At 64.4% G+C, this 56,690-nt stretch carries 55 protein-coding genes and 1 tRNA gene (2 of these 56 cut by a window edge); 19 read left to right on the plus strand and 37 right to left on the minus strand.

Annotated elements, in window-relative coordinates:
- The 3 genes in view from rplD to rpsJ are tightly spaced (at most 17 nt apart) and all read right to left on the minus strand, a layout consistent with a single transcriptional unit that may run on beyond the window.
- Positions 1-30 carry the beginning of a 50S ribosomal protein L4 gene (gene rplD, locus NXY83_RS14540; RefSeq protein WP_258802903.1) on the minus strand. The gene continues 591 nt to the left of window position 1, outside the view, so the window shows 30 of its 621 coding nt (coding positions 1-30); the start codon lies at positions 28-30; its stop codon lies beyond the left edge, outside the window.
- Positions 31-34: 4 nt separating this feature from the next.
- Positions 35-685, minus strand: coding sequence for a 50S ribosomal protein L3 (gene rplC, locus NXY83_RS14545; RefSeq protein ID WP_258802904.1), 651 nt, complete (start codon positions 683-685; stop codon positions 35-37).
- A gap of 17 nt (positions 686-702) precedes the next feature.
- A complete protein-coding gene (gene rpsJ, locus NXY83_RS14550; protein ID WP_003803825.1) occupies positions 703-1,011 on the minus strand; it encodes a 30S ribosomal protein S10 in 309 nt (102 codons plus the stop codon).
- A gap of 400 nt (positions 1,012-1,411) precedes the next feature.
- Here rpsJ and NXY83_RS14555 point away from each other — a divergent pair, with 400 nt between their 5' ends.
- The gene (locus NXY83_RS14555) at positions 1,412-2,863 is read left to right on the plus strand and encodes a GH1 family beta-glucosidase (RefSeq protein ID WP_258802906.1); all 1,452 of its coding nucleotides are present in this window, start codon (positions 1,412-1,414) and stop codon (positions 2,861-2,863) included.
- A gap of 28 nt (positions 2,864-2,891) precedes the next feature.
- Here NXY83_RS14555 and NXY83_RS14560 read toward each other — a convergent pair whose 3' ends face one another.
- From NXY83_RS14560 to NXY83_RS14595, 8 genes are all read right to left on the minus strand, one after another.
- Positions 2,892-3,017, minus strand: coding sequence for a hypothetical protein (locus tag NXY83_RS14560; protein WP_258802907.1), 126 nt, complete (start codon positions 3,015-3,017; stop codon positions 2,892-2,894).
- 234 nt (positions 3,018-3,251) lie between these two features.
- Positions 3,252-4,442, minus strand: a complete 1,191-nt coding sequence (tuf, locus tag NXY83_RS14565) for an elongation factor Tu (protein ID WP_258802908.1) — start codon at positions 4,440-4,442, stop codon at positions 3,252-3,254.
- 249 nt (positions 4,443-4,691) lie between these two features.
- Positions 4,692-6,806, minus strand: coding sequence for an elongation factor G (fusA, locus tag NXY83_RS14570; protein WP_258802909.1), 2,115 nt, complete (start codon positions 6,804-6,806; stop codon positions 4,692-4,694).
- A 69-nt stretch (positions 6,807-6,875) separates the two neighbouring features.
- Positions 6,876-7,346: a 30S ribosomal protein S7 gene (gene rpsG, locus NXY83_RS14575; RefSeq protein ID WP_026531948.1), complete on the minus strand. Its 471-nt coding sequence runs from the start codon at positions 7,344-7,346 to the stop codon at positions 6,876-6,878.
- A 1-nt stretch (position 7,347) separates the two neighbouring features.
- A complete protein-coding gene (gene rpsL / locus NXY83_RS14580; RefSeq protein WP_009358312.1) occupies positions 7,348-7,722 on the minus strand; it encodes a 30S ribosomal protein S12 in 375 nt (124 codons plus the stop codon).
- 379 nt (positions 7,723-8,101) lie between these two features.
- On the minus strand, positions 8,102-12,001 hold the full coding sequence (locus NXY83_RS14585; RefSeq protein WP_258802911.1) for a DNA-directed RNA polymerase subunit beta': 3,900 nt from the start codon (positions 11,999-12,001) through the stop codon (positions 8,102-8,104).
- A gap of 106 nt (positions 12,002-12,107) precedes the next feature.
- Positions 12,108-15,617, minus strand: coding sequence for a DNA-directed RNA polymerase subunit beta (gene rpoB / locus NXY83_RS14590; RefSeq protein ID WP_258802912.1), 3,510 nt, complete (start codon positions 15,615-15,617; stop codon positions 12,108-12,110).
- A gap of 362 nt (positions 15,618-15,979) precedes the next feature.
- On the minus strand, positions 15,980-16,438 hold the full coding sequence (locus tag NXY83_RS14595; RefSeq protein ID WP_258802913.1) for a hypothetical protein: 459 nt from the start codon (positions 16,436-16,438) through the stop codon (positions 15,980-15,982).
- Positions 16,439-16,667: 229 nt separating this feature from the next.
- Here NXY83_RS14595 and NXY83_RS14600 point away from each other — a divergent pair, with 229 nt between their 5' ends.
- Both NXY83_RS14600 and NXY83_RS14605 read left to right on the plus strand, forming a co-directional pair.
- A complete protein-coding gene (locus NXY83_RS14600; protein WP_258802914.1) occupies positions 16,668-17,867 on the plus strand; it encodes an acetyl-CoA C-acetyltransferase in 1,200 nt (399 codons plus the stop codon).
- Complete coding sequence (locus NXY83_RS14605) at positions 17,867-18,364, plus strand: aminoacyl-tRNA deacylase (RefSeq protein WP_258802915.1); 498 nt, start codon at positions 17,867-17,869, stop codon at positions 18,362-18,364. Before NXY83_RS14600 ends, NXY83_RS14605 begins: the two co-directional genes overlap by 1 nt.
- Positions 18,365-18,429: 65 nt before the next feature.
- Here the strand turns inward: NXY83_RS14605 and rplL are convergent, their stop codons facing one another.
- The 9 genes from rplL to NXY83_RS14650 form a co-directional block, all read right to left on the minus strand.
- Positions 18,430-18,804, minus strand: coding sequence for a 50S ribosomal protein L7/L12 (rplL, locus tag NXY83_RS14610; RefSeq protein ID WP_139029946.1), 375 nt, complete (start codon positions 18,802-18,804; stop codon positions 18,430-18,432).
- Between the two features lie 77 nt (positions 18,805-18,881).
- The gene (rplJ, locus tag NXY83_RS14615; protein WP_258802916.1) at positions 18,882-19,463 is read right to left on the minus strand and encodes a 50S ribosomal protein L10; all 582 of its coding nucleotides are present in this window, start codon (positions 19,461-19,463) and stop codon (positions 18,882-18,884) included.
- A gap of 295 nt (positions 19,464-19,758) precedes the next feature.
- The gene (locus NXY83_RS14620; RefSeq protein ID WP_258802917.1) at positions 19,759-20,877 is read right to left on the minus strand and encodes a GNAT family N-acetyltransferase; all 1,119 of its coding nucleotides are present in this window, start codon (positions 20,875-20,877) and stop codon (positions 19,759-19,761) included.
- 8 nt (positions 20,878-20,885) lie between these two features.
- Positions 20,886-22,022, minus strand: coding sequence for a GNAT family N-acetyltransferase (locus tag NXY83_RS14625; RefSeq protein ID WP_258802918.1), 1,137 nt, complete (start codon positions 22,020-22,022; stop codon positions 20,886-20,888).
- Positions 22,023-22,115: 93 nt separating this feature from the next.
- A complete protein-coding gene (gene rplA / locus NXY83_RS14630; protein WP_258802919.1) occupies positions 22,116-22,823 on the minus strand; it encodes a 50S ribosomal protein L1 in 708 nt (235 codons plus the stop codon).
- Positions 22,824-23,002: 179 nt separating this feature from the next.
- Complete coding sequence (rplK, locus tag NXY83_RS14635) at positions 23,003-23,434, minus strand: 50S ribosomal protein L11 (RefSeq protein WP_003803853.1); 432 nt, start codon at positions 23,432-23,434, stop codon at positions 23,003-23,005.
- Between the two features lie 129 nt (positions 23,435-23,563).
- Positions 23,564-24,382: a transcription termination/antitermination protein NusG gene (gene nusG / locus NXY83_RS14640; protein ID WP_258802921.1), complete on the minus strand. Its 819-nt coding sequence runs from the start codon at positions 24,380-24,382 to the stop codon at positions 23,564-23,566.
- Between the two features lie 115 nt (positions 24,383-24,497).
- Positions 24,498-24,782, minus strand: a complete 285-nt coding sequence (secE, locus tag NXY83_RS14645; protein WP_258802922.1) for a preprotein translocase subunit SecE — start codon at positions 24,780-24,782, stop codon at positions 24,498-24,500.
- A gap of 83 nt (positions 24,783-24,865) precedes the next feature.
- Positions 24,866-24,938, minus strand: a tRNA-Trp gene (locus tag NXY83_RS14650).
- A 273-nt stretch (positions 24,939-25,211) separates the two neighbouring features.
- Here NXY83_RS14650 and NXY83_RS14655 point away from each other — a divergent pair.
- Positions 25,212-26,429, plus strand: a complete 1,218-nt coding sequence (locus tag NXY83_RS14655; RefSeq protein ID WP_258802923.1) for a pyridoxal phosphate-dependent aminotransferase — start codon at positions 25,212-25,214, stop codon at positions 26,427-26,429.
- Positions 26,430-26,577: 148 nt separating this feature from the next.
- Here the strand turns inward: NXY83_RS14655 and NXY83_RS14660 are convergent, their stop codons facing one another.
- Together NXY83_RS14660 and NXY83_RS14665 are read right to left on the minus strand one after the other, a co-directional pair.
- On the minus strand, positions 26,578-27,261 hold the full coding sequence (locus tag NXY83_RS14660) for a LuxR C-terminal-related transcriptional regulator (protein ID WP_258802924.1): 684 nt from the start codon (positions 27,259-27,261) through the stop codon (positions 26,578-26,580).
- A complete protein-coding gene (locus NXY83_RS14665; protein ID WP_258802925.1) occupies positions 27,258-28,694 on the minus strand; it encodes an ATP-binding protein in 1,437 nt (478 codons plus the stop codon). Before NXY83_RS14665 ends, NXY83_RS14660 begins: the two co-directional genes overlap by 4 nt.
- Before the next feature lie 125 nt (positions 28,695-28,819).
- On the opposite strand from NXY83_RS14665, the gene NXY83_RS14670 reads away from it, so the two are divergent.
- The 5 genes from NXY83_RS14670 to NXY83_RS14690 all read left to right on the plus strand — a co-directional run bounded on the left by NXY83_RS14670 (position 28,820) and on the right by NXY83_RS14690 (position 33,004).
- On the plus strand, positions 28,820-30,430 hold the full coding sequence (locus NXY83_RS14670) for a PspC domain-containing protein (RefSeq protein ID WP_258802926.1): 1,611 nt from the start codon (positions 28,820-28,822) through the stop codon (positions 30,428-30,430).
- Between the two features lies 1 nt (position 30,431).
- Entirely contained in the window at positions 30,432-30,731 is a 300-nt protein-coding gene (locus NXY83_RS14675) for a hypothetical protein (protein WP_258802927.1), read from the plus strand.
- A 3-nt stretch (positions 30,732-30,734) separates the two neighbouring features.
- A complete protein-coding gene (locus NXY83_RS14680; RefSeq protein WP_258802928.1) occupies positions 30,735-30,992 on the plus strand; it encodes a PspC domain-containing protein in 258 nt (85 codons plus the stop codon).
- A 242-nt stretch (positions 30,993-31,234) separates the two neighbouring features.
- A complete protein-coding gene (locus NXY83_RS14685; protein WP_258802929.1) occupies positions 31,235-32,260 on the plus strand; it encodes an ATP-dependent 6-phosphofructokinase in 1,026 nt (341 codons plus the stop codon).
- A gap of 27 nt (positions 32,261-32,287) precedes the next feature.
- Complete coding sequence (locus tag NXY83_RS14690) at positions 32,288-33,004, plus strand: GNAT family N-acetyltransferase (protein ID WP_258802930.1); 717 nt, start codon at positions 32,288-32,290, stop codon at positions 33,002-33,004.
- Here the strand turns inward: NXY83_RS14690 and NXY83_RS14695 are convergent.
- From NXY83_RS14695 to NXY83_RS14715, 5 genes are all read right to left on the minus strand, one after another.
- Complete coding sequence (locus NXY83_RS14695; RefSeq protein ID WP_258802931.1) at positions 32,966-34,489, minus strand: DHA2 family efflux MFS transporter permease subunit; 1,524 nt, start codon at positions 34,487-34,489, stop codon at positions 32,966-32,968. The genes NXY83_RS14690 and NXY83_RS14695 overlap by 39 nt on opposite strands.
- Positions 34,490-34,536: 47 nt before the next feature.
- The gene (locus NXY83_RS14700) at positions 34,537-34,941 is read right to left on the minus strand and encodes an ankyrin repeat domain-containing protein (RefSeq protein ID WP_258802932.1); all 405 of its coding nucleotides are present in this window, start codon (positions 34,939-34,941) and stop codon (positions 34,537-34,539) included.
- Positions 34,941-36,023, minus strand: a complete 1,083-nt coding sequence (locus NXY83_RS14705; RefSeq protein ID WP_258802933.1) for a YgfZ/GcvT domain-containing protein — start codon at positions 36,021-36,023, stop codon at positions 34,941-34,943. The genes NXY83_RS14700 and NXY83_RS14705 overlap by 1 nt, the downstream gene beginning before the upstream one ends.
- A gap of 93 nt (positions 36,024-36,116) precedes the next feature.
- Positions 36,117-36,725 carry an FABP family protein gene (locus NXY83_RS14710; RefSeq protein WP_258802934.1) on the minus strand — a complete coding sequence of 203 codons (609 nt, stop codon included), beginning with the start codon at positions 36,723-36,725 and terminating at the stop codon, positions 36,117-36,119.
- Positions 36,726-36,894: 169 nt separating this feature from the next.
- On the minus strand, positions 36,895-37,662 hold the full coding sequence (locus NXY83_RS14715) for a permease (RefSeq protein ID WP_258802935.1): 768 nt from the start codon (positions 37,660-37,662) through the stop codon (positions 36,895-36,897).
- A 338-nt stretch (positions 37,663-38,000) separates the two neighbouring features.
- On the opposite strand from NXY83_RS14715, the gene NXY83_RS14720 reads away from it, so the two are divergent.
- The 8 genes from NXY83_RS14720 to asd all read left to right on the plus strand — a co-directional run bounded on the left by NXY83_RS14720 (position 38,001) and on the right by asd (position 45,938).
- Positions 38,001-38,699 carry a winged helix-turn-helix transcriptional regulator gene (locus NXY83_RS14720; RefSeq protein ID WP_258802936.1) on the plus strand — a complete coding sequence of 233 codons (699 nt, stop codon included), beginning with the start codon at positions 38,001-38,003 and terminating at the stop codon, positions 38,697-38,699.
- A 32-nt stretch (positions 38,700-38,731) separates the two neighbouring features.
- Positions 38,732-39,703, plus strand: a complete 972-nt coding sequence (gene mshD / locus NXY83_RS14725; protein ID WP_258802937.1) for a mycothiol synthase — start codon at positions 38,732-38,734, stop codon at positions 39,701-39,703.
- 128 nt (positions 39,704-39,831) lie between these two features.
- Positions 39,832-42,081, plus strand: coding sequence for an RNA degradosome polyphosphate kinase (locus NXY83_RS14730; protein WP_258802938.1), 2,250 nt, complete (start codon positions 39,832-39,834; stop codon positions 42,079-42,081).
- A gap of 11 nt (positions 42,082-42,092) precedes the next feature.
- Positions 42,093-43,061, plus strand: coding sequence for an NUDIX hydrolase (locus tag NXY83_RS14735; protein WP_258802939.1), 969 nt, complete (start codon positions 42,093-42,095; stop codon positions 43,059-43,061).
- Positions 43,062-43,119: 58 nt separating this feature from the next.
- Positions 43,120-43,923, plus strand: coding sequence for a thymidylate synthase (locus NXY83_RS14740; protein WP_258802940.1), 804 nt, complete (start codon positions 43,120-43,122; stop codon positions 43,921-43,923).
- Positions 43,920-44,504, plus strand: a complete 585-nt coding sequence (locus NXY83_RS14745; RefSeq protein ID WP_258802941.1) for a dihydrofolate reductase — start codon at positions 43,920-43,922, stop codon at positions 44,502-44,504. Before NXY83_RS14740 ends, NXY83_RS14745 begins: the two co-directional genes overlap by 4 nt.
- Positions 44,505-44,507: 3 nt before the next feature.
- Positions 44,508-44,726 carry an NF038396 family protein gene (locus NXY83_RS14750; RefSeq protein WP_258802942.1) on the plus strand — a complete coding sequence of 73 codons (219 nt, stop codon included), beginning with the start codon at positions 44,508-44,510 and terminating at the stop codon, positions 44,724-44,726.
- Positions 44,727-44,807: 81 nt separating this feature from the next.
- A complete protein-coding gene (asd, locus tag NXY83_RS14755; RefSeq protein ID WP_258802943.1) occupies positions 44,808-45,938 on the plus strand; it encodes an aspartate-semialdehyde dehydrogenase in 1,131 nt (376 codons plus the stop codon).
- 63 nt (positions 45,939-46,001) lie between these two features.
- Here asd and NXY83_RS14760 read toward each other — a convergent pair whose 3' ends face one another.
- Positions 46,002-47,114, minus strand: a complete 1,113-nt coding sequence (locus NXY83_RS14760) for a winged helix DNA-binding domain-containing protein (RefSeq protein ID WP_258802944.1) — start codon at positions 47,112-47,114, stop codon at positions 46,002-46,004.
- 54 nt (positions 47,115-47,168) lie between these two features.
- Between NXY83_RS14760 and NXY83_RS14765 the strand changes: the two genes are divergently transcribed.
- Positions 47,169-47,657, plus strand: a complete 489-nt coding sequence (locus NXY83_RS14765; RefSeq protein WP_258802945.1) for a hypothetical protein — start codon at positions 47,169-47,171, stop codon at positions 47,655-47,657.
- Here the strand turns inward: NXY83_RS14765 and NXY83_RS14770 are convergent.
- The 9 genes from NXY83_RS14770 to NXY83_RS14810 form a co-directional block, all read right to left on the minus strand.
- On the minus strand, positions 47,638-48,705 hold the full coding sequence (locus NXY83_RS14770) for a UDP-N-acetylmuramate dehydrogenase (RefSeq protein ID WP_258802946.1): 1,068 nt from the start codon (positions 48,703-48,705) through the stop codon (positions 47,638-47,640). The genes NXY83_RS14765 and NXY83_RS14770 overlap by 20 nt on opposite strands.
- Positions 48,706-48,727: 22 nt before the next feature.
- Complete coding sequence (locus tag NXY83_RS14775) at positions 48,728-49,942, minus strand: MFS transporter (RefSeq protein ID WP_258802947.1); 1,215 nt, start codon at positions 49,940-49,942, stop codon at positions 48,728-48,730.
- Positions 49,943-50,012: 70 nt separating this feature from the next.
- A complete protein-coding gene (locus tag NXY83_RS14780) occupies positions 50,013-50,450 on the minus strand; it encodes a MaoC family dehydratase (protein ID WP_258802948.1) in 438 nt (145 codons plus the stop codon).
- Positions 50,451-50,452: 2 nt separating this feature from the next.
- On the minus strand, positions 50,453-50,914 hold the full coding sequence (locus NXY83_RS14785) for an FAS1-like dehydratase domain-containing protein (protein ID WP_258802949.1): 462 nt from the start codon (positions 50,912-50,914) through the stop codon (positions 50,453-50,455).
- A gap of 62 nt (positions 50,915-50,976) precedes the next feature.
- Complete coding sequence (locus tag NXY83_RS14790) at positions 50,977-51,201, minus strand: DUF3188 domain-containing protein (RefSeq protein ID WP_258802950.1); 225 nt, start codon at positions 51,199-51,201, stop codon at positions 50,977-50,979.
- A 21-nt stretch (positions 51,202-51,222) separates the two neighbouring features.
- The gene (locus NXY83_RS14795) at positions 51,223-52,164 is read right to left on the minus strand and encodes a DUF2797 domain-containing protein (RefSeq protein ID WP_258802951.1); all 942 of its coding nucleotides are present in this window, start codon (positions 52,162-52,164) and stop codon (positions 51,223-51,225) included.
- A gap of 33 nt (positions 52,165-52,197) precedes the next feature.
- Complete coding sequence (locus NXY83_RS14800; RefSeq protein WP_258802952.1) at positions 52,198-53,061, minus strand: HpcH/HpaI aldolase/citrate lyase family protein; 864 nt, start codon at positions 53,059-53,061, stop codon at positions 52,198-52,200.
- Positions 53,062-53,228: 167 nt separating this feature from the next.
- The gene (locus tag NXY83_RS14805; RefSeq protein WP_258806242.1) at positions 53,229-54,170 is read right to left on the minus strand and encodes an aldo/keto reductase; all 942 of its coding nucleotides are present in this window, start codon (positions 54,168-54,170) and stop codon (positions 53,229-53,231) included.
- A 42-nt stretch (positions 54,171-54,212) separates the two neighbouring features.
- Positions 54,213-55,925, minus strand: coding sequence for a glycoside hydrolase family 13 protein (locus NXY83_RS14810; protein WP_258802953.1), 1,713 nt, complete (start codon positions 55,923-55,925; stop codon positions 54,213-54,215).
- Positions 55,926-56,021: 96 nt separating this feature from the next.
- On the opposite strand from NXY83_RS14810, the gene NXY83_RS14815 reads away from it, so the two are divergent.
- Positions 56,022-56,690: the 5' portion of an ROK family protein gene (locus NXY83_RS14815; RefSeq protein ID WP_258802954.1), read on the plus strand. The gene runs 534 nt beyond the window's last position; the window shows 669 of its 1,203 coding nt (coding positions 1-669); its start codon is at positions 56,022-56,024; the stop codon falls past the right edge of the window.

The following is a 56,690-nucleotide window of genomic DNA, read 5'->3' on the forward strand; positions in this document are numbered from 1 at the left end:
AGGCAGGTCAACCTGGACAGTGTTAGCCATTGAACTAGGCTCCCTTCACGGCGGTGCGTACGAGTACGACCTGGCCGCGGGCGCCGGGAACGGCACCCTTGATAAGGAGCAGCGACTTCTCGACGTCAACCGCGTGAACCGTCAGGTTCAGCGTGGTGTGACGAACGGCGCCCATGCGGCCGGCCATTTTCATGCCCTTGAAGACGCGGCTCGGGGTGGATGCGCCACCGATTGAACCGGGCTTACGGTGGTTCTTGTGGGCACCGTGGGAAGCTCCAACGCCGTGGAAGCCGTGACGCTTCATAACACCGGCGAAGCCCTTACCCTTGGTGGTGCCGATGACGTCGATCTTCTGGCCGGCTTCGAAGAGCTCAACGGAGAGCTCCTGGCCCAGCTCGTACTCAGCAGCATCTGCGGTACGGAGTTCGACGACGTGGCGGCGAGGCGTAACGCCTGCCTTTTCAAAGTGACCAGCCAGCGGCTTGGTGACCTTGCGGGGATCGATCTGGCCGTAGCCGATCTGAACGGCGACGTAGCCATCAGCTTCTGCGTTGCGCAGCTGGGTGATGACGTTCGAGTCTGCCTGGACCACAGTGACGGGGATGAGCTTGTTGTTCTCGTCCCAGACCTGGGTCATGCCGAGCTTCGTGCCCAGCAGGCCCTTTACGTTACGGGTTGCGGTCATAGTTTCTCAGCACCTCCCTACAGCTTGATTTCGATGTTCACGTCAGCCGGCAGGTCGAGACGCATGAGCGAGTCAACAGCCTTCGGCGTGGGATCGATGATGTCGATAAGACGTTTGTGCGTGCGCATTTCAAAGTGCTCGCGGCTGTCCTTGTACTTGTGCGGAGAGCGGATGACGCAGTACACGTTCTTCTCCGTAGGCAGCGGCACGGGGCCCACTACCGTTGCGCCTGCGCGCGTGACCGTCTCAACGATCTTCCGTGCTGAAACGTCAATGACCTCGTGGTCGTATGACTTCAGCCGGATGCGGATTTTTTGTCCCGCCATGTCGCCTGACTCTCTTTCAGTCTGTGCTTCCCCTGGTTGGGGCTGCCCTGTTCACTTACTCGTTGTGTGGCTGCCGAAGCATTTGAAGTCGTAACTACCACCCGCCGCACAAACTGAATCCGGATGAATCCGGGTTCCTCACCTTGCCGGCGCAACCGACCCCCGCGGTCGGGCGTGTCGCGCTCTACACGCATACAAATCCGCAGTTCCATTGGGGTGGGTTATGTTTGGTCTTCCACTTGGACCCTGACACCCGGCATTATCCGAATCGGGACACGAAGAAGCGCTTGAACAACTCATCTAGTATGCCGGAAAACCTCGGCAGATGCGAATTGCCCCTTTTCCGGCCCGCCCCCGGGAGGTCATTGCCGTCTGTTCCATCCGAATGGATGATAAGGACATGACGCTGGAAAGCACTGAATCCGTGACGGAACTCGCCAACCGCATGCCGCCGTCGTTCACTCTTGGCGTCGCGGCAGCGGCATTCCAGATTGAGGGCGCCCTGAGTAAAGGAGGCCGCGGACCGTCCGGATGGGACGCCTTCGCCCAGAAGCCCGGGGCCATTATGGACGGCCACTCCCCAGCGATGGCGTGCGACCACTACAACAGGCTGTCCGAGGATGTGGCGCTGCTGCAGGAGCTTGGAGTGGATTCCTACCGCTTTTCGCTGTCCTGGCCGCGGATCCAGCCGGACGGCCGGGGAAGCTTCAACCCGGAGGGCCTGGACTTCTACGACCGTCTTATCGACGAGCTGCTGGCCGCCGGCGTCTCACCCATGGCCACCCTGTATCACTGGGACACCCCCCTGCCACTGGAGCACCGGGGCGGCTGGATGAACCGGGAAACCGCGGAACGTTTTGGTGAGTACGCGGCAGAGGCCGCCCAACGCTTCGGTGACCGGGTGGCGCAGTGGGTCACGCTGAACGAACCGGTGTCGGTGACCCTGAACGGCTACGCCCTGGGGGTCCATGCCCCCGGCCATGCACTGATGTTTGATGCACTTCCCTCCATCCACCACCAACTCCTTGCCCATGGGCTCGGCGTCCAGGCGTTGCGGGCGGCCGGTGTAACCGGCACGGTGGGCGTGACCAACCTGCATGCACCCGTCCGCCCCGCGTCCCGGAAGATCGGCGACCGGCTGGTGGCCAACCTCTACGACCTGCTGATGAACAGGATCTACGCCGACCCCGTCCTGTTGGGCCGCTATCCCACCCTGCCGGCGTACGGCAGGCCGTGGCTCCGTTCCATTGGCCGGATCTCCGACAAGGACCTGCGCACCATCCACCAGCCCTTGGATTTCTACGGCCTCAACTACTACTTCCCCGTCAAGGTGGCGCTGGGCCGCGGGGTGGCGCCCATCCCGGCTGACATGCACAAAGCCGTGGCCCGGCTGCCCTTCCACGACGTGGGATACCCCGAGTTTGACCACACCGGCTTCGGCTGGCCGGTGGCTCCCGAGCACCTGGGCATCCTGCTCAAGGAACTTCAGGACCGCTACGGGGACGCCCTCCCCCCGGTGTACATCACCGAAGGCGGCGCGAGTTTCCCCGAGCCTGACCAGGTGTCCGGCACCCTCCAGGATGAGGAACGGGTCCAGTACCTGGCTACCCATCTGGGCGCTGCCCTGGACGCCACGTCACCAGGCGGGATCGCATCCGCTGTGGACCTGCGCGGGTACTATGTCTGGACCCTTATGGATAACTTCGAGTGGGCAGCCGGCTATTCGCAGCGGTTCGGCCTCGTCCACGTGGACTTTCAGACCCAGGAACGCACCCCCAAGCAGTCCTTTTACTGGTACCAGGCGCTCAGCCGGGCACGTCACAACAAGGCGGACCAGTCATCGGCTCTCTGACCTCCTCCTGGCTCAGGGACTCGCCCAGCTACTGGTTCTTGTTGGCCCGGTTGATGCGCTTGGCCCGGTCAATCTCGTGGCGGAAGTGATTCTTCGCCCAGAACACTCCGGCCACCACGGCAACCACGATAATCAGGAAAATAAGCCATCCCATGATGAACTCCTCTCAATGCTGCAACAGTATCAGGGGGTTCCGGCCGGACCCGTCGTTGATGCCGCCACCTCCGATGCGTCCCTCATTTGCCGGGGCCCTTCCGGGAAGCAGCAGAACCAGCGCTGCCATCCAATGGGTGGATTAACGAGGCAAAGAAAACCCCGCTGCACACAGCAGCGGGGTTTTCTGTGGTTTATGCGGGGCCTAGCCCCGGAAACCGTTGATCAGCAAGAACTACTTGTTGATCTTGGTAACGCGTCCTGAACCAACGGTGCGGCCGCCTTCGCGGATTGCGAAGCCGAGGCCCTCTTCCATAGCGATGGGCTGGATGAGTGCAACGGTCATCTCAGTGTTGTCGCCAGGCATAACCATTTCCGTGCCCTCGGGCAGGGTGATAACGCCGGTTACGTCCGTGGTACGGAAGTAGAACTGCGGGCGGTAGTTTGAGTAGAACGGGTTGTGACGTCCGCCTTCGTCCTTGGACAGGATGTAGACGTTGGCCTCGAAGTCGGTGTGCGGGGTGATGGAACCCGGCTTGACGACAACCTGGCCACGCTCGACATCGTCGCGCTTCAGGCCACGGAGCAGGAGGCCACAGTTCTCGCCGGCCCATGCTTCGTCGAGCTGCTTGTGGAACATCTCGATACCGGTAACCGTGGTCTTCTGGACCGGGCGGATGCCGACGATCTCGACCTCGGAGTTGATGGCGAGGGTTCCACGCTCGGCGCGGCCCGTAACAACGGTGCCACGGCCGGTGATGGTGAAGACGTCTTCGATCGGCATCAGGAACGGCTTGTCGCGGTCACGTACGGGGTCCGGAACGGACTCGTCGACAGCTGCCATCAGTTCTTCAACGGACTTGACCCACTCGGGGTCGCCTTCCAGTGCCTTCAGGCCGGAAACGCGGACAACCGGAGCTTCGTCGCCGTCGAAGCCCTGCGAGCTCAGGAGCTCACGAACTTCCATTTCGACGAGGTCGAGGAGCTCTTCGTCGTCAACCATGTCGGCCTTGTTCAGCGCGACCAGCAGGTAGGGAACACCAACCTGGCGGGCAAGCAGAACGTGCTCGCGGGTCTGTGCCATGGGGCCGTCAGTAGCGGCGACCACGAGGATAGCGCCGTCCATCTGGGCAGCACCGGTGATCATGTTCTTGATGTAGTCAGCGTGACCCGGGGCGTCTACGTGTGCGTAGTGGCGCTTTTCGGTCTGGTACTCCACGTGGGAGATGTTGATGGTAATGCCACGCTGACGCTCTTCGGGAGCAGAGTCGATCGACGCGAAGTCGCGCTTCTCGTTGAGATCCGGGTACTTGTCGTACAGCACCTTGGAAATGGCGGCCGTCAACGTCGTCTTACCGTGGTCAACGTGACCAATGGTGCCGATGTTAACGTGCGGCTTAGTCCGCTCGAACTTTGCCTTTGCCACAGGTTCCTCCTAGAACGTTTTCAAATGACATACCCTTCAGCCGCGCTTGTCGCGGCGGAAACTCAGGTAAGTCTACTTGGGGGGCTTTGGATTGGTGAAATTGCAGATTCAGGAACTAATACTAGTCCCTAGAGCCTGTTCGTGCAGATGGCCGGGAATCGGTCTGGACCGTACCCGGCCACCTGTACCGGCTGTGCTTTCCGTTACCGGCAAGCGCACCCGAGTTTGTTCGCTGCGAGCGTCCGGAGACTATTCGCCGCGGGTCTTCTGGATGATCTCGTCGGCAACTGCCTTCGGGACCTCGGCGTAGCTGTTGAACGTCATGGAGTACACAGCGCGGCCCTGGGTCTTCGAGCGCAGGTCACCGATGTAGCCGAACATGCCGGACAGCGGGACGTGGGCACGGATAACCTTGACGCCCTGTGCATCTTCCATGGACTGCATCTGGCCACGGCGGGAGTTGAGGTCACCGATAACTTCACCCATGTATTCCTCAGGGGTGCGGACCTCGACATCCATCAGCGGTTCGAGCAGAACCGGGTTCGCCTTACGGGCAGCTTCCTTGAAAGCCATCCGGCCGGCGATCTTGAACGCCATTTCCGAGGAGTCAACATCGTGGTACGCGCCGTCAACCAGCGTGGCCTTGATGCCCACAACCGGGTAGCCGGCCAGGACGCCGTCGTTCAGTGCATCCTGGATACCAGCGTCAACAGACGGGATGTACTCGCGGGGAACGCGGCCACCGGTGACCTTGTTCTCGAACTCGTACATCTCGCCCTCGGCAGTGTCCAGCGGTGCGATCGCAATCTGGATCTTTGCGAACTGACCCGAACCACCGGTCTGCTTCTTGTGCGTGTAGTCGTGGCGTTCCACGGCACGCTTGATGGTTTCGCGGTAGGCTACCTGCGGCTTACCAACGTTGGCCTCGACCTTGAATTCGCGGCGCATGCGGTCCACCAGGATGTCCAGGTGGAGCTCACCCATGCCGGCGATGATGGTCTGGCCGGTGTCTTCGTTGAGGGACACCTGGAAGGTGGGGTCCTCAGCGGAGAGCTTCTGGATAGCCGTGGAGAGCTTCTCCTGGTCACCCTTGGTGTTCGGCTCGATGGCAACCGAGATCACGGGCTCCGGGAAGCTCATGGACTCGAGGACGATCTGGTTGGCGGAGTCGCACAGGGTGTCACCCGTGGTGGTGTCCTTCAGACCGATCGCTGCGTAGATGTGGCCGGCGGTAGCGCCCTCAACGGGCATTTCCTTGTTGGCGTGCATCTGGAACAGCTTGCCGATGCGCTCCTTCTTGCCCTTGGTGGAGTTGACCACCTGGGCGCCTGCTTCCACGTGACCGGAGTACACGCGGATGAAGGTGAGCTGGCCGAAGAAGGGGTGTGCCGCAATCTTGAATGCGAGGGCCGAGAACGGCTCCTCGGAGGAAGGCTTGCGGGTCAGTTCCTTCTCTTCGTCGCGGGGGTCGTGGCCGACCATCGGCGGGACGTCGAGCGGGTTCGGCAGGTAGTCCACCACGGCGTCGAGCATGGGCTGAACGCCACGGTTCTTGAACGCGGAACCGCAGAAGATCGGGTACAGCTCGGAGTTGATGGTCATCTTGCGGATGCCGGCCTTGAGCTCGTCGATCGAAATCTCTTCGCCCTCGAGGTACTTCTCCATGAGTTCTTCGGAGGACTCGGCAACGGTCTCAACCAGCGTTGCGCGGTACTCTTCGGCCTTTTCCTGGAGGTCAGCCGGGATCTCGCGGACCTCGTACTTGGCACCCATGGTGACGTCACCCTTGGCATCGCCGGGCCAGACGAGTGCGCGCATGTAGAGCAGGTCGACGACGCCGATGAAGTCGTTCTCGGCACCGATCGGCAGCTGCATGACCAGCGGCTTGGCACCGAGGCGGCTGATGATGGTGTCTACGGTGAAGTAGAAGTCGGCGCCCAGCTTGTCCATCTTGTTGACGAAGCAGATACGCGGAACGTTGTACTTGTCAGCTTGGCGCCATACGGTCTCGGACTGAGGCTCAACGCCTTCCTTGCCATCGAAGACGGCAACGGCGCCATCGAGGACGCGCAGGGAGCGCTCAACCTCAACGGTGAAGTCAACGTGGCCGGGGGTGTCGATGATGTTGATCTGGTTGTTTTCCCAGAAGCAGGTCACGGCGGCAGACGTGATGGTGATGCCGCGTTCCTTTTCCTGTTCCATCCAGTCAGTGGTCGAAGCGCCGTCGTGCGTTTCGCCGATCTTGTGGTTCACACCCGTGTAGAACAGGATGCGCTCGGTTGTGGTGGTCTTGCCGGCATCAATGTGGGCCATGATGCCGATGTTGCGGACCTTACTAAGGTCGGTAAGCACGTCCTGTGCCACGGGGTCTCCTTTTGGGATGGACTACGCGTTCGCCGCCGGCTCGGTTGAGCCGGCGGCGTCCGGGGAGTATTACCAGCGGTAGTGTGCGAAGGCCTTGTTGGACTCGGCCATCTTGTGGGTGTCTTCGCGACGCTTCACAGCGGCACCGAGACCGTTGGAGGCATCCAGGATTTCGTTCTGGAGTCGCTCGGTCATCGTCTTCTCGCGGCGGGCCTTGGAGTAGCCAACCAACCAGCGCAGGGCGAGTGCGGTGGAGCGGCCCGGCTTGACCTCAACCGGAACCTGGTAGGTGGCGCCGCCGACGCGGCGGGAGCGGACCTCGAGGGAAGGCTTGACGTTGTCCATTGCCTTCTTGAGGGCTGCAACGGGGTCGCCGCCGGACTTGGCGCGTGCGCCTTCGAGGGCGCCGTAAACGATGCGCTCTGCCGTGGACTTCTTGCCATCAACGAGAACCTTGTTGATCAGCTGGGTCACCAGCGGGGAGCCGTAAACGGGATCTAGTACGAGCGGCCGCTTGGGGGCCGGACCCTTGCGAGGCATATTACTTCTTCTCCATCTTTGCGCCGTAGCGGCTGCGTGCCTGCTTACGGTTCTTGACACCCTGGGTATCGAGGGCGCCACGGACGATCTTGTAGCGGACACCCGGGAGGTCCTTCACACGACCACCGCGAACGAGCACAATGGAGTGCTCCTGAAGGTTGTGGCCAACACCGGGGATGTAGGCGGTTACTTCAACGCCGCCGTTGAGGCGCACACGTGCCACCTTACGCAGAGCCGAGTTCGGCTTCTTCGGGGTGGTGGTGTAGACGCGGGTGCAAACACCGCGGCGCATGGGGCTGCCCTTAAGCGCGGGAGCCTTGGTCTTTGAGACCTTAGGCGTGCGGCCCTTGCGGACCAACTGGTTAATCGTAGGCACTCTCGTGTTCTCCGTTTTATCCGGAGTGGCCGCTTCCAGCCACTCTCCTGTTGCGATGCCCCGCCGCCCGGGCCTTAAAGAAGAACTCCAGGGCGGCGAAGGCGAAGCCTTTAATAGTCGGATCGCACACCGGGACATGACTCGCGTCTTCAATGGTCCCTAGGCATGCAAAAATGTGGCATACGTTGCACAAGAACCCTGCAAACCGGAAACGTCGCTCTGGTTCAGCCTTTCAGCTGGAACCGGCGCACTCATCCACTGCCACAATAACAATTGGTAACAAGTCTAGCATGGACGGTCTCCCCGCCTTAATCGGCGGCTTAAACAGGGATGGTCCCCCACCTTGCGGTGACGGACCATCCCGTGGCTAAAACTGCCCTTAGCGGAAGTCGTTGCCCAGGTCGTAGTCGTCCAGCGGGATGGCGTGGAACTCAGGAGCTCCGTCGCCGCCCAGGGTGTCGTACGAGAAGTCACTGAATGCGCTGGGGCCGGTGAACAGGTTGGCCTTCGCTTCCTCAGTGGGCTCCACGGTGACCTCGGTGTAGCGCGGGAGGCCCGTGCCGGCCGGAATCAGCTTACCGATGATCACGTTCTCCTTGAGGCCCAGCAGCGGGTCGCTCTTGCCTTCCATGGCCGCCTGCGTCAGGACGCGGGTGGTCTCCTGGAAGGAAGCTGCGGACAGCCAGGACTCGGTGGCCAGCGATGCCTTGGTGATGCCCATGAGTTCAGGACGTCCGGAAGCCGGAGTCTTGCCCTCGGACACAACGCGGCGGTTGGCGTCCTCGAAGCGGCTGCGCTCGGCGAGTTCGCCGGGGAGCAGGTCCGATTCGCCGGACTCGATGACCGTGACGCGGCGCAGCATCTGGCGGACGATAACCTCGACGTGCTTGTCGTGGATACCGATGCCCTGGCTGCGGTACACGCCCTGGACCTCGTCCACCAGGAACTTCTGTGCCGCACGGGGACCCATGATGCGCAGAACCTGCTTGGGATCCACCGGACCGTTGATCAGCTTCTGGCCGACGGTGACGTGGTCGCCGTCTTCGATCAGCAGGCGTGAACGGCGCAGGACCGGGTAAGCGATCTCTTCGGTTCCGTCATCCGGCGTGATGACCAGGCGCATCTGGCGCTCGGACTCTTCGATGGTGATGCGGCCGGCTGCTTCAGCAATCGGTGCAACACCCTTCGGAGTACGGGCTTCGAAGAGCTCCTGGATACGGGGCAGACCCTGGGTGATGTCGTCGCCGCCGCTGGCGGAGACTGCACCACCGGTGTGGAACGTACGCATGGTCAGCTGGGTACCCGGCTCACCGATGGACTGTGCGGCGATGATGCCCACGGCCTCGCCGATGTCCACGGTCTTGCCGGTGGCCAGCGAACGGCCGTAGCACAGGGCGCAGGTGCCGACGCTGGACTCACAGGTGAGTACGGAGCGGACCTTGACCTCGGTGATGCCTGCCTTGAAGAGCTCGTCGATGACGACGTCGCCGCAGTCGGTGCCGGCGGCTGCGAGGACGTTGCCCTCGGAGTCCACGACGTCGACGGCCAACGTACGTGCGTAGGCGCTGTTCTCGACGTTCTCGTCGAGCACCAGCTCACCGTTGGAATCGGCGACGGCGATCGGCGTGACCAGGCCACGCTCGGTGCCGCAGTCCTCTTCACGGACGATGACATCCTGGGACACGTCCACCAGACGACGTGTCAGGTAACCCGAGTTGGCGGTACGCAGCGCGGTGTCAGCCAGACCCTTACGGGCGCCGTGCGTGGCGATGAAGTATTCCAGAACCGACAGGCCCTCACGGTAGGAGGACTTGATGGGACGGGGAATAATTTCACCCTTCGGGTTGGCCACCAGGCCACGGATACCCGCGATCTGGCGGACCTGCATCCAGTTACCACGTGCACCGGAGGACACCATGCGGTTGATGGTGTTCATCGGCGACAGGCTGTCACGCATTGCCTGGGCAATCTCGTTGGTCGCCTTGTTCCAGATCTCGATCAGTTCCTGGCGACGCTCGTCGTCGTCGATCAGGCCCTTGTCGTACTGGCCCTGGATCTTGGCGGCGCGCTCCTCGTAACCGGCGAGGATCGCCGGCTTCGCGGCCGGGACCTCGATGTCGGAGATGGCAACGGTGACGCCTGAACGGGTGGCCCAGTAGAACCCGGCATCCTTCAGGTTGTCCAGCGTTGCCGCGGTGACGACCTTCGGGTAGCGCTCGGCAAGGTCGTTGACGATGCGGGACAGTTCGCCCTTGTCGGCAACAGCCTCAACCCAGGGGTAGTCCTCGGGCAGGGTCTCGTTGAAGAGAACCTGGCCCAGGGAGGTCTGGACGAGTGCGGGCTGACCCGGCTCCCAGCCTTCCGGAGCTTCCCACCCGGCGTAAGGCACGAAGCCTTCGAGGCGGATCTTGACCTGGGAGTTCAGGTGCAGCTCGCGGGCATCGAACGCCATGATGGCCTCTGCAACCGAAGCGAAGACGCGGCCTTCGCCAGCTGAACCGACGCGCTTGGTGGTCAGGTGGTAGAGGCCGATGATCATATCCTGCGAAGGCAGGGTGACCGGGCGTCCGTCGGAGGGCTTCAGGATGTTGTTCGAGGACAGCATCAGGATGCGGGCTTCAGCCTGGGCCTCGGGGCTCAGCGGCAGGTGGACTGCCATCTGGTCACCGTCGAAGTCGGCGTTGAAGGCGCCACAAACCAGCGGGTGGAGCTGGATTGCCTTACCTTCAACAAGCTGCGGCTCGAATGCCTGGATGCCGAGGCGGTGCAGGGTAGGTGCACGGTTGAGCAGCACCGGGTGTTCGGTGATGATCTCTTCCAGCACGTCCCAGACCTGCGGACGGTAACGCTCAACCATGCGCTTGGCCGACTTGATGTTCTGTGCGTGGTTGAGGTCAACCAGGCGCTTCATCACGAACGGCTTGAAGAGCTCCAGCGCCATCTGCTTGGGCAGGCCGCACTGGTGCAGCTTCAGCTGCGGGCCGACGACGATGACCGAACGGCCGGAGTAGTCGACGCGCTTGCCGAGGAGGTTCTGGCGGAAACGGCCCTGCTTGCCCTTGAGCATGTCGCTCAGGGACTTCAGGGGACGGTTGCCCGGTCCGGTGACCGGACGGCCGCGGCGGCCGTTGTCGAAGAGGCTGTCAACAGCTTCCTGAAGCATGCGCTTCTCGTTGTTGACGATGATCTCCGGAGCACCCAGGTCAAGCAGGCGCTTGAGGCGGTTGTTGCGGTTGATCACACGGCGGTACAGGTCATTGAGGTCGGAGGTCGCGAAGCGGCCACCGTCCAGCTGGACCATGGGGCGCAGTTCCGGCGGGATCACCGGGACGGCGTCGAGGACCATGCCAAGCGGGCTGTTGTTAGTGGTCAGGAACGCGTTGACCACCTTCAGGCGCTTGAGGGCACGGGTCTTGCGCTGGCCCTTGCCGTTGGCGATGATGTCGCGCAGCAGGTCAGACTCGGCCTGCATGTCGAAGCTTTCAAGACGCTTCTTGATTGCTTCGGCACCCATGGAGCCTTCGAAGTACATGCCGTAGCGGTCGCGCAGCTCGCGGTACAGGCCTTCGTCACCTTCGAGGTCTGCGACCTTGAGGTTCTTGAAGCGGTCCCAGACCTGCTCGAGGCGCTCGATATCGGCGTCGGCGCGCTTGCGCACGTTGGCCATCTGGCGGTCGGCGGAGTCGCGGGCCTTCTTCTTGTCCGCAGCCTTCGCGCCTTCACCCTCAAGGCGGGCAATTTCGCCTTCGAGGTCGCGGGCGATCGCCGCGATGTCGGAGTCGCGGTTGTCGATCAGCTGCTTCTTCTCGATGTCGTGCTCAACCTGCAGGTTGGGCAGTTCCTCGTGGCGGGCAGCCTCGTCGACGCTGGTGATCATGTAGGCAGCGAAGTAGATGACCTTTTCGAGGTCCTTCGGTGCCAGGTCAAGGAGGTAGCCCAGGCGGGACGGAACGCCCTTGAAGTACCAGATGTGCGTGACCGGAGCGGCCAGCTCGATGTGGCCCATGCGTTCGCGGCGGACCTTGGCGCGGGTGACTTCAACGCCACACCGCTCACAGATGATGCCCTTGAAGCGCACGCGCTTGTACTTGCCGCAGTAGCATTCCCAGTCCCGGGACGGGCCGAAGATCTTCTCGCAGAAGAGTCCGTCCTTCTCGGGCTTGAGCGTGCGGTAGTTGATGGTTTCCGGCTTCTTAACCTCGCCGTACGACCAGCCGCGGATGTCTTCCGCGGTGGCGAGGCCGATCTGCATGAGGCCGAAGGAGGATTCGCTGGACATATGGTCCCTGTTCTCTCTTGTTCTCTAAATTCTGAAGTCTTGGGTTACGGGAAGAGGGAGGTGGGGTACGACGGCGGGTGGCCACCCGCCGTCGTACGCCCGCCTGCTAAACCTCTTCTACGGAACTGGGCTCTGCACGAGACAGATCGATGCCCAGTTCTTCCGCAGCCGTGAAGACTGCGTCATCAGAGTCACGCATTTCAATTGTGGTTCCGTCCGTGGAAAGGACTTCCACGTTCAGGCACAGCGACTGCATTTCCTTGATCAAGACCTTGAAGGACTCAGGAACGCCCGGCTCGGGGATGTTCTCGCCCTTGACGATGGCTTCGTAGACCTTCACACGACCGTGGATGTCATCGGACTTGATCGTGAGGAGTTCCTGGAGCGTGTAGGCGGCGCCGTAAGCTTCGAGCGCCCACACTTCCATTTCACCGAAGCGCTGGCCACCGAACTGTGCCTTACCACCCAGCGGCTGCTGCGTGATCATGGAGTACGGGCCGGTGGAGCGGGCGTGGATCTTGTCGTCCACCAGGTGGTGGAGCTTCAGGATGTACATGTAGCCGACCGAGATCGGATCCGGGAACGGCTCGCCGGAGCGGCCGTCGAACAGACGCGTCTTGCCTGAGGAGTTGATCAGGCGCTCACCATCGCGGGTCACGTTGGTGGAGTCCAGCAGGCCCGTGATTTCCTCTTCGCGGGCACCGTCGAACACCGGCGTGGCAACAGTGGTCTGGCCACTCTCGCGCGGCAGGTTCGGCAGCTGCTTGACCCACTCGGGCTCGCCTTCGATCTTCCAACCGGTCTTGGCAACCCAGCCGAGGTGCGTTTCAAGCACCTGGCCCACGTTCATACGGCCCGGGACACCCAGCGGGTTCAGGACGATATCAACAGGGGTGCCGTCGGCAAGGAAGGGCATGTCCTCAACGGGGAGGATCTTGGAGATGACACCCTTGTTGCCGTGGCGGCCGGCGAGCTTGTCGCCGTCGGTGATCTTGCGCTTGGCAGCCACGTAGACGCGGACCAGCTGGTTCACGCCCGGGGGCAGCTCGTCGTCGTTGTCACGGTCGAAGACCCGGACACCGATAACCGTGCCGGACTCGCCGTGCGGCACCTTCAGGGAGGTGTCGCGGACTTCGCGGGACTTCTCACCGAAGATGGCGCGCAGCAGGCGCTCTTCCGGGGTCAACTCGGTTTCACCCTTCGGGGTGACCTTTCCGACCAGGATGTCTCCTGCTTCAACCTCGGCACCGATGTGGATGATGCCGCGCTCGTCCAGGCCTGCCAGGACTTCCTCGGAGACGTTGGGGATGTCACGGGTGATTTCCTCGGCACCAAGCTTGGTGTCGCGGGCGTCGATCTCGTGCTCCTCGATGTGGATGGAGGAAAGAACGTCCTCGGCAACAATGCGCTGCGAGAGGATGATGGCGTCCTCGAAGTTGTGGCCTTCCCATGACATGAATGCCACGAGCAGGTTCTTACCGAGGGCGAGCTCGCCCTGGTCCGTTGCCGGGCCGTCGGCGATGATGCCGCCAACTTCCAGTCGCTGGCCTTCATTCACCAGGACGCGGTGGTTGTAGCAGTTGCCCTGGTTGGAGCGGGCGAACTTGTTGATGCGGTAGTTGGTTTCCGTACCGTCGTCGTTGAGCATGATGACGAGCTCAGCGGAGACCTCGGTGACAACACCGGCCTTCTTGGCGATGACAACGTCACCGGCGTCGACGGCAGCAGCGCGCTCCATGCCGGTGCCCACGAACGGAGCCTCAGAACGGACCAGCGGCACGGCCTGGCGCTGCATGTTGGCACCCATGAGGGCGCGGTTGGCATCGTCATGCTCGAGGAACGGGATCAGGGCGGTAGCCACGGACACCATCTGGCGCGGGGAAACGTCCATGAACTCGACGTCCTCGGCGGGAACGAGCACAGGCTCGCCTCCACCACCACGGGCACGGACGAGGACAGTGTCCTCGGCGAACTTCTTGTTCTCGTCCAGCGGGGCGTTGGCCTGGGCGATCAGCACCTCAGCCTCGTCGTCGGCGGTCAGGTACTGGACGTCGTCGGAAACGACGCCGCCCTTGACCAGGCGGTACGGGGTCTCGATGAAGCCGAACGGGTTGATGCGTCCGTAGGATGCCAGCGAGCCGATCAGACCAATGTTCGGGCCTTCAGGGGTTTCGATGGGGCACATACGTCCGTAGTGGGACGGGTGCACGTCACGGACTTCCATGCCGGCGCGGTCACGGGACAGACCACCGGGGCCAAGGGCCGACAGGCGGCGCTTGTGGGTCAGGCCCGAGAGCGGGTTGTTCTGGTCCATGAACTGCGACAGCTGGGACGTTCCGAAGAACTCCTTGATGGCTGCAACCACGGGGCGGATGTTGATCAGGGTCTGCGGCGTGATGGCCTCGACGTCCTGGGTCGTCATACGCTCGCGGACAACGCGCTCCATGCGGGACAGGCCGGTGCGGACCTGGTTCTCGATGAGCTCGCCGACGGCGCGGATGCGGCGGTTGCCGAAGTGGTCGATGTCGTCAATTTCGACGCGCAGGTCAACTTCCTGGCCATCGCGGGTGCCCTTGATGGTCTTCTCGCCGGCGTGCAGCGCGACGAGGAACTTGATCATGGCCACGATGTCTTCAACGTGCAGGACCGAAGCTTCCTTGTCGCCAAGGGAGCGGTCAATGCCCAGCTTGCGGTTGATCTTGTAGCGGCCAACCTTGGCCAGATCGTAGCGCTTGGAGTTGAAGTACAGGTTGTCCAGCAGGGACTGGGCAGCCTCGACGGTGGGCGGCTCGCCCGGGCGCAGCTTCCGGTAGATGTCCAGCAACGCGTCTTCGCGGGTCTCGGTGGCGTCCTTCTCCAGGGTTGCCCGCATGGAGTCGTACTGGCCGAACTCTTCGAGGATCTGGCCTTCGGTCCAGCCGAGGGCCTTCAGCAGAACGGTGACGGACTGCTTGCGCTTGCGGTCAAGGCGTACGCCGACCTGGTCGCGCTTGTCGATTTCGAGCTCGAACCATGCACCGCGGGACGGGATGATCTTGGCGGTGAAGATGTCCTTGTCGCTGGTCTTGTCAGCGGCGCGCTCGAAGTAGGCGCCCGGCGAACGGACCAGCTGGGAGACGACGACACGCTCGGTGCCGTTGACCACGAAGGTGCCCTTCTCCGTCATCAGCGGGAAGTCGCCCATGAACACGGTCTGCTGCTTGATTTCGCCCGTGTTGTTGTTCATGAACTCGGCCTTGACGTACAGCGGAGCCGAGTAGGTTGCGTCCCGGTCCTTGCACTCGGCCATGGTGTACTTGGGGTCAGCGAACTCCGGATCGGAGAAGCTCAGGGACATGGTGCCCTGGAAGTCCTCGATCGGGGAGATCTCTTCGAAGATGTCCGACAGGCCGGACGTAGTTGCGACGCTGAGATCGTTTTCTTCGACAGCCTTTGCTACGCGTGCCTGCCAGCGCTCGTTGCCGACCAGCCAGTCAAAGCTGTCCGTCTGCAGGGCAAGCAGATTCGGAACATCAAGAGGTTCGTGAATCTTTGCGAATGAGAGCCGGCGAGTGGCACCATCAGTGCTGTCGGCGGTGTTAGCGGTTTCGTTATTAGAGGTGCTCGAGGCGACCAAGAGGGATCCTTCCACAGACCTTCAGGCGTTTTCAGATCTCCCCCGCTGTGCACCCTGCGGAATGAATCCACAGTGCTACCATCCGGTTCCGCTATATGACCCGGGGCCGGTGCTGACCATGCTGTGACGTTGTTGACGGCACGTTGATTGTCAGCTGCCAGGCAAAGCCCACCGCTATATGAAGGCTGAAGGTAAACAGGGAAGACGCAAATATCTACGATACGGCAAAATAACCTACGTGTCTACCCCACATCGGGCCGGATTGCAAGCACCGGTTTTCTGCGCTGTCCCTTGACTTGCTCTTCCCTTAAACCTTGGGACAGCTTACCCCTGCCCCTGCAGGGCAGGTCTGCCCGCGCCGGTCACAGCCGCAGGGTCACCCCTTCGGCGGTGCAGGTTCCCGAGTTTGCGAACACGGCGTCGCGGACCGCGTCCTTCGATTCCTGCGCGGGTTCCCCGCCCGATTCGGCTGCCGCAGAGTGGTCGATGGCGAGAAGGCTGAGTGATGCGAACAGCCCCTGAAGATCCCCCGTCACAGTATCCTTCGCATCCTCGGCCTGGGCGTAGATGTCCTCATAGCCTTGCGGATCACCCGGCCGGACGGCGGCGTAGTCGGCAAACAGGGAGTTGAAACGCTCGCACGCTTCCCTGGCTCCTCCGGGAGCGGATGCTGAAGACGTCCCGCCGGCACCGGCCTCCGGGGAGTGTTCCACCTGGCCCGGCTCCGGCTGGCCTGACTCCCCGGAAACCGGGGCGCCGACGGAACAGGCGGTCAGCCCGGCCAGGCCGGCAATAACGGCCAGGGCGAGGGTCTTCTTCACGATCTTCTCCATCCGTCCCGCATCCCGGGGCCCACTGTCCCCGGCAAGGTGTCCGCCGTCCACCCTACGCACGCTGCCGCCGTCGTGCATCCCGGGACGATGGGGACTTCTCCCCTGCAGGGTCCTTGCCTGCGGAATGCACATAGGGCTTCCTGCGTTTGTATATATAGGTGACCAGGGTCACGATAGCCTTGGTGGCTTACATCGGATCAGAGCGGAAGAGATAACCATGGCCAACTCTCCTGACAACACTGACGTTGTCATCCTCGCGGCTGCACGCACTCCGCAGGGAAAGATCAACGGGCAACTTGCGGGCTTCACCGCAGTGGACCTGGGCGCGCACGCGATCAAAGCCGCCTTGGACGCCAGCGGGGTGGACGTGGCCGACGTGGAGGCCGTGATTATGGGCCAGGTCCTGCAGGCGGGCGCGGGCCAGAACCCGGCACGGCAAAGCTCCATCGGCGCCGGCATCGGCTGGAACGTTCCGGCGGTGACCGTTAACAAGGTCTGCCTCTCCGGGCTGACGGCGGTCATCGACGCGGCGCGGATGATCCGCGGCGGTGAGGCTTCGGTTGTGGTGGCCGGCGGGCAGGAGTCCATGTCCCGGGCGCCGCACCTGCTTCCCGGGTCGAGGCAGGGATGGAACTACGGATCCATCCAGGCATTGGATGCTGCTGCCCATGACGGGCTGACCGACGCCTTCGATGGCCAATCGATGGGCCTCTCCACGGAAACCCGCAACCTCACCCTCGGCATTGACCGCACGTCGCAGGACAACGTTGCTGCGCAGTCGCACCAGCGCGCCGCGCTGGCAGCCAAGAACGGAACGTTCGACGACGAGATCGTCCCGGTCAGCGTGAAGCAGCGTAAGGGTGATCCCCTCGTGGTGGGCACCGATGAAGGCGTCCGGCCCAACGCCTCGGTTGAGTCGCTTGCCGGTTTGCGCGCGGCGTTCGTCACGGACGGCACCATCACGGCAGGCAACTCCTCACCCCTGTCTGACGGCGCTGCCGCCCTGGTACTGGCCTCCCGCGGTTATGCGGAGCAACACGGCCTGGAATACCTGGCCGTGGTGGGAAAGCCCGGACAGGTGGCGGGACCGGACAACTCGCTGCACTCCCAGCCCTCACACGCCATCCGGAACGCCTTGGACAGGGCCGGCTGGACCACCTCGGATCTGGACTTCATCGAGATCAACGAAGCCTTCGGATCCGTGGCCGTGCAGTCGCTCAAGGACCTGGACTACCCGATGGAGAAGTGCAATATCCATGGCGGCGCCATTGCGCTGGGCCATCCCATCGGCGCTTCCGGGGCCCGGTTGGCAGTGCATGCAGCCCACGAACTCAAGCGCCGCGGGTCCGGTAAGGCTGCAGTGTCCCTGTGCGGGGGCGGCGGACAGGGCGAAGCGCTCCTGCTGTACCGCGACTAATGGCGGGACTATGCACCAAAGGGACGGACGGCGTCGGGCGGGAACGGTTCCTTGCTGACGCCGCCGCCCGCGGCGTCGAGGTAGATGTGGTGGAACGGCCAGCCGCCAAAAGTCTTGAGGACGCCGCCCGGATCCTGGGTATCGGTCCCGGCGACATCATTAAGTCCCTCGTGGTCAAGCACAAGGACGGGTCATTCCTGTTTGCACTCATCCCGGGCGACCGCCAGATCTCCTGGCCCAAACTGCGGAGCCTCATAGGAGTGAACAAGCTCTCGTTGCCTCCAGCGGACGTGGCGCTTGAGGCAACAGGTTATGAACGGGGCACCATCACGCCGTTGGGCAGCACCAACTCCTGGCCGGTCTATGCGGATGCCACCATTGCCGGAAGGCGGATCTCGATGGGCGCGGGTGCGCACGGCTACAGTGCTTTCGTTGACGCCGACGCCCTGACAGCTGCCCTGGATGCAGTTGTGGCCGACATATCCGATCCCGCCTGAATTTTCCAGGTTAAAGCAGAAAACCCCGCCCACCGGAGTGGACGGGGTTTTCCAGGAAAACGCTGTTACTTGAGGGTAACGGTAGCGCCTGCAGCCTCGAGCTGCTCCTTGGCCTTCTCGGCAGCTTCCTTGGTTGCACCTTCGAGGACAGCCTTGGGAGCGCTGTCAACCAGGTCCTTGGCTTCCTTGAGGCCCAGGGAAGTGATGGCGCGGACTTCCTTGATCACTGCGATCTTCTTGTCACCGGCAGCTTCGAGGACGACGTCGAAGTCAGTCTTCTCTTCAACCTCTTCAGCAGCAGCGCCGGCGGGGCCAGCAACAGCTACAGCAGCAGCGGTAACTTCGAAGGTCTCTTCGAAGAGCTTGACGAACTCGGAGAGTTCGATGATGGTCAGTTCCTTGAAAGCTTCAATGAGCTCTTCGTTGCTGAGCTTCGCCATGGTAGGCGTCCTTCCTGTTGTGGTGTTCGGCGGCACGGGGCCGGGCCTTACACCGGAGTCTTATGAGGTAAAGAGAATCAGTTCTCTTCGGCTGCGGGAGCTTCAGCCGGGGCTTCAGCTTCGGCGGCGGGAGCTTCTTCAGCGGCGGGTGCTTCGGCAGCTGCCGGGGCACCGTTCTCTTCTTCAAGCTTGAGGCGCAGAGCGTCAATGATGCGTGCAGCTGCGGCGGCGGGTGCCTTGAGGACACCTGCAACCCTGGCGAGCTGCAGCTCGCGGGACTCGAGCGCTGCCAGGTCGGCAACCTCGCTGGCGTTCAGTGCCTTGCCCTCGAAGTAACCGGTCTTGATAACCAGCTGCTTGTTGGTCTTGGCAAAATCCGTCAGGCTCTTGGCAGCGGCAACTGCGTCACCCTTGATGAACGCGATTGCAGTGGGGCCGGCAAGCTGGCCGTCGAATGCTTCGACGCCGGCTTCCTTGGCTGCAATGGCGGTCAGGGTGTTCTTGACGACCGCGAACTTGGTGTCCTGGCCGAGAGAAACACGCAGCTGCTTGAGCTGTGCAACGGTGAGCCCGCGGTATTCGGTCAGGACAGCGGCGTTCGATTCCTTGAAATCGTTAGTGATCTCAGCTACTGCTGAAACCTTGGTAGGCGTTGCCATAACCCTCCTTCCGGGGATAGTGCCGGTATTCGACGGTCCCCGCTCAGGTGAGCTAAAACTAAAAACGCCCCGCGCAGATGCACGGGGCTTGGCTCAACACGGTTATCCATGGAGCTTTGCTTCGTTCACCTGCGCCGGCCGCCCTATGTTCAGGGTCCTTCGTCCAGAAAGCCACTGCATCCCCCGCGCACAACTGCAGAGTTGAGCCATGTTCGAGAGAGTGGATTTCCAACAACCGACGGTCTTTGGTCATCCCAGTCTACGGGAGGGCTCACTGCACCACCAAATCGGGCCCCTAGCTGGTCCTGGTGTGCAGTTGCGGAAGCTCCTTCTGCCAGATCCCGGTGACGCCTGCTGTGCGAAAGCCCAGCTGCTGGTTGACCGTCAGCAGGTACCGGTTTTCGGGTGCATTCCAGGTGTAGATGACGCGTGCATCCGGGAACTGCTCGGTCAGCCGCTCCATGTTGGCCACCTTGATCAGCAGCCCCAGCTTGTTGCCCCGGTGCTCCTGCAGGACAAGTGTGTCGTCCTGGAAGACAACATCGGCGCGGTGTGCCAGCACGGTGATGGTGGTCAGTCCCACGAGCGATCCTGTGGCGAGGTGCTCGACGGCGGTGACCACCGTCCGCCTGCCCTGCGCGATGGCCACTTCTTCGGCTTCCCTGAGGATGCCGCCGTCGAACACCATGTCCCGTTCCACGGGCACGTCAAGCGAGGGGTCCACATTCGCCCCTGCCTGGTTCTCCAGGGTCGCGACGGACTCGAGCCAGCGGTCCGGGCAGCGGTCCGTCCAGTGGTGCAGCCGGTACCGGCCGTTGTTGGCCTCCTCCGCTTCGGCCTGAAGGTCGGCCACGAGCTTGGTGTCCAGCGGCAGGGAGCAGGAGCTGAACTGCTCAATGTGCTGGAGCGTGTAGCCCGTCTTTTGCGCGAATTCGACTTCACGGCTCTCCAGCGGGACGAAGCCCAGCCCCGAACTGGGAACAAGTTGTGCCCGCTCGAATTCGTGGAGCGAGGTGCCCGGGTGGTTCGTGTCCACCAGGATCATGGTGCGCCCTTCCGCGCGGGCAAGGTGTTCGGCGGCCTCGAGCAGGCGCCTGCCAACACCCTGGCGCTGGAACTCGGGAAGGATGTCGAGGGTGAACTCCGCGAGGTCCAGGTGGTCTGTCAACGGAAGGGCTATATCGACGGTGCCCACGATCTCGCCGTCCACTTTGGCTACGAGGATGAGTTGACGCTCGTAGGGGTCCTCGAACTCAAGGAGCTTCTCAAGGGGACCGTAGGCGAGGTCATCACTCCCCCACGTCTGCATCCTCACCTTGCGGCCCACCTCGACGGCGGCCAGGAAGTCCGCCGCGTCCGGGGCGTCCAGTGAGTCAGGAATCCAAAGCTGCTCGATCTTCACGTCTTTTGCCATATGGGGCATCATCCCAGCCGTTTCTGCCACTCACCTTCAAGGCCTGCAGGCTTGAATCCAAGCGCGATATTTATCGCCAGCATATGCTGGTTTTCGCTGGCATTCCACGTCAGCACCGATCGCGCGGACGGCCATCTGGCCTGGGCCCGGCGCAGGTTCGCCACCTTGATGAGCATGCCTAAACGGTGTCCCCGGTGCTTCCCCGCCACCAGGGTGTCCTGCTGCGCGATGGTCGCCGGAACTCCAGGCCTCCAGTTCAGCACAGTGTAGGCCACCATTTCCCCGGTTGCGCGATGCAGGGCCGCGGTGACTGTTGATTGCACGCCGCTGCGCGCCAGGGCCCGCTCGTCCTCCCGGATCCGGGCCGCGTCCCATTCCTCGCCCTCCCAGTCCAGCCCGGCGATGGGGACGTCGGTACTCATTCTGGCTTTGAGAAGGGCATAACCGTCCGCCAGGTCTTCAGGGCAGCTGTCATCCCACCCGGTCAGCAGGTACTCCCCCGCGCGGGCCGAAGCCTCGGCCTCCAGCCGTGCGAGCAGTTCCGGCGGCACGGGAAGGACAAGGCGGCTGGACCGCTCCACCTGTTCCAGCTCATAGCCCGCAGCAACGGCGAACGCTACGGCCGGTTCATCCAGCGGAAGGCCGCCGGCACCGGACCTGGCCGGGACTGTGGCCCCGCCAGCGGCCCGCGGTGGAACCTCGTGGTAGCCGTAAAGAGATGTTCTACCCCTCTCTTTGGCAACGGCTTCGGCGTGCTCCAGCAATGCACGGCCCAGGCCCCGCCGTCGGTGGTGGGGGGAAATCAGGACATCGATCCCGGCGGTGTGGGTATTCTCGCGCAACGGGAGTTCGACCGAGCACATGCCGACCCTCCCGCCGTCCAGACTCGCCAGGTAGACGTGCCGTTCCTCGTACCCGTTGCCCCGCCAGTACTCCAGTGCCTCCTGGAGGGTGGGGCACCGGTCCAGGTTGCCCCACTGGGCCAGCTCATGGGCCTCGCGCATGGCGTGGCAGGCCAGGAGTTCATACGGAATTTCGTCGGCGCTGGACACTGCTCCGCTGGCGGCCAGTGGCGGGACATAGACGACAGATATCTGGAGGTCAGCTTGTTCGCGTGCAGATGCATCCGGCTCCGGTTCAGCCATTTCTACAGCTTAAGCAAGAAACCGCCCGGCGCAGGCGCCGGGCGGTTTCTTTTTGCGGCGGACGAATCCGCAGCGGTTGCTTCAGACGAGGACTTAGGCCTCGGTCAGAACCTTGGTGACGTTGGGGTCAACGGAGATGCCGGGACCGAAGGTGGTGGCAACCGTGGCCTTCTGGATGTAGCGGCCCTTGGAAGCGGAAGGCTTCAGGCGAAGCACCTCTTCCAGTGCTGCTGCATAGTTCTCGGCCAGCTTGAGGGCGTCGAACGAAACCTTGCCGATGATGAAGTGCAGGTTGGAGTGCTTGTCGACGCGGAAGTCGATCTTTCCACCCTTGATGTCGTTGACGGCCTTGGTGACGTCGGGGGTCACGGTGCCCGTCTTCGGGTTCGGCATCAGGTTACGCGGACCCAGGACCTTACCGAGGCGGCCAACCTTGCCCATGAGGTCAGGGGTGGCAACGGCGGCGTCGAAGTCGGTCCAGCCGCCGGCGATCTTTTCGATCAGGTCATCGGAACCAACGAAGTCGGCGCCGGCAGCGATTGCTGCTTCAGCCTTGTCGCCCGTAGCGAAAACCAGGACGCGGGCCGTCTTACCGGTGCCGTGGGGCAGGTTGACCGTGCCGCGGACCATCTGGTCAGCCTTGCGGGGGTCCACGCCGAGACGGAAGGCAACCTCAACCGTGGCGTCGAACTTGGACGGGTTGGTGTCCTTGGCGAGCGTTACTGCCTCGAACGGCGCGTAGAACTTCTCCGCGTCGATCTTGGCGGCTGCTGCCTCATATGCTTTGCTGCGCTTTGCCATGCTGCTTATTTCTCCTTGTGCAGTTGTGGTCTGCGGACCGCGCTGGGCCCTGCCACAGTCGGTGGTCCGGATCGTTATCCGGCCCGGATGCCCGACATTTCAATGTTCAATGGTGCCGGTTTCCCGGCGGTGCCGCCCGTCGTCGTCAACTACCTGACTTGGGAAGGCTGCGGGGGCTATTAGCCCTCGACCGTGATGCCCATGGAGCGGGCGGTGCCGGCGATGATCTTCGCTGCACCTTCGAGGCTGGTGGCGTTGAGGTCTTCCATCTTGGTGGAAGCGATCTCGTTGACCTGGGCCTGGGTCAGCTTGGCAACCTTGACGGTGTGCGGGGTAGCTGAACCCTTGGCGACGCCTGCAGCCTTCTTGATGAGCTCTGCAGCCGGCGGGGTCTTGGTGATGAACGTAAAGGAACGGTCCTCGTAGACCGTGATTTCCACGGGGATGACGTTTCCGCGCTGGGCTTCCGTCGCAGCGTTGTACGCCTTGCAGAATTCCATGATGTTGACACCGTGCTGGCCAAGCGCAGGACCGATCGGCGGAGCCGGGTTAGCGGCACCTGCCTGGATCTGCAGCTTGATGAGGCCGGTGACCTTCTTCTTGGGAGCCAATGTAGGGTCCTTCTCTCAATAACGTCCTGGGACACAGGAGCGTGCCTCAGGTTTTTGGCCGCCATGGCAAGGCGGCCGGCCGTTCCGGTGCTGCTAAGCGGGCAGCACCGGGACGAATTCTTTGGGTTCTCAGATCTTGGTGACCTGGTTGAACGCCAGGGTGACCGGCGTTTCGCGCTCGAAGATGGAAACCAGCACCACGAGGGTCTGGGATTCGACCTTGATCTCGGAGATGGTGGCGGGAAGGGTCTCGAAGGGACCTTCCTTGACGATGACGGACTCGCCAACTTCGAAGTCGACGTCCACGGGAGCCTGGTGCTGCTTGTTGACCGGCTTGCCCTTCTCGGCCTGCTCTTCTTCGAAGACCGGGGCGAGCATGGAGAAGACTTCGTCCAGGCGCAGCGGCACGGGGTTGTGGGCGTTGCCCACGAAGCCGGTGACACCAGGGGTGTGGCGGACGGCGCCCCAGGAAGCGTCTGTCAGGTCCATGCGGACCAGCACGTAGCCGGGAATGCGGACGCGGTTGATGACCTTGCGCTGGGCGTTCTTGATCTCAACAACCTCTTCCATGGGCACCTGGATTTCGAAGATGTAATCTTCCATGTCCAGGGTCTGGATGCGGGTTTCGAGATTGGCCTTCACACGGTTTTCGTAGCCTGCGTAGGAGTGGATGACGTACCAGTCACCCTCCTGGCGGCGCAGCTTGGCCTTGAATTCCTCAGCCGGATCCGCGGCCGCGGTGGCAGCTGCAGCGGCGAGGGCGTCGGCGGACTCACCGGAGACGTCCCCTTCCGCCTCATCAGCGTCGTCGGATTCGGCGTCATCAGAGTCGGCGTCGTCGGATTCGGGCGCGGAGGACTCAACCTCAGACTCGTCACCGGCTTCTGCCGTGATGTCCGCGGACTCTTCCAGCTCAGTCTCGGTTACCTCGAGCTCCTGCTCAGACACTTGGTCTCCTGCTTCCTCATTGCCTAACATGCCTATTTAAATGGCTCAATTCCGCACACCGGTGTTTCCCTCCGGTTTTCCCGGATGGAACACGCAGCCTGCGGACTCTGCAGCCTTAGCTGTCCGTGGAGCCGGTACCGCCGAAGACCCAGCTGACAGCGGTTCCAAAACCGAAATCCAGCAGGCTGACGATGACCATCATGATGGCCACGAACACCAGCACCACGAGCGTGTAATTGATCAGTTCCTTGCGGGTTGGTGCAACAACCTTCTTCAGTTCGCCGATGATCTGGCGAATGAAGAGTGCAATGCGGGCGAAGAAGTTTGCCTTGGCGTCCTTCTTAGCTGGGCGGCCCTTGGAGCTGCTGGCAGCTGTTTCGGTCACCTGGTCCTCGCTCATCTTTGCAATGTTGGATTACCCGGCCCTGAACAGAACCATGGTTGCTGCGCTTGCCCCGGGATTCTCGCCCGGGGCAGCTTGCGCAGGGCAGACAGGACTCGAACCTGCAACCTGCGGTTTTGGAGACCGCTGCGCTACCAATTGCGCCACTACCCTATGGAGTGAATGTCACTCCGACGACGAACCACCAGTTTGCACTGGGGCGCACGTCATCATCCGTGTTTTCAACACCGGTGAACCAGTCTACGCAAGAACTGCGCGTTCGTCGAACCAGACTGTTCCGGCCCTTCCTCGTGTCGGTCTGAGGCGTACTGCCAGGCAGTCACAATTCAAAACCGGCAACCCGGAGGGTCCGGTGAACAGCATAGAGTAGAACCCGTCGAATCCCATATTCCAGCCTCCTGGCTGCAAGCGAAGAACGGACCTGCCATGTCTGCCGCCCGCGTTTCCCAGCGCATTTCCGCTATTGCCGAATCCGCAACCCTTGCCGTTGATGCCAAGGCGAAGGCGCTGAAGGCAGCTGGCCGGCCGGTGATTGGGTTCGGGGCAGGCGAGCCGGATTTCCCCACCCCGGATTATATTGTGCAGGCAGCCATTGACGCCGCCAGCCAGCCGAAGTACCACCGCTACTCCCCTGCCGGCGGGCTGCCCGAGCTGAAGAAGGCCATTGCGGAAAAGACCCTGCGGGACTCCGGCTACGCCGTGGACCCATCCCAGGTACTGGTGACCAACGGCGGCAAGCAGGCCGTCTACAACACCTTTGCCACACTGGTGGACCCGGGTGACGAGGTCATTGTCCCCACCCCGTTCTGGACCACGTACCCGGAGGCTATCCGGCTTGCCGGCGGTGTCCCCGTCGAGGTTTTTGCCGGCCCGGAACAGGACTACCTGGTGACCGTCGAGCAGCTTGAAGCAGCCGTTACCGACCGGACGAAGATCCTCCTGTTCGTTTCGCCGTCGAACCCCACGGGTTCTGTCTACTCCCCCGAACAGGTTGCGGATATCGGCAAGTGGGCCGCCGCGAAGGGCCTCTGGGTGGTCACGGATGAGATCTATGAGCACCTGACCTACGACGGCGTTCCCTTTACCTCGATCGCCACCGCCGCCCCTGAGCTGGGTGACAAGGTGGTCATCCTCAACGGCGTGGCCAAGACCTACGCGATGACCGGCTGGCGTGTGGGCTGGATGATCGGCGCGGCCGACGTCATCAAGGCCGCCACCAACCTGCAGTCGCACGCGACCTCCAACGTTTCCAACATCCCCCAGGTAGCAGCCCTTGCCGCCGTGTCCGGGCCACTGACCGCCGTCGATGAAATGAAGGTGGCCTTCGACCGCCGCCGGAAGGCCATCGTCGCCGGCCTGAACGCCATTGAAGGCGTGGAATGCCCGACGCCGAAGGGCGCCTTCTACGTCTACGCGGACGTCCGCGGGCTGCTGGGCAAGGAGTTCCCGACGGCGGCCGGCACTGCCACGCCGCAGACCTCCGCCGAGCTTGCCGCGCTGATCCTGGATGAGGTTGAGGTGGCAGTGGTCCCCGGCGAGGCGTTCGGCCCGTCCGGCTACCTGCGCCTCTCCTACGCGCTGGGCGACGAGGACCTCGCCACCGGCGTGCAGCGCCTGCAGGACTTCCTGGGTAAGGCCCAGTAACAAGCCTCTCCCACCATCCGCAGGAAATTCCTGAACGCTCTCTCACCCATGAATTGCTCACTGGTGAGAGAGCGTTTGGCTTTAAGCCGCAAGAGGCGAGAGAGCGTTTGGGTTTAAGCCGCAAGAAGCGAGAGAGCGTCGGAGGGGGTTAAAGGAGGCGGCGCTCAGCGGCCCACTTGGTGAGTTCATGCCGGCTTGAGAGCTGCAGCTTCCGCAGCACGGCCGAAACGTGGGTCTCCACAGTCTTGATGCTGATGAACAGCTCCTTGGCCACTTCCTTGTAGCTGTAGCCGCGGGCAATCAGGCGCATCACTTCCAATTCCCGGGCGGAGAGCTTGTCCAGTTCGTCGTCGGCAATATCGGCGGGGGCGGTGCCAAATGCGTCCAGGACAAACCCGGCGAGCCGGGGCGAGAACACGGCGTCGCCGCCGGCCACGCGGAACACGGCATCTGTAATCTCGGCGCCCGAAATGGTCTTGGTGACGTAGCCGCGGGCACCGGCACGGATGACGGCCACCACATCCTCCGCCGCGTCAGAGACGCTGAGCGCCAGGAACCGCGTTGATCCAAGCAGGGGTGCTGAGCCCGCGATGACCTCGCGGCCGCCGCCACCCAGGCCGCCCGGGAGGTGCACGTCCAGCAGCACGACGTCGGGGCGCTGCCCCGCAATAACGGCGATCGCCTGCTCGACGGTGGCGGCCTCGCCCACCACCTCGATGCAGGCGTCCAGGTCCGCCTTCAAACCGGACCGGAAGATGGCGTGATCGTCAACGATGACCACGCGGACGGAATTTGCCGGACGGGTGGCTGCCGCCCCCTGGCTCGAGTTCATGATTGCCCTTCCACGTTGTCAGTGCCTGCCGCCTGCAGCCGCAACCGGACCTCGGTACCGTTGCCGGTGCTGAGGATGGCCGCCGTGCCGCCGTGCCGCTTCATCCTGCCGATAATGGATTCCCGCACGCCAAGCCGGTCCTCCGGCACGTCCGAGAGCTCAAAACCGGGACCCCTGTCCTTGACGAAGATTTCCGTCTGGGCGTCCGATGCCTCGAGGTAGACGGACACGGTCCCGCCACCGTGCCGCGAGGCATTGAGCATGGCTTCACGGCTCGCCTGGACCAGGGCTTCGTGTGCCTCGGTCATGGCGGTGTCACCCACGCTGACAACCTCCACAGCGTTGCCCAGGAGGTCCTCCACCTCAGCGGCAACTGCCTTGATCCGGTCCGAAAGCTGCCCCGCTTCACGGCCGGGATCCTGGAACAGCCAGCCGCGAAGCTCGCGCTCCTGCGCGCGTGCCAGCCGGACGACGTCGTGCTCGTTGCCGGCGCGCCGCTGGATCAGGGCCAGGGTCTGCAGGACCGAATCATGCAGGTGGGCGGCGATCTCGGCCCGTTCCATCTCCCGGATCCTGCCGGCGCGCTCGGACTCGAGGTCCCGCCAGAACTTCAGGGCCCAGGGCAGCAGGACCAGCACCACGCCGCCAAGGACGGCCACGGAGGCCAACAGCGCAAGCCAGGTCTGCTCCCACGACCCGGATCCGGAAACCATCACCAGCACGCCGGCCACCACGAGCGCCAGGCCTGCTGCCAGGCGTGCCCAGCCGCCGGCCTGGTCTGCCTTGGTCTTGTCTACCAGCCCGGCACGCCGGGTTTCATCAAGCTGCATCCACGCAATGGAGGCACCGCCCAGGACCGCGGCGGCGGGGATCAGCGTTCCGAGGGGAACATCCACTCCCAGAAGCTGCGCGATCATGATCCCTGCCACCAGCAGCAGGCCGGAACCCAGGAGAATTTCCTTTCCGTACCTCATGCTGCGGATACGGAACCAGGGCGGGGCGGTGGATTGGGCGCCTCCTGAGGCGCCGCGGGCGGGAGCGCCGGCGTCGAAAGGCAACGTTCCTTGGGCCGGCAGCGGACCTGCTGTAGGGGCGTAGCCGGGGAACGCCGCTCCCTGGGCCCGCAGGTTCGGATCCCCCGCCCCCGGCAGGGGCAGCTGGGGCCCGGCAGCTGAAGGCTGGCTGACTGCAGGTGCTATGGGCGACGCCGGGCGGCGGGCGTTGCGCCGGGCCGCCTCATCCGCCGTCGGAACCATGATCCACAACCAGGCATAAAAGACCAGGCCCGCGCCGCCGGCGAGGGTTGCCAGCGCCATGCCGATCCTGACGTTTTTCACCGGGCAGCCAAGATGCACCGCCAAACCTGAGCACACGCCGGCTATCACGCGGTCGCTGCTGCGCGCCAACGGTGGCCGTGCCGGGACGGTTGTCATGGATCAATCCAAGCACGGATCAGGGTTCCCCGGACCCAATTCCAGCCCTAACCGGGGGTGACTCAGGGGCTGTTCAGGGTATCCCCCAGTAGAGCGCGGTGCGGTCCGGACGGGAGGATTCAGGTATGAACTCGCAGACCCCCTCCCCCGACGACGGCCAGCCCACCGAGCCCCTGCCCCGGCCGGGCAGCCAGCGGCCCACCGAGCCCCTGCCGTCCTCCATACCAACACCTTCGGACCCGCCCGCGGACCACTCCTCCCCGCAGGACCCCATCAACAACGACGCCAGCCACAACGGCAGCAGCCGGAGCGACGGCGGCCGGAATGACACCGGGTATGCAGGCCAGTACGGCACCGGCGACGCTTCATCCGGCCAGTTCCCCGCTTCCCATTACGGCGCCGGCGCCACCACCAGATCCACGGATTTCTTCACCTGGATCCGCAGCCATGGAATCTACCGGGGCAGCGACCGCTGGGTGGGCGGCGTTTCCAGCGGCTTTGCCAACCGGCTGGGTGTAGACCCGATTATTATCCGCGGCGTCCTTATTGTCCTCACGCTCTTCGCGGGCATCGGCGTCCTCCTGTACGGGCTCGCATGGGCTTTCCTGCCCGAACCGGACGGCCGGATCCATGTGCAGGAAGCCGGAGCCGGCCGCTGGACCAGTGGTATGACCGGCTCGCTGATCGCCACGATACTGGGGCTCACCGGCCTCGGCGGCGGCTTCTGGGGCTGGAGCGATAATGGCTTCGGCGGATTCCTTTGGACCATCTTCTGGGTAGGCGGCGCCATTTACCTGGTCTACTACCTCTCCCAACGCAACAAGGGAGTCCGCCCCGCCATGGCCGGACCACAGCCCGGAGCGTATGGGAGCCCGTCCGAAGCCGGCTACTCCGGAACGGCGTCGGCCTCATCCTTCGCCGCTTCCGGCACGACCTACGGCACGAACCCCGCTTCAGGTTCCATGCCCACCTACGGCGGCGGATACGGCGGCGGCTCCTACGGGGACGGCACCACCGCAGGAGGCGGCAGCAGCGGCTCCTATCCAGGCGGCCCCGCTGGCGGAATCCCTTACGGCGGCAGCAACCTGCCGCGGCCACCGAAGCCGCGGCCGGCCGGTCCCGGCGCTCCAGGCGTTGCGGTCGCAGCCGGGGCAGCACTCCTGGTTGGCGGCGGACTTAAGGCTTTGGACGTCACCAACGTGATCAACCTTGGAGACTCAGCGAACGCCGTCGTCTGGGCAAGCGCGGCAGCGGTCCTCGGCCTCGGCATCCTGATCTGCGGCATGCGTGGCAGGACGGGCGGCATCCTGAGCCTCTTCGCGGTGGTGGCACTGATTGCCGGCGGCCTGTACAACGTGGTGGGCAACGGTGACCGGATGCGGTTCCAGCAAGTGAACTGGAGCCCCGCCAGCATCTCGGAGGCCCGCGACGGCTTTGACGTCACGGCCGGCCGTGGAACGGTGGACCTCACGGGCCTCGCCGTGAACGCCCCCCTGCCGTCCGACGTCGTCATCCCCCTGGACATTACAGCGAGCAACGTGACGGTGGTCATCCCGGACAACGTGCCCGTGGACATCAAGGCGGACATGACAATGGGGAACCTCAACGAAGCTACAGGACAGCGCGGCGGCACCACTACCCGGGAAAGCAGCTACAACACCGACGAGCCCGGCAGCCGCCTGGTGGTCCAGATCGACGGCACCTTCAGCAACGTCACCATCGAGGAAGGCAACTGAGATGAGCAACAGCAACCCGGCGCCGGAGCCCCAAATACCCGGCACCTACTCCACAGACAATCCAAAGACGGCGCATATGGACCCTTCAGCCCCGGCATCTGCAAGGGTGGGAACGGTGGTGTGGGGACTGATCGTCCTGGCACTCGCAGCGCTGATCATCGTCGCGCAACTGGGCTTCGTGACCCTCAACGGCACGTATGTCCTCATCGGCCTCATGATCGGAGCCGGCGCAGCCCTGGTGGTGGGCGGCCTGCTCGCCGCCCGCAAGCGTGACAATGAACCAACAACACGGAAGTCTTAGGACATGGACAAATTTTTCAGCATCGTCAGAGGCCTCGGCCTGAAACGCGGCCCGCAGCGCTGGCTTGGCGGGGTCCTCGGTGGCATCGCAGCCAAACTCAATGTGGATGTAGCGTATGTGCGCATCGGTTTCCTCCTCTTCTGCCTCCTGCCGGGTCCGGCCGTGATCTTCTACCTCCTGGCGTGGGTGATCCTTCCCGACCAGCGCAATGTGATTCCGCTCCAGACATTCCTGGACCGGCGGTCACTGAACCGTCCCTGACGCCTTAACCGTCAGCGGCCTCCGCCCTGCCGGGCGGGGGCCGCTGTTTTTCGGGCGGAGGCCAGAGACCGAGGGGCCCGAAGCACCCTCTTTGACGACCGGACCAAGGTGGCGGTCATTGCCATGGCACGGGGTCTTTTGTAACCGGTTTGTGTCGTACCCCACACCTCCCACTACACTTCTAGGTGAGCTCAGCGTGGCGCTCTGCCTGTAAACCTTCTCCCAGGATTAGAGCCGAAAATATGAAAATTGGAATCCTCACCAGCGGTGGCGACTGCCCCGGATTGAACGCGGTCATCCGCGGCGCCGTACTGAAGGGCATTGCCATCCACGGCCACGAGTTCGTGGGTTTCCTCGACGGCTGGCGCGGCGTGGTGGAGGGTGACATCATCGACATCCCCCGCACCATGGTCCGCGGTATTGCCAAGCAGGGCGGCACCATCCTTGGCACCTCACGCACCAACCCCTTCGAAAACGGCGGCGGACCCGAGGTCATCAAAGCCCACATGGACCGCCTGGGCATCGATGCCATTATCGCCATCGGCGGTGAGGGAACACTGGCCGCGGCCAAGCGCCTGACGGACGCCGGGCTGAACATCGTGGGTGTCCCCAAGACTGTTGACAATGACCTCGACGCCACGGACTACACCTTCGGTTTCGATACCGCAGTGCAGATCGCCACCGAAGCCATCGACCGGCTCCGCACCACCGGCGAATCCCACCACCGCTGCATGATCGCCGAAGTGATGGGCCGCCACGTAGGCTGGATCGCGCTGCACGCCGGCATGGCCGCAGGCGCCCACGCCATCCTCATCCCGGAGCAGAAGGTCAGCATCGACCAGATCACCGAATGGGTGAACGAAGCCCATGCCCGCGGCCGTGCGCCGCTGGTGGTTGTGGCCGAAGGATTTGTTCCCGAGCACATGGAGACCCCGCACTCCGAGCGCGGACTGGACACCTTTGGCCGTCCCCGCCTCGGCGGCATCGCAGACCAGCTCGCTCCGGAGCTGGAAGCCCGGACCGGCATCGAAACCCGCGCCACCATCCTCGGCCACATCCAGCGCGGCGGCGTGCCGTCAGCCTTCGACCGCGTCCTGGCAACCCGGCTGGGCATGGCCGCCATCGATTCGGTGGTGGAAGGCTTCTGGGGCACCATGGTGGCGCTGAAGGGAACGGACATCGAGCACGTGGGCTTCCAGGAAGCCCTTGGCCAACTGAAGACCGTTCCGCAGAAGCGCTACGACGAAGCCGCCGTCCTGTTCGGCTGAGCTTCCTGCCCGTCCTAGGCTGGGAACATGACACTCGACCCCGGTTCTGCTGCCATCATCCAGCTTGCGTGGGCCCGCCGTCTTGGGCTTGACGACGACGCTTTCAGCTCTGCCCTGGCCTCCGGCGACCGCATCGTCCGGGCGGACGAGTCGGTCCGGACTGTGGAGTTCGTGCGGCTGTTTGGAAGTTCGGCGCTGATCGGGCCGCAGTGGATAATCGAGGCCGCGGACGGCATTCCTGATGAAGAGATGGCGCAGCACGTCACGCTCCTGACGCTGACCCGGTCCCACGGCGGACACGGGCTGGGGGCGGCGGCACTCTTCTTCGCCGACGACCTGCCCCTCCAGCAGCCGCCAAAGGAGATGACCGTTTCACACGGCAACCCCGAGGCCATCGAGCTGGAGGGCAGATGCCCGCCGGATGATGTGAACGAGGTTGGCCTGTCCGACCTGGAAAACCGCTACACAATCGTCAAGGAGCTGAACGGACGCCGGGTTCCGTTGGCCTGCGGCGCCTATACAGAGTGGGAAGGCCTGCTGGCCCACCTGGGTGTCCTGGTGGATCCGGAGTGGCGGCGGCGGGGGCTGGGTTCCCTGGCCGCATCCATCGCAGCCCATGAGGCCCTGGCTGCGGGGCTGACCCTGCAGTGGCGGACAGACGTAAGCAACACAGGGTCGCTGGCGTTGGCCCGGAAGCTGGGGCTCTCAACCGGCGGTATCCAAACCAGCGTCCACCTTGGCTGACGCCGCTGCATGGCCGGGGCCGCCCCAGTCCTGAACCGGTTGGGGCTTGGCGAAGAACAGTGCCACCGCTGCCCCCACCAGGACCACCGCGGCGGGCAGCAGGATTGACTGGCCCATCGCCGTCGAGAATCCGCCGTGCATGGCCTCAGGAAGCGTGCCGCCCAGGGCCATACCCTCCCCGGCGGGCCCGGCGGATCCGCCCGCCGGCAGCTCGGCCGCGAGCCTGGCCTGAATCAGCACGGCGATGGCGGCACTGCCCAGGACTGCGCCGATTTGCCGGGTGGTGTTGTAGACGCCCGAGCCTGCACCTGCCTGGCGCGGCGGAAGGTTACGCGTGGCTGTGGTGCTCAGGGGAGCCCAGATGCCTGCGTTGGCGAAGCCCAGCACGGCGCTGGGCAGCAGGAACATCAGGATGGGCGTGTCCGGCTGCATCAGGACGGAGTTCCAGAGAAGCGCCACGGCCATGAGGACCAGGCCTCCTGCCGCAAGGTACTTGGGATTGACCCGGTCCACGATCTTCCCCACTACCGGAGCCAGGCCGCCGGAAATCAGCGCCATGGGCACCATCAGGAGGGCAGACTCGGTGGGCGTCAGGCCGCGGACCATTTGGTAGTAGAAGATCAGTGGAAGGCCGAAGGCAGTAACAGTGAAGCCTACTGTGGTGATTCCAATGTTGGCGAGGGAGAAGTTCCTGTCCCGGAACAGCCCCAGCGGCAGGAGCGGCTCACCCCTGTTGAACCGCTGCCAGAGTACAAACGCGGTCAGCACGGCAAGGCCCGCGATGATGAGGCCCCATACGCTGACGGGCCCGGCGATAGTGCCCCAGTTGTAGGTCTCGCCCTCCTGTATCCCGAAGACAAGCAGGAACAGCCCGACGGCGCTGAGCACCACTCCGAGGATGTCGAACCTGTGCGGGTGGGTGCTGAGCGTGGGGACGTTGCGCAAGGCGAGGACGAAGCCTGCGATCCCGATGGGAACGTTGATGAAGAAGATCCATTCCCAGCCCAGCCCGTCCACCAGGACGCCACCCAGGATGGGTCCGACGAGAGTAGCCAGGCCGGCGGTGGCACCCCAGATGGACATCGCCGCACCGCGTCGGTCCGGCGGGAAGATGCGCGTGATCACGGCCATCGTCTGGGGCGTCATCATGGCAGCACCAAGGCCCTGCAGCACACGGGCCGCGATGAGGGTTTCCACGTTTCCCGAGAGCCCGCACCACAGCGAAGCAAGGGTGAACACCACCAGCCCCGAGAGGTAGAGCTTCTTGGGGCCGAACCGGTCGCCGAGCCTGCCGGTGATCAGCAGCGGGACGGCGTAGGCCAACAGGTAGGCGCTGGTCACCCAGATCACGGAGTTGATGTCCGCGCCGAGACCCTCCATGATCCGTGGATTCGCCACGGATACGATGGTGGTATCGATCAGGATCATGAAGAACCCGATCACCAGCGACCAGAGGGCCGGCCACGGCTTTGCTACGTTTTCCACTCGGTCATCCTTCAGGGGTGTCGGCTTCCGGGCGGAACCACGACAGGCTAGCCCAGGAGATCGAGGATCTCCTGGCGGGCGAACATTTGTGCCGCTGCCCGCGCGGACGGCGAACCGGCGTCAGGATCCGCGCCGGCATCCAGCAATGCACGGGCAACATCCGTGTAACCCTTGAACGCGGCTCCGGCGAGCGGTGTCTGGCCGCGGTCGTTGGCGGTGTTGGCTTCGGCGCCGTGGTGCAGGATCAGCTGCACCGCGTCCACGTGGCCATGATAGGCCGCGAGCATGAGGAGGGAATCTCCCGCCGAGTTGGTCAAGGTTGCGGGAGCTCCGGCCTCGAGGTACGCGCGGAGCAGTTCCGTGTTCCCTTCCCTGGCTCCCTGGAAGAGGGTGTGCGCCAGGGCGAGGGCGTCGTCGTCGGGCCCTGCCGTTGTTTCGGCGTTGTCAGTCATCAGCGTGGCCCCCTGAGGAATCCGGTCTGGCGCCCCACCACCTGGCCGGCGTCGGGGGCGACAATGAGTTCTTGGCTGGCGGTGTACGGCTCGTCCCCGTCCAGGATCGTCAGTATCTCATCCCCGGCCACGGAACGCTTTATGACAGCCAGCGCCACCGGACCCATTTCATAGTGCTGGGCTACGGACGTTACCGCCCCCACCTTTCGTTCACCCGACAGGACCGGGCTTCCGGCGGCGGGCATGGTGTGCTGCGATCCGTCCAGTTGCAGGAACACGAGGCGCCGCGGCGGATGTCCCAGGTTATGGACGCGGGCAATGGTCTCCTGCCCCCTGTAGCACCCCTTGGCCAGGTGCACGGCCGTCCGGAGCAGGTCCAGTTCGTGCGGGATGGTTTTGTCGTCCGTTTCCGCACCAATGCGCGGGCGCCACGCGGCCACCCGAAGGGCCTCCGCCGCCAGGACGCCGGCGAGGGGACGGCCGGCAACCGTCTCCTCCAACGCGGAAGAGGGAACCAGGTATTCAAACCAGGGGCGTTCCAGGCCCGGGTGGCGTTCCTCGGAGACGGTGGCGTAGGAGTAGCCGCCGGCACCCACATTCGGCCACGGGTCCTGCCAGGCCAGCAGGTTGGACCATTCCGGAACGGCCTTGGTGCTGCCTACAACGGCCCAGTCGGCAGAGACATCGGCAACCTCCACCCGGAGCATGAACTTCATCCTGTTGAGGAACTCCGCCAGCGGTGCCGCTTCGGCGGCTTCCACAATCAGCCAGGTGGTCCCGCCGTCGTCCACCACGCGGGCGTCGAAGTCGATGCGGCCCTGGACGCTGAGCAGCAGCAGTTCGCTGGACTCCCCCGGTGCCAGGCCTGTGACCTGCTGCGAGGACAGCGTGTTGAGCCAGCTCAGCCGGTCCGGGCCGGCGATGGTGACAACACCACGGTGGGAGAGGTCGACGACGGCTGTTCCGGCGGCGAGTGCGCGCTGCTCACGCAGGGGCTCGCCGTAGTGGGAAGCGACGCCGGCATCCGCGCCGGCCGCCTCAACGGCTCCAGGGCGCGACAAGAGAGGGCTGGGTGTAGTCATATTGGCAGTAACGTCCTTGAGTTGGTAAGTATTCCGGCTTCGACAGCTCACAGCGCCAGGGGCCCTCCGGCCCAATCCAGCCGGCCTACCAGGTCAGGAAACCCTTTTCAGGAAAGCTGAGGCGTGGGCTTCGAGGCCCTTGCCGCTTTCTCCCCCTGTTGCGACGTCCCAGCGCCACAAAAGGTTTCCGTCCACCAGGCCGAAGATGCGGGTGGCCGCGCTGTAGTCCTTGGAGTGGCTCCCCCGCATCACCATGTCGGTGGTGAGCTGGATCTGCGGGCCTTTGATCTGCCCGTAGTACAACTCTGAGATGCCGCCCGGGTGGGAAATGGACACCGAGATATCGAAGCCGCCCTCACTGTTGCGCAGGGCTTCGACTTCGTCGGCGCTCTTCAGCGCCGGCACGATGTCTGCCGGAACCAGGCCCGGGCCGCCGTCGGCATCCAACTGTTTGCGCTCCAGCGCCCAAAAGCCGGTCTCGACGGTGAGCGGCCGCAGGCGTGTCCCCTCGTCGTCCGTCAACCAGCTTTCGGCACGGTACTGAAGGTACGGCAGGCCGTTGTGGGTGAAGGAGACGTGCTGCAGGAAATGCTCGGAGTCCTCGTCCCCGCTGCCGAGCCGGCCGCGGCCTTCCCACTCACCGATGAGCCAGGAAAGGGGAACAAGTTCTGGGGTCAGATCCGTGGGAATCTCAATGGGCACAGCTACTACCTCGGGATACAGCTAGCTGGGAAAGCGGTCTACTTCTGGCCTTTGAAGAGGCGGTAAACCACGAAGCCGGCAAACCAGGCCATGGACAGGCTCGCAATGCCGAGCAGGACAAGGAAGAAGATTTCAAAAGCAAGTACGGACATGATGCCATCCTAACCCGTCAATAGATGAGTAGTTTGTCTATGAAGTAAGCCAGCGAACCGACTGCTGAGACGGGCGCCAGGCCCATGCCCAGGGCGGCAGGAATATTAAGCGGAGCGCCGCGGAGGGTGACCAGCCGGCGGAAGCTTGCCAGGACCGCGCCCACCACAACGCCGAAGATGGCGGCCGGGAGGACTGCGATATCCGAGAGCACCAGGCCGGCCAGCGGTCCTGCCAGCCCGGCCAGGATGATGCCCAGTGGTGCCACGACACTGTCCGGCCACCGGATCAGCCCGGCAAGCAGTGCCACAACGGCGCTGATGGCAGCCACCAGCAGCATCTCGCGAACGCCGTTCAGGCGGGCTCCGGCGATCCATCCTGCGCCCAGGCAGGACAGCAGGACTCCCACGGAACAGCCGAGTGTGGATTCCAGCCGCTGCGCCTGCCCGGTTCCGCGGATTAGCTGCACTACAAAGACGGCCATCATTCCCAGCGCCATGAACCCGGGAGTCCAGTCCAGGTAACCCGGGGCGGGAGCCCAGGCGGCGGCGAGCGCTGATCCCGCGCCTGCAAGGGCAATGACGGCTGCGAGCGTTTTCTTGGCGGGAATCCGGAGGAAGTGCGGCCAGCCAATGCCAACGGCGGCGGCAATCAGCACAGCGACAGCCACGAGGATTTCGCGGGAGGTGTAGACGCCGGCGATGATCGCTGTGAGTCCTGCGATCCCCACCACGCCAATGGTCCACGAGCCGAGCGAACGCGCGGGCGCCTGCAGTTCCGCCGTCATTCGGAGCCCGGCCCGTACTTAGTTTCTGCACTCACTGCGCTGCAATCCCATCCTGGCGTAGATCGAGGGCGGTATCCGCCCCTTCGTGGCAGGGCATGCCGCCCTGGGCTCAATCCTGCCTGATATGAACGGGATATGCCGCAAAACGTGCCGTTACAGGATATTAATCCCTGACTCCCCAGGGGTGCCGGGTATACTCAAGGTTCAGCTACGCTCCCTGCGGGGGTGGCGGGCAGGCAGCTTTTTGGCCGGCCCCAAGTCCGCGCTGGAAGCCAGTACAGGCCGGTGAGAATCCGGTTCAGTCGCTCAACGGTGCGCGGACGGCCCTTGGAGGAACAATGTCGCACATCCTGTTATTGACGAACAGCACCGGCTCTTCGGTTGACATCCTGCCTGCCTTGGAATTGCTGAACCACCGGGTCCACATCCTCCCCGCCGAACCCACGGCACTGCTTGAGACCGATCCCTGCGACATCGTGCTCCTGGACGCCCGGAAGGACCTGGTAGGCGCCCGGTCCCTCACCCAGCTCCTCAAAGCCACCGGGCTGAGCGCCCCCCTGGTGCTGATCCTCACGGAAGGCGGCATGGCTGCCGTCTCCTCCGCCTGGGCAGTTGATGACATCGTCCTGGATTCAGCCGGTCCCGCTGAAGTGGAGGCACGCATCAGGCTCTCGATCGCCCGGGCTGTGCCCGAACAGGAAGATACGCCCAGCGAAATCCGCGCGGCGGGCGTTGTCATCGATGAAGCCAGTTACACTGCCCGCGTCAACGGCGCGCCGCTGAACCTGACCTTCAAGGAATTTGAACTCCTGAAATACCTGGCCCAGCACCCCGGCCGGGTATTCACCCGCCAGCAGCTGCTCACTGAGGTGTGGGGCTACGACTATTACGGTGGTACGCGCACGGTGGACGTCCATGTCCGGCGACTGCGCGCCAAGCTGGGGGCGGACCACGAGAACCTGATCAGCACGGTCCGCAACGTGGGCTACCGCCTGACCCTGGTCCGCCAACAGGAAGACGAGCTCACCGAAGCCTGAGTACCGGGCCGTTATCCGTATAGCCTTGCTTCATGACTCCAGCGCACCCCGAGAAGTGGCCCGTCCATGTTGTCCGAGGCGGGGTTGACCAGCAGCTTCTGAAAGACTGCCGCGACCTGCTGGCCGCGGCCGAGGAGTCTGATGGCAATCCATCCATCTCGGAGCAGACCCTGGTAACCATGCGTGCCGGAGACTCGGCCGAGCACTCGCTGCTGACCCTGGCGCTGTACGCGCCCGACGAGGACTCCGACCCCGCCACCGGGCAGGACCTGGCCGGCTTCGCAGCCGTGGTCGAGGAAAAGGACGGCAGCGGAATCCTGGAGATTGCCGTCCACCCCTCTTACCGCAACCAGGGCGTTGCCGACCGCCTTGTGGGAGCGTTGAAGGAAAGCCGCGGCTTTGACGGGCTGAAGGCCTGGTCCCATGGCAACCACGAGGCCGCCGCCGACCTCGCGGCGCGCTACGGTTACGCGCCGGTGCGCGAACTGTGGAAGATGCGCATGACGACGGCGGGTGCGGAGCTGCCCGACGCCGCCCTTCCGGAAGGGGTGACCATCCGGTCCTTCGTGCCGGGACAGGATGAGGACGCCTGGCTGGCAGCAAACCGGGCGGCGTTCGCGTACCACCCGGAGCAGGGGAACCTTACAAGGGCAGATCTTGAAGCCCGCATGGCCGAGGAGTGGTTTGACCCGGCCGGCTTCCTCCTGGCCGAGGACAGGGACGGGCGGCTGCTGGGGTTCCACTGGACCAAGGTGCACCCCCGGCATGGTTCGCATCCGGCCATCGGCGAGGTTTATGTGGTGGGCGTGGCGCCGGAGGCGCAGGGCATGGGCCTTGGCAAAGCGCTCACGATTGCGGGCATCAAACACCTTCAGGAGCTGGGACTGCACGCCGTCATGCTGTATACGGATGCGGACAACGCCCCCGCCGTGTCCTTGTACCGCCGCCTTGGGTTCACCCGCTGGGACATGGACGTGATGTATGGACCGGTGGCAGCCGGTTAGTCCATCCACTGACACACGGGGCGAAGGGCGGAAATCAAGGGCCTTGGCTGTACTGAATGCTTGTAAGGTTGAAACAGAACGCCGCGGGCCGGAAGCGCCAGCATCAAGCGCCAGGTAAAGGAGATGCCATGAACCCGGAACCTTCCGGTACTGCTACGTCCCAGGACATAGCAGTACCTGTGCGCGCCCGTTTCGGTTCCTCGGAAGTACCGGCGTCCCGGGCCACCCAGGACCGCATTGACATCCCCGAGTTCGCACCGAACCTTCAGCCCGAAGGCGACATCCGCCCGGACCGCTTCCTGGACCGCGAGCTGAGCTGGCTCAGCTTCAATTCCCGTGTCCTGGAACTTGCGGAAGACCCCTCGCTGCACCTGTTGGAGCGCGTTAGCTTCCTCTCGATCTTCGCCTCCAACCTGGACGAGTTCTTCATGGTCCGGGTGGCCGGCCTCAAGCGCCGCATCGCCACCGGCCTGGCGGTGCCGTCGCCCGCAGGCCTGAGCCCGGTGGAGGTGCTCGAAAGGATCAGCGGGGAAGCCCACCGGCTCCAGCAGCGCCACGCCCAGGTGTATGCCGACCAGATCCGTCCTGCCCTGGCTTATGAGCACATCCACCTCATGCACTGGGATGAACTGGACGACGCCGCCAAGCAACAGCTCAGCGTGATGTTCGCCGAAAAGGTCTTCCCCATCCTCACGCCCCTGGCGGTGGATCCGGCCCACCCCTTCCCGTACATCTCCGGCCTCTCGCTGAACCTTGCCGTCGTGGTCCGGAACCCTGTCAGCGACAAGGAGCTCTTTGCCCGCGTCAAGGTACCGGACCAGCTGCCGCGCCTGATCTCCATTGACGGACCCCGCGCAGGTGCCGTTGCAGGCCGGGTGGCCCGCTTCATTGCGCTTGAGGAAGTCATTGCCGTCCATTTGGATAAGCTCTTCCCCGGCATGGAGGTCCTGGAGCACCACTCGTTCCGCGTCACCCGGAACGAGGATGTTGAGGTGGAAGAGGACGACGCCGAAAACCTCCTGCAGGCGCTCGAGAAGGAACTCCTGCGCCGCCGCTTCGGCCCGCCGGTGCGGCTTGAGGTCACCAACGACATCAACCCCAATATCCGTGCGCTCCTGATCCGTGAACTGGGCGTGGAGGAATCCGAGGTGTACTCGGTGCCGGCTCCGCTGGACCTCCGCGGCCTGTCCGTCATCGCCGGCATTGACCGCGCGGACCTGCACTACCCCAAGCACGTTCCGCATACTTCCCGGTACCTCAACGAGTCCGAGACGTCCAAGGCCGCGAACGTCTTCGCCGCCATGCGCCGCCGTGACATCCTGCTGCACCACCCGTACGACTCATTCTCCACCTCCGTCCAGGCGTTTCTTGAGCAGGCCGCCGCGGACCCCAAGGTCCAGGCCATCAAGCAGACCCTGTACCGCACCTCGGGCGACTCGCCCATTGTTGACGCCCTGATCGACGCGGCCGAGGCCGGCAAGCAGGTCCTGGCCCTGGTGGAAATCAAGGCCCGTTTCGACGAACAGGCGAACATTTCGTGGGCCCGCAAGCTTGAGCAGGCCGGCGTGCATGTGGTCTACGGAATCGTGGGCCTCAAGACACACTGCAAGCTGTCCCTGGTGGTGCGCCAGGAAGTGGACGGGCTGCGCCGCTACTGCCACATTGGAACAGGCAACTACCACCCACGGACCGCACGGTATTACGAGGACCTGGGTCTCCTGACCGCGAACGAACAGGTGGGCGAGGACCTCTCCAAGCTGTTTAACCAGCTATCCGGCTATGCCCCGAAGTCCACCTTCAAGCGATTGCTCGTCGCGCCCCGTTCGGTGCGGTCAGGCCTGATCGACCGGATTGAGACCGAGATCCGAAATGCCCGCGCCGGAGTACCCGGGCGGGTGCAGATCAAGGTGAACTCCATGGTGGACGAAGCCATCATCGACTCCCTGTACCGGGCTTCGCAGGCCGGCGTCAAGGTCGATGTGGTGGTCCGCGGCATCTGCTCGCTGCGCCCCGGCGTCCCCGGGCTGAGCGAAAACATCACAGTCCGTTCCATCCTGGGCCGGTTCCTGGAACACTCGCGGGTGTTCGCTTTCGCCAACGGCGGCGACCCTGTGGTGTACATCGGGTCCGCGGACATGATGCACCGCAACCTGGACCGCCGCGTGGAAGCCCTGGTCCAGCTGGCCAGTGCCGATGACATCGCCTATGTCCTTGACCTGCTCAAGCGCTATATGACACCGGAAACCGCCAGCTGGCACCTGGACAACGAAGGCAACTGGTCCCGGCACCACTTGGCTGAGGACGGCAAACCCCTTGAGGACGTCCAGTCGTGGCTGCTCGCGTCCCGTCCCCGGCAGCGCAGCCTGAGCCGGCGGTAAGGGAAACTGTTTTGTCAAGCGATGCGCTCGTAGCAGACCAGACAGACCACCCGGGGGAACCAGTAGCAGTCACCGCTGCCGGTGCCCTGCCATGGCGGGTCACGAAGGACAAGCTTGAAGTCCTGTTGATCCACCGTCCCCGCTATGACGACTGGTCGTGGCCCAAAGGCAAGATCGACCACGGCGAGACAGTCCCCGAATGCGCGGTCCGGGAAGTCCGGGAAGAGATTGGCCTCGACGCGCCCCTGGGGATTCCCCTGCCTCCCATCCATTACCACGTCGCCTCCGGTTTGAAGGTGGTCCACTACTGGGCGGTCAAGGTGAACGGGACCCGGCTTGTTCCCGACGGCAAGGAGGTGGACAGCGTCATCTGGTGCACGCCGGAGAAGGCGGCCGCGCTGCTCTCCAACCCGACCGACGTCGTACCACTGCAGTACTTGCACGAAGCCCACGAACGCAACGAACTGAACACCTGGCCGCTCCTGGTGCTGCGCCATGCCAAGGCCAAGCCGCGCTCGTCCTGGAGCAAGGCCGAAGGCGAGCGGCCACTTGCCGCCACCGGAACGCGCCAGGCGCGGGCCGTCGGCCGGCTTTTGCAAACCTGGAAGCCGCCGCGCGTGGTGACCAGTCCCTGGCTGCGGTGCGTGGCCACAGTAGCGCCTTACGCCAAGGCCGCCGGCGCGAAGGTGAAGCTGGCGGAGGCGCTTACGGAGCACCGGCACGAGCGGAGCCCGAAGAAAACGGCGGCCGTCGTCGAGTCCTTGTTCGATAAGCAGCGCCCCGTGGTCGTCTGTACGCACCGCCCGGCGCTGCCCACGGTATTCGCGCAGCTGTCCCAGCACATGCCGCCGGTCTTGAGCAGCCTCCTTCCGTCCGAGGAGCCCTACCTTTCACCCGGTGAACTGGTGGTGTGCCACGTGGCTCCCGGCGGAAAGAACCGGGTCGTTGCCGTGGAGAAGTTCAAACCGTTCGACGACTAGGCATGCCCGCACCGGGCCGGCGTCCAGCGGCTTCCTGCCCTCCCGATAGACTTGGGACGTGAGCATCCCAACCCCTTATGAAGACCTCCTGCGCGATGTCCTGGCATCCGGCACGCACAAATCGGACCGTACCGGGACCGGAACCACCAGCGTTTTCGGGCGCCAACTGCGCTTTGACCTGACGAAAAGCTTCCCGCTGATCACCACCAAACGGGTCCATTTCAAGTCCGTGGCAGTGGAGCTTCTGTGGTTCCTGCGCGGTGAAACGAATGTGAAGTGGATGCAGGAACAGGGCGTCACCATCTGGAATGAATGGGCGGACGCGGACGGCGACCTTGGCCCCGTCTACGGCGTGCAGTGGCGCAGCTGGCCCACCCCTGACGGCGGGCACATCGACCAGATCGCGGAACTGATAGAGAATCTCAGGTCCAACCCGGACTCCCGCCGGCACATCGTCTCCGCCTGGAACGTCTCCGAACTTTCCGACATGGCCCTTCCGCCGTGCCACGCGTTTTTTCAGTTCTATGTCGCCGACGGCAAGCTGTCCTGCCAGCTGTACCAGCGCTCCGCGGACATGTTCCTGGGCGTGCCGTTCAACATCGCGTCCTACGCGTTGCTGACCTGCATGGTGGCCCAGCAGGTGGGACTGGAACCCGGCGAGTTCATCTGGACCGGCGGGGACGTCCACATCTATGAAAACCATATGGACCAGGTCCTCAAGCAGCTGGAGCGGGAGCCATATGCGTACCCGCAGCTGAAGATCAACCGGAAACCGGCATCGATCTTCGACTACACGCTGGAGGACTTCGAAGTGGTGGGCTACCGGCACCACCCCACGATTAAGGCGCCGATCGCAGTATGAGCACAGAAAACTTCACGGATCCGCAGTCCTTCACGGAGGAGCTGGCCTCCTCTGTCACCGGCGTTGGCCTGGTGTGGGCGCAGACGCCCGACGGCGTCATCGGCAAGGACGGGGACATGCCCTGGCACCTCCCTGAGGACCTCAAACACTTCACCCGGCTGACCACCGGGCACCCGGTCATCATGGGACGCAAAACCTGGCTGTCCTTCCCGGAAAAGTACCGCCCCCTGCCGGGGCGGACAAATATCGTCATTACCCGCCAGAAAAGCTGGGCCGATACGCCTGAGGCGGAGGGCGCCGTCGTGGTTCCCTCTTTGGACGATGCGCTGCTGGAGTCCCAGTTCGTCGAGGGCGGGGACACAGTCTGGATCCTGGGCGGCGGGGAGATTTTCCGCCAGTCAACGGAGCTGGCCAACGTCGCGGTGGTCACCACCATTGATGTGAAGGCCGATGGCGACACTTTCGCCCCTGAGCTTGGCACCAGTTGGGAGGCGTCCGCCTCCCTGCCGCCGGACGGCTGGCTGACTGCTGTCAACGGCACCCGCTACCGATTCACCAAGTGGTCAAGGACCGAGGGCTAAACCATGCTGAAGAAACCGGAAACCCTTTTTGTCCTTGGGTACATGCTGCTCCCCCTGCTTGCCCTCCTGTCTGCGATCGTTGGGCTCACGATGATCCTGGGCGGCAACAAGATCGCCGGCGCCATCGTGCTGGTGGTAGTCACGCAGGTCTTCGCCTTCGGAGCCTTCTTCGCCCTGCGGGCCCGCAAGGCTGCCGTCCCGGAGCACTCCGACCGGAGCTAAACCGCATTGTATGGGGAGCTTGAGCGGCCGGAGTGACGTAACCGACTGCGCGGTGCCGGTTCCGGCGTCTAAACTGGACGGATGACTACAGCAGCTACCCCTTCCGTCGGCCTGGTCGGATGGCGCGGCATGGTCGGTTCCGTCCTCATGCAGCGCATGCAGGACGAGGGCGACTTCGCCAACATCAACCCGGTGTTCTTCTCCACCTCCAACGCGGGAGGTGCCGCGCCTTCCTTCGCTGAAGGCGCCGGCAAGCTCGAGAACGCGTTCGACATCGACACCCTCGCGAAGCTGCCCATTATTGTCACCGCCCAGGGCGGCGACTACACCAAGCAGGTCCACGGCGAACTCCGCAGCCGCGGCTGGGACGGCCTGTGGATCGACGCCGCCTCCACCCTGCGCATGAACGACGACTCGATCATCGTCCTGGACCCCGTCAACCGCGACGTCATCGACAAGGGCCTGGTCAACGGCACCAAGGACTTCATCGGCGGCAACTGCACGGTTTCCTGCATGCTGATGGGCCTCGGCGGCCTGTTCAAGAACGGGCTGGTCGAGTGGGGCACCTCCATGACCTACCAGGCTGCCTCCGGCGGCGGCGCCCGGCACATGCGTGAGCTCCTCAGCCAGTTCGGCACGCTCAACGCCGAGGTCAGCACGGAACTGGACGACCCCGCGTCGGCGATCCTGGACATCGACCGCAAGGTCCTGGCCCACCAGCGCACCGGCATCGACGCTACCCAGTTCGGCGTGCCCCTGGCGGGCTCCCTGATCCCCTGGATTGACGCCGACCTGGGCAACGGACAGTCCAAGGAAGAGTGGAAGGCCGGGGTCGAGACCAACAAGATCCTGGGCACCGGCGAGGAAAACCGCGTCATCATGGACGGCCTCTGCGTCCGCATCGGCGCCATGCGCTCCCACTCCCAGGCCCTCACCCTGAAGCTCCGCGAGGACCTGTCCGTCGCCGAGATCGAGAAACTCCTGGCGGAGGACAACGAATGGGCCAAGGTGGTTCCCAACACCAAGGAAGCCTCCATGGCGGAGCTCACCCCGGTGGCAGCCTCCGGCACCCTGGACATCCCCGTTGGCCGTATCCGCAAGATGGAGATGGGCCCGCAGTACATCAGCGCCTTCACCGTGGGTGACCAGCTCCTGTGGGGCGCCGCCGAGCCGCTGCGCCGCATGCTGAACATCGCCACCGGCAACCTGTAGCACTGCAGCTGCCAAGCGGCCCTGCCCCGTTTCGGGGCGGGGCCGCTTTTGCGTGGCAGCACGTCACTTTTCCAGGAACTCCAGGTACCGCCGGGCTGCGCGACCGAAGGCAGCCTGTGCTGCCGGCCCCAGCGGCCGGGTCGGGTCAAAGAGTTCGGGTACGACGGCGGCGCGCTGGCCCATGCCTTCCCTCGCCCAGGTGCCAATCACCTCTCCCCCTGCCACGACAGTTTTCTTGAAGACCCCGTTCCCGCCGGGAACAATTTTGTCCGCATACCCGGGCGGCAGGACATGACTCCGGTCCGTGTACCCCAGGAGGAATTCGTCAAAGCCCGCAAGCAGCAGCAGGGAGCGCCCGCCCGGGACTCCGGTATCCAGCAGCGCCGCCGTCTCCGGCGACATCCAGTAGCCGGTGCCGACGAACTCGAGCTCCACCAGTCCATCCCGGATGGTTTCCAGTGCGGACCGGACTTCGGTCAGCGGAATCTGTGTCCACCAGGCAAAGTCGCGGACGGTCGCCGGCCCGTGGCTGCGGAAGTAACGTAGCAGGAACCCGGCAATTGCCGCAGGCCGGTCGAGGCTGGGGGAAACGGGAATCCAGTCGTCGAAGGCCACCAGCAGCTGCTGATTCCCGGCCAGGGGCCCCTGCACCAGCCATGCGTGCCGGCACAGGGTCCCCAGGATGTGGATGCCCCGCTGTCCCTGCGTAGGCTGGCCGGCGGCGTCGAACGCCTTGAACAGGTCAGTGCGGCTGACCGGGCCTTCCGTGGAAATCCTGGCCAGGGCGATGTCACGGCTTTTCTCCACATCCGCCCACGTAATGCCGAGTTCGCGGTGCCGGCTGGCGATGCCCTTGGTGAGGCGGTCCGCGGTGAGTTCCAGCATCCAGCGCAGGTCCTCCGGTGCAACCAGGTGGAGGGTTCCCCGCATCGGCCACGAACGGACTATCGTTCCCGCGTCAAGGGCAGCCCGTACTTGGCTAAGGCCTGACTCCGGCATCCGGACGCCCACCGCCCACATGGCCGCCTGCAGGTCCTGCGCCTGCATGGCCGTCATCCAGCGCACCACATCAACCGCGGAGCGCAGAGGCTCCCCCGCACCCAACAGCCCCTGCGACGCAAGCCGCAGCCGGCCCATCAATCTGCGGTCAAGACGCTTCCCCACCACTGCAGCCATGCCCTCATCCTAGGGTCGGGGCGGGATCCGCAAAACGACGGCTAGGGTAGAAGCATGACTTTGGGGAGTTTGTGGCAGTTGCTCGCGCGTAAAACCAAGCGGTGGATGATCGGCGGGACGGTCTGCGTCCTGGCTGGAACGGTGGCGGGCATGCTCTTCCTCCCGGCCGTCCTGGGCAGCGGCGAGTCCGAGCCCCTGCTGCTCCTTCCCTCGCTCACTCTGTGCCTGGGCGGTGGCTATGCGGTGCTGTTTCCCGGCATCGCCGTCAGCCGCACCGGGGTGCGCATCCACCGTGACTGGCCGCGCCACCCGCGTGCAGGACAGGTCCTTTGGATCCTGTCACTCGCCGTCGCCCTGGCAGGGTTGGTGACATGCGTCGTGACGGGGCTCTCGAGCCCCTTGGCGCCAGGACTGCTGGTCTGGGTCTTCATGGGCATCTACCTGGTGCTCACCGGCTGGGCATCAGCCGTCATGGGGGCAGCCGAAGCGCTGCGGCAGAACAAGCAGGAAGCCCCGGTGGAGGCTACAGTTCCAAGCCGATAAGCAGCGGTTCAGGATGCAGCTCGATGCCAAAGCGCCGTTCGACGCCGGCCCGCACCTCACGTGCCACGGCCACCAGGTCCGCGGCGCTGGCTGAACCGCGGTTGGTGATGGCGAGCGTGTGCTTGGTGGACAGCGCGGCCCGCCCGCCGGACACGCTGTCCGCGTCCAGGCCGAAGCCCTTGCCGAAGCCGGCCTGGTCGATCAGCCAGGCTGCGGAAAGCTTTACCAGCCCGTCAGCACCTGCCGGGTACCGCGGCGCGGAGTCCGGCAACGCCTCGGCCACCTCCGCCGGGACGATGGGGTTGGTAAAGAACGAGCCCGTGGAGTAGGTATCCCTGTCGGCAGAGTTCCACACCATGCCTTTGGAGGCGCGCAGCCGCAGGACCTCGCGGCGAACGTCGTTGGCGTAGGCGCGCTTGCCGGGCTCAACCCCCAGCGACCGTGCCAGCTCGGCATAGCGGATAGGCGCGCTCATCCTGCCCAGGGGCAGCTGGAACTCCACTGTCAGCACCACGTAGCGGGGCGAGCCGTTGACGGTGGTCTGCTTGAGGATGGAGTCCCGGTAACTGAACCTGAGCTCTGAATTGGTGAAGGTCTTCACGGCGTTCCGTCCGCGATCCCAGGTGCGCACCGCGGCGATGGTCTGTGAAACGTCGGCACCGTAAGCGCCCACATTCTGTACCGGGGTGGCACCCGTGGAGCCTGGAATACCGGCCAGCGCTTCAATTCCGGACCAGGCGTGCAGCACGGCGTGTTCCACCAGCTTGTCCCAATTGTGGCCGGCCTGCACCACCACCGCCACGCCGCCGCAGGAGTCCTCCGCATTGACGGTGAACCCTTCGGAGGCGATCTTCACGACGGTACCGGGGAACCCGTCGTCGGAAATCAGAAGGTTGGAGCCGCCGCTGATGATCAGGACCTGCTCGCCTGCCGCATCGGCCGTGCGGACGGCGTCGATGATTTCGGCCTCGGTGCCCGCCTCGATGAAAGTGCCGGCAGGGCCGCCAACGGCGGACGTGGTGAGTTGGGAAAGCATCGTGGGAGTCACCAGACCACAATACTAGGGAAAGTCAGGCGGCCTTCCTGGCCACCGGCGACAGCAGGAAGCTCACCACCAGCATCACCATGACGCCCAACAGGGAATGCAGGATGCCCACGTGCTCCGCGAGCAGTCCCAGGAGCGGCGGACCGCAAAGGAACGCCCCGTACCCGATCGTGGACACCACCGAAACCCGGGCCGCGGCCTTGGCAGGATCGTCCGCAGCGGCGGACATGCCCACCGGGAAGCCGAGGGACGCGCCGAGGCCCCAGACCGCGAGCCCAACGAAGGCCAGCCAGGGAGCCGGAGCGAAAACAAACAGGCCAAGGCCCAGCACAGCCATCGCCGCGCACCAGCGCATCACCAGTACCCGACCGAAGCGGTCAAGAACCAGTGTCCCGGCGAACCGCCCGATGGTCATGAACGTCACAAAGAGGCCATAGCCGGCGGCACCGGCGGCGTCGGTCTGGCCGTGGCCATCAGCCAGTGCCAGGGCCACCCAGTCCCCCGCCGCACCTTCGGCAAGTGCAAGCCCCAGCACCAGCACGCCAAGGAGAAGGGTTCGCCGGTCGCGCCAGGCCTGGGCGATTTTCCTTTTGTTGTCCAGAGGCGCGTCCTCCGGGCCCACTCCCGCACGAATTACGGGGATGGGACCGGTAACGGGGTCCTCGAAGTTGTCCGGGGCATAGGTCCGCTCACCCGCCACCGGGGTAGCGTCGGCCCGGAACCAGGCTGCCGCCGTCGTCACCGAGACGGCGACCACCGCCCCGGCTGCCGCCAGATGCCAGGACACGGGCAGGGACAGCGCGGCCGCCCCGGCCCCGATCCCCGCCCCGGCCACCGTACCCAAGCTGAAGGCGCCGTGCAGCCTGGGCATGATGTGCCGGCCAACAGCCCGCTCCACGGCGGCGCCCTCAACATTCGAGGCCGTGTTCCAGCTCCCGGTTCCGAGGCCGATGACGGCCAGTCCCGCCGCGGTCACCACCGGGCTGGCCAGGACGGACGTGCCGAAACCGGCCAGCAGGAGGCCTGCGCCCACCATGATGCTGCCGGTCCTGATGGTCCGCTTGGAGCCCAGCCGGAGCACGATCAGCCCGGATGCGGTGACGGAGGCAAACGAACCCAGCGTCATGCAGAGCAGGAGGACCCCGACGTTTCCCGGGGTGAGGTCCAGTGCGTCACGGATGGCCGGAAGCCGGGAAACCCACGAGGCGAACGCCAGGCCGCTGGCGGCGTAAGCAACCATCACGGCATTGCGCCAGTGCCTGGCTTCCGTTGTGGTGGCCCCGGTTCCGGCCGTTGACGTCAACGAGGACTCAGGAGAGCTTGACGACGGCCTGGGCCTTCATCAGGACTTTCTGCCCTGCGGAAACGACCGCCAGGTCAACGCGGGCGGTGCCGGCGTCGGCGTCGATCTTCCCGATGGTGCCGGTGACCTCGATGGTGGCGCCCGGATCCTGCGTTCCGGTGGTGTCGGTGACGAGGACCGGTTTGGTGAAGCGGGTCTGGAAGTCGACGACGGCCGCCGGGTCGCCTGCCCAGTCGGTCACCAGCTGGACGGCCGAGCCCATCGTGAACATGCCGTGGGCGATGACGCCGGGCAGCTCTACACCGGTGGCGAAGGCCTCGTTCCAGTGGATGGGGTTGAAGTCGCCGGAGGCGCCGGCATACTTGACCAGGTCGGTCCGGGTGACCTCGATGGCACGGCTGCCGATCTCCTGGCCGGTGGTGAGTTCGTTAATGCTGGGGCTCATGGTTACTGTCCCTCTCCGCGGACCAGGATGGACGATGTGGTGGTGGTGACAGGCTCTCGGGAATCATCGGTGCCAAGGGAGAAGATCTCTGAGCGGGTGGTGATCATCGCTCCGCCGCCCATGGCGCGCACACCGTCAACATGCAGTTCGGCCACCAGGCGGTCGCCGGCAAAGATGGGCCGGTGGTGGGTGAAGCGCTGGTCGGCGTGGACCACGCGGGAGAAGTCAATGCCGGCTTCCGGATCCTCAATGAGCTGGGCGTCGGCGCGCTGGGCGATGATAATCGCAAAGGTTGGCGGGGCAACCAGGTCGCTGTGGCCCAGGGCCTTGGCTGCGTCGACGTCGAAGTGTGCAGGGTGGCTGGCTTTGACGGCGCGGGCGAACTCGCGGATTTTCTCGCGTCCAACGTCGTAAACCTCTGCGGCAGGGTAGCTTCGGCCCTGCAGATCCGGATTGATAGTCATGGCCTCAAGCCTATCGCCCGCCTGTCAGGGGGCAGAAAAGGGAGGCCGCGCCGAAGAAGCAGCTACCGGCGCAGGTTCTTCCGGATGGCCTGGCCGCGGACCACGATGCCCGCGATGTGCAGGACAAGCCCCAGCCCGATCAGCGGCAGGGACGCGGTGGCCAGTCCCTGGTTGCCGCTGGTGTTACCCACCAGGTTAAGGATGATGCCGACGGCGATCAGGCCCATCGCGCTGAAAACCAGGACTTTGTAACGGGTTGGCGCGGTGGCCCAGAATTCGTTCAGCACCCTGCCAGTTTACCGGCCAGGCTAGAACAGGGATTCCTGCACGGACGGCACGTCCGAGACGAAGTCACCGAGGACGATAGTGCGGGCCGCCAGCCGGCCCAGGTTCATCACGAAGACAGCGTCCGTTCCATCCAGCCGGGCCAGGGCGTTGGGTCCGCTGAGTGCGGCAATTTCGAACCCGTGCCGCCCGTTGTCCAGCGAATGCGGGTAGGTGTGGCGGGACCCCGGCCGGTAGAGAGCGGAGGCCTGTGCCGGGCGGACCCACGGCTCGTCCACGACAGTGAAGCCTTCGACGCCGGTGCGCGCCAGCAGGCCGCGGACTTCGCTGGCATGACCGGAGTTCATGGTGCCCAGTTTGGCATCCTGGAGCGGCTGCAGCAGTGCCTCCGACTTGGCGGCGGACCGCACCTGCTGGGCCAGTCCGGTTTCTCCCGTCACCAGATCCTCCAGGATCCGCACTACGCGGCCGTCCTGCGCCCTGGCGACGTACCTGGCCACCACGGCTCCCTGCTCTGCGAGCCGGTTCCATTTCCGGGGGCCCGAGGCCGTTCCCACCTTGGTGCTGCCGCCGGCAAAGGTGGCCACATACAGCCAGTGTTCCTGCATCAGGTAGTCCCGCAGGCCCGGCGTGACGCGGCCTCCACGGTGAAAGTCGTGGATCAGCCGCGACTCGTCGAGCATGAAGCAGCGCTCACACTGCTTGCCCTTTGCCGCCAAGGCGCGTGCAGCACACAGGACATGGTCGCGGCGCGTGGACGAGTGGACGCGCAGGTGCCCCAGGCAGGACCTGCCGCGGTCTTCTACCTGGAAACCGATGCGGGCTCCAGGGTGCAGGCTGATGTGGCGGAAGTCCCCGGACGGTGCCTGAAGGCGCAAAACCGGGGCGCCGCCGTCGTGCCCTTTGACGGAAGCCGGCTGGCCATCCCAAAAGACCCCGTGCACCAGATAGCGGGTATCGGTCAACGGGGTCTCCTGAAGGACGTGCGGGCGGGGGCACTACAGCGCCGGCTGCACCCCAAAGGCTACCGCGAGCTTCATGATCTTTTCGGCGCGGCCCAGCCGGGGCAGGTCGGAGCCGTCACGGATAACGCGGCCATTGGCTTCGAAGTCGGCCATGAAGTCGGTGGCCCAGGCAACGTCCGAGGGGGTGGGGCTGATGACTTCGTTGATGACGGGCGTCTGGTCGATGGCCAGGCACAGCTTGCCGGTCATGCCCATCATCACGGTAATGCCGGTCTGCTCGCGCAGGATCGGGTGGTTGGTGCCGACGGTGGGGCCGTCAATGGGGCCGGGAAGGTTGCCCACGCGGCTTGCGACAACGAGCTTGGCGCGCGGGTAGGCCATGGCCTCCGGCGTGGCGGCCATGCCGGTGTCCCGGCGGAAGTCGCCGGAACCGAAGGCCAGGCGGAAAGCGCCCTGCGCCTTGGCGATCTGGTTGGCTTCCTCGATGCCCAGTGCGGATTCCACGAGCGGAATGACGGGGGTCTTGCCGTCCATGCGGTGGAAGCTTTCCGTCACCTGGTCGGCCGATTCAGTCTTGGCAAGCATGATGCCAAGGAGGCCGGGCGTACCGCGGAGGCCGGCGAGGTCGTCTGCCCAGAACCGGCTGGTGGCATCGTTGATGCGCACCCAGGCCTTGCCACCTGCGGTGAGCCAGTCCACCACGTTGTTCCGCGCCTGGTCCTTCTGGGAAGGGTCCACGGCATCTTCAATATCCAGGATGATCGAGTCGGCGCGGGACACTGCCGACTGGTCGAAGAGTTCGGTCTTCATGGCATTGACCAGGAGCCAGGAGCGGGCGATCTCTGCGGGGATATTGCGTTCGGGCCGTACAGTTTCGGCGGCGATGGTAGACGTCATGTATCTACCGTATCCGCCCCGCCAGCGGCACGGCGAAGAAAACGGCCGGCATGTGAGGATCAATACGAACTAAACGCGATATGACAGGCCCATGCCCGGATGCAGGTAGCAGCAGGTGTCGTTTTGAGGGCTCAAAACGACACCTGCTGCTACCTAGTTGGGGGAAGTCAGGGGATGTTGCTGCCCCGCGCAGTAACCCAGAGGCGGTACCAGTCGGCCCGACTCATGGCCTGCGCCACGCGGGCAGCATCAGCACAGGCACGGATCCGTGCGGGGTTGACCGTTCCAATGACCGGGGCGATGCCTGCCGGGTGCTTCATCAGCCACCCGAGCAGCACTGCCTCGCCGGTTGTGCCGTGCTCCCCCGCCAGCCGGGCAACCAGCTCGGCGGTGGCCGATTCCGCCGATGTGGGGCTCTCCGGTTCCGCGCCGGTGTAGAGGCCGCGGGCCAGGGACCCGTACGCCTGCAGGGTGATGGAGTTGCGCGTGCAGTATTCCAGCGTGCCGTGCGGAAAGCTGTAGTCCAGGTGCTCGGCGTGGTTGACCAGAACCTGGCTCTCCAGCCATGCCCGCTTGAGCAGGCTCATCTCCAGCTGGTTGGCCACAACGGGCGTCTCCAGCCGGTCCTGCAGCACCTCGATCTGCGCGCCGGACATGTTGGACACACCCAGCTGCCTGACCTTGCCCTCAGCCATCAGCTGCCCGACGGCGGCCGCCACCTCCGCCGGATCCGCCAGGGGATCCGGGCGGTGCAGCAGCAGGATGTCCACGTAGTCCGTCCGCAGCCGTTTCAGGCTTTCGCTGACCCGTTCCAGGATGGCTTCGCGGCTGAGGTCGTAGTGCGTCTGCAGGCCGCGTTCGTTCAGCCTGATTCCGCACTTGGTCTGCAGCCGGATGCGGTCCCGCAGCCCCAAGGTGGCATCCAGCACCTCACCGAAGACGGCCTCCGACTTGCCGCTGCGGTAGATGTCCGCATGGTCAAACAGGGTGATCCCGGCATCCAGGGCAGCCTCGACGGCGGCAGCGGCCTCGTCCACATGCTCGCCTGCATGCGGCTCGTCGGACCAGCTGCCGCCCAGGCCCATGCAGCCGTAGATGAGTTCCTGCATCATGTCCCCATCAGGAGGCCAGTCTTCCGCCGGGTCCGTGCATCAGCGAAGCCACGCGGTGGTGTTGGCGGGCAGCTTGCCGTCCGCCAGGGACGCGCTGCTGACCAGTACCTTGCCGGCCGGTAGGTCGACGGCGGTGTTCCCGAAGTTGGTCACCGACTGCCAGCCGTTGGGGCGGCGGAAGTGCAGGACCTCAGGGTTGCCGGTCTCGACCCATTCCAGCTCCTCGTCGGTCTGCAGTTCGCGGCGGAGCTTCAGGGCGGCGCGGTACAGCTCGAGGGTGGAACCCTCTGTCCCGTCCTGTGCCTCGACGGCGTACTTGCTGAACCAGTCCGGCTGCGGCAGGTGTGAGCCGCCGTCGCCAAAGCCGAAGGAGGTTCCCTCCACCTTCCAGGGCAGCGGCACGCGGCAGCCGTCACGGCCCACTTCCACACCCTTGTTGCGGAAGAAGGACGGGTCCTGGCGCTCCGATTCCGGGATGTCGGCGACTTCCTGCAGCCCGAGTTCCTCGCCCTGGTACAGGTAGGCGGAACCGGGAACGGCGAGCATCAGCAGTGTGGCGGCGCGGGCACGGCGTTCGCCCAGCTCAACGTCCAGTTCCTCCTCCGGGCCGCCGGCGAGCAGCCAGTCCTTGCCGTCCTGTCCCTTGGTGCGCTCCTTGCCCTTGGAAACCTGGGGCAGGCCGTACCGGGTGGCGTGCCGGACAACATCGTGGTTGGAGAACACCCATGTGGAGGAAGCGCCGGTTGCGGCTGCTTCGGCGAGGTTCCGGGTGATGATCTCCTTGTACTCGGCAGCATCAAAATCGGCCTGCAGCAGGTCGAAGTTGAACGCCTGGCCCAGGCCCTGCGGGCTGGCGTAGCGGGCGCGCCGGGTGGCGTGGACCCAGGCTTCCGCGACGGCGGTGCGCGGCGGGTTGTATTCGTTGAACACCTCACGCCATTCGGCGTAGATCTCGTGGACTTCGTCGCGGTCCCAGAACGGGTGCGTGCCGTCGTCGAAACCGTCGATGCCGGTGTTGGCGGCGCTCAGTTCCAGCTTGGAGAGCAGCGGCTCCGTCAGGTCCTTGGTGAGGGCGTGGGCCACGTCCACCCGGAAGCCGTCCACGCCCCGGTCCGACCAGAAGCGCAAGGTCTTGAGGAAGTCGTCGCGGATTTCCCGGTTGGACCAGTTCAGATCCGGCTGCTCCTTGGCGAAGATGTGCATGTACCACTGGCCCGGGGTGCCGTCCGGTTCGGTGATGCGTTCCCAGGCCGGTCCGCCGAAGACGGAGTCCCAGTCCGACGGCGGGAACTCCCCGTTGGGACCCTTGCCGTCCCGGAAGATGTAGCGGTCGCGGGCCGGGGAGCCCTTCGGTGAGGCCAGGGCCTCCTTGAACCACTCATGCCGGTCCGAGGAATGGTTGGGGACGATGTCGGCAATCAGCTTGATGCCGGCACCATGCAGGGCCTTGGCCATCTCGTCGAAGTCGTCCAGGGTGCCGAGCTTGGGGTCGACGTCCCGGTAGTGGTCCACGTCGTAGCCGCCGTCGGCGAGCGCTGACGGATAGAAGGGGCTGAGCCACACGGCGTCGATCCCCAGCGACTTCAGGTAGGGGACCTTGGCCGTGATGCCTTTCAGGTCGCCGATGCCGTCGCCATTGAAATCGGCGAAGCTGCGCGGATAGATCTGGTAGACGGAAGCCTGGCGCCACCAGTTCGGATCGGACAGACGGTCGGAGTCGGACAGGGTTGCCAGCGTGGCAGTGGTGGACAAGGGGTGATCCTTTTCTTCTTGTCGACTATATTTATTTTGAATCTAAATTTACTTCCTCAAATAGTATCCGGTGCTCCGCGCAGAAAGGTCAACAGCATGCCTCAAGTGCCCCTTGCCACGCCCGGGCTGCTGCGGCGGGTGAGCGCAGGCGCGGTCCTGGAATTCATGCGCCTTTCGGCCGCGGTGACGGTCACGGAGGTCATGGAGGCCACCGGCCTGACCAGGGCAACCGCTATCGCCGTGTGCGAGGACCTGAAGGACCGGCGGTGGATCCACGAGCTCGAAAACCAGCGGGCCTTTGGTGACTACCGGAAGGGCCGTCCCGCCCGCAGGTTTGAACTCAACGAACGGGCCGGCATCGTCCTTGGCCTGGACGTCGGCTATTCCAAGGTGACGGTGGTGGTTGCGGATTTGCGCGGTGACACAGTAGCGAAATCGAGCCGGCCCTTCGAGGTGGCCGACCTTACTGCGGCGCAGCGCATCAACTTCATTGACCGGCTGGCGATGGAGGCACTGGGCGAGGCGTCAGCCCGACCGGAAGAGGTACTCGCCGTCTGTGCCGGCGTTGCCGCTCCCGTGGACCGGCACGGTGACGTGCTCGCAGCGCAGAAGTTCTGGGGCCTGTTCGACATCGACCTGCGCTCATCATTGAAAGAACTGCGCGGCTGGACGGTACTGCTGGAAAACGATGCCAACCTGGCAGCGCTCGGGGACCGATGGCTGGGCGCGGCTGCCGGGGTGGACGACGTGGTGGTCATCCTCGCA

It is taken from the genome of Pseudarthrobacter sp. NS4 (assembly GCF_024758005.1).
In the GTDB taxonomy this organism is placed as follows: Bacteria; Actinomycetota; Actinomycetes; order Actinomycetales; family Micrococcaceae; genus Arthrobacter.

Coding starts and splice junctions, on each gene's coding strand:
- rplC (WP_258802904.1), bottom strand. CDS start 685: ATGACCGCAACCCGTAACGTAAAGGGCCTGCTGGGCACGAAGCTCGGC.
- rpsJ (WP_003803825.1), bottom strand. CDS start 1,011: ATGGCGGGACAAAAAATCCGCATCCGGCTGAAGTCATACGACCACGAG.
- NXY83_RS14555 (WP_258802906.1), top strand. CDS start 1,412: ATGACGCTGGAAAGCACTGAATCCGTGACGGAACTCGCCAACCGCATG.
- NXY83_RS14560 (WP_258802907.1), bottom strand. CDS start 3,017: ATGGGATGGCTTATTTTCCTGATTATCGTGGTTGCCGTGGTGGCCGGA.
- rpsG (WP_026531948.1), bottom strand. CDS start 7,346: ATGCCTCGCAAGGGTCCGGCCCCCAAGCGGCCGCTCGTACTAGATCCC.
- NXY83_RS14585 (WP_258802911.1), bottom strand. CDS start 12,001: ATGTCCAGCGAATCCTCCTTCGGCCTCATGCAGATCGGCCTCGCCACC.
- NXY83_RS14600 (WP_258802914.1), top strand. CDS start 16,668: ATGGCCAACTCTCCTGACAACACTGACGTTGTCATCCTCGCGGCTGCA.
- NXY83_RS14605 (WP_258802915.1), top strand. CDS start 17,867: ATGGCGGGACTATGCACCAAAGGGACGGACGGCGTCGGGCGGGAACGG.
- rplL (WP_139029946.1), bottom strand. CDS start 18,804: ATGGCGAAGCTCAGCAACGAAGAGCTCATTGAAGCTTTCAAGGAACTG.
- rplJ (WP_258802916.1), bottom strand. CDS start 19,463: ATGGCAACGCCTACCAAGGTTTCAGCAGTAGCTGAGATCACTAACGAT.
- NXY83_RS14620 (WP_258802917.1), bottom strand. CDS start 20,877: ATGGCAAAAGACGTGAAGATCGAGCAGCTTTGGATTCCTGACTCACTG.
- NXY83_RS14625 (WP_258802918.1), bottom strand. CDS start 22,022: ATGGCTGAACCGGAGCCGGATGCATCTGCACGCGAACAAGCTGACCTC.
- rplA (WP_258802919.1), bottom strand. CDS start 22,823: ATGGCAAAGCGCAGCAAAGCATATGAGGCAGCAGCCGCCAAGATCGAC.
- secE (WP_258802922.1), bottom strand. CDS start 24,782: ATGAGCGAGGACCAGGTGACCGAAACAGCTGCCAGCAGCTCCAAGGGC.
- NXY83_RS14655 (WP_258802923.1), top strand. CDS start 25,212: ATGTCTGCCGCCCGCGTTTCCCAGCGCATTTCCGCTATTGCCGAATCC.
- NXY83_RS14660 (WP_258802924.1), bottom strand. CDS start 27,261: ATGAACTCGAGCCAGGGGGCGGCAGCCACCCGTCCGGCAAATTCCGTC.
- NXY83_RS14665 (WP_258802925.1), bottom strand. CDS start 28,694: ATGACAACCGTCCCGGCACGGCCACCGTTGGCGCGCAGCAGCGACCGC.
- NXY83_RS14670 (WP_258802926.1), top strand. CDS start 28,820: ATGAACTCGCAGACCCCCTCCCCCGACGACGGCCAGCCCACCGAGCCC.
- NXY83_RS14675 (WP_258802927.1), top strand. CDS start 30,432: ATGAGCAACAGCAACCCGGCGCCGGAGCCCCAAATACCCGGCACCTAC.
- NXY83_RS14680 (WP_258802928.1), top strand. CDS start 30,735: ATGGACAAATTTTTCAGCATCGTCAGAGGCCTCGGCCTGAAACGCGGC.
- NXY83_RS14685 (WP_258802929.1), top strand. CDS start 31,235: ATGAAAATTGGAATCCTCACCAGCGGTGGCGACTGCCCCGGATTGAAC.
- NXY83_RS14690 (WP_258802930.1), top strand. CDS start 32,288: ATGACACTCGACCCCGGTTCTGCTGCCATCATCCAGCTTGCGTGGGCC.
- NXY83_RS14700 (WP_258802932.1), bottom strand. CDS start 34,941: ATGACTGACAACGCCGAAACAACGGCAGGGCCCGACGACGACGCCCTC.
- NXY83_RS14705 (WP_258802933.1), bottom strand. CDS start 36,023: ATGACTACACCCAGCCCTCTCTTGTCGCGCCCTGGAGCCGTTGAGGCG.
- NXY83_RS14715 (WP_258802935.1), bottom strand. CDS start 37,662: ATGACGGCGGAACTGCAGGCGCCCGCGCGTTCGCTCGGCTCGTGGACC.
- NXY83_RS14720 (WP_258802936.1), top strand. CDS start 38,001: ATGTCGCACATCCTGTTATTGACGAACAGCACCGGCTCTTCGGTTGAC.
- mshD (WP_258802937.1), top strand. CDS start 38,732: ATGACTCCAGCGCACCCCGAGAAGTGGCCCGTCCATGTTGTCCGAGGC.
- NXY83_RS14730 (WP_258802938.1), top strand. CDS start 39,832: ATGAACCCGGAACCTTCCGGTACTGCTACGTCCCAGGACATAGCAGTA.
- NXY83_RS14745 (WP_258802941.1), top strand. CDS start 43,920: ATGAGCACAGAAAACTTCACGGATCCGCAGTCCTTCACGGAGGAGCTG.
- NXY83_RS14750 (WP_258802942.1), top strand. CDS start 44,508: ATGCTGAAGAAACCGGAAACCCTTTTTGTCCTTGGGTACATGCTGCTC.
- asd (WP_258802943.1), top strand. CDS start 44,808: ATGACTACAGCAGCTACCCCTTCCGTCGGCCTGGTCGGATGGCGCGGC.
- NXY83_RS14760 (WP_258802944.1), bottom strand. CDS start 47,114: ATGGCTGCAGTGGTGGGGAAGCGTCTTGACCGCAGATTGATGGGCCGG.
- NXY83_RS14765 (WP_258802945.1), top strand. CDS start 47,169: ATGACTTTGGGGAGTTTGTGGCAGTTGCTCGCGCGTAAAACCAAGCGG.
- NXY83_RS14775 (WP_258802947.1), bottom strand. CDS start 49,942: ATGGTTGCTTACGCCGCCAGCGGCCTGGCGTTCGCCTCGTGGGTTTCC.
- NXY83_RS14780 (WP_258802948.1), bottom strand. CDS start 50,450: ATGAGCCCCAGCATTAACGAACTCACCACCGGCCAGGAGATCGGCAGC.
- NXY83_RS14785 (WP_258802949.1), bottom strand. CDS start 50,914: ATGACTATCAATCCGGATCTGCAGGGCCGAAGCTACCCTGCCGCAGAG.
- NXY83_RS14800 (WP_258802952.1), bottom strand. CDS start 53,061: ATGACGTCTACCATCGCCGCCGAAACTGTACGGCCCGAACGCAATATC.
- NXY83_RS14805 (WP_258806242.1), bottom strand. CDS start 54,170: ATGCAGGAACTCATCTACGGCTGCATGGGCCTGGGCGGCAGCTGGTCC.